At 66.8% G+C, this 53,461-nt stretch carries 64 protein-coding genes, 1 tRNA gene and 2 pseudogenes (1 of these 67 cut by a window edge); 32 read left to right on the top strand and 35 right to left on the bottom strand.

All coding sequences use genetic code 11. The features are described from left to right. Positions 1-29, bottom strand: partial view of a ParA family protein gene (locus OXS49_RS11930; RefSeq protein ID WP_267424350.1) — the 5' portion only. Its footprint begins 625 nt before the window's first position; the window shows 29 of its 654 coding nt (coding positions 1-29); the start codon lies at positions 27-29; the stop codon falls past the left edge of the window. Positions 30-582: 553 nt separating this feature from the next. Between OXS49_RS11930 and OXS49_RS11925 the strand changes: the two genes are divergently transcribed. Beyond that, positions 583-2,220 (top strand): porin, encoded by a 1,638-nt coding sequence (locus OXS49_RS11925; RefSeq protein ID WP_267424349.1) that lies wholly within the window; start codon positions 583-585, stop codon positions 2,218-2,220. A gap of 126 nt (positions 2,221-2,346) precedes the next feature. Here OXS49_RS11925 and OXS49_RS11920 read toward each other — a convergent pair whose 3' ends face one another. Next, positions 2,347-2,625, bottom strand: coding sequence for a hypothetical protein (locus OXS49_RS11920; RefSeq protein ID WP_267424348.1), 279 nt, complete (start codon positions 2,623-2,625; stop codon positions 2,347-2,349). Positions 2,626-2,864: 239 nt separating this feature from the next. Next, entirely contained in the window at positions 2,865-3,374 is a 510-nt protein-coding gene (locus OXS49_RS11915; RefSeq protein WP_267424347.1) for a DUF4142 domain-containing protein, read from the bottom strand. A 219-nt stretch (positions 3,375-3,593) separates the two neighbouring features. Here OXS49_RS11915 and OXS49_RS11910 point away from each other — a divergent pair, with 219 nt between their 5' ends. Genes OXS49_RS11910 through OXS49_RS11900 form a run of 3 tightly spaced genes read left to right on the top strand, consistent with a single transcriptional unit; the run spans position 3,594 to position 4,229 of the window. Further along, positions 3,594-3,767 (top strand): hypothetical protein, encoded by a 174-nt coding sequence (locus tag OXS49_RS11910; protein ID WP_267424345.1) that lies wholly within the window; start codon positions 3,594-3,596, stop codon positions 3,765-3,767. Position 3,768: 1 nt separating this feature from the next. Beyond that, a complete protein-coding gene (locus OXS49_RS11905; RefSeq protein WP_267424343.1) occupies positions 3,769-4,002 on the top strand; it encodes a hypothetical protein in 234 nt (77 codons plus the stop codon). Continuing rightward, a complete protein-coding gene (locus OXS49_RS11900) occupies positions 3,999-4,229 on the top strand; it encodes a hypothetical protein (RefSeq protein ID WP_267424341.1) in 231 nt (76 codons plus the stop codon). The genes OXS49_RS11905 and OXS49_RS11900 overlap by 4 nt, the downstream gene beginning before the upstream one ends. Here the strand turns inward: OXS49_RS11900 and OXS49_RS11895 are convergent. Then, the gene (locus OXS49_RS11895) at positions 4,181-4,567 is read right to left on the bottom strand and encodes a hypothetical protein (protein WP_267424339.1); all 387 of its coding nucleotides are present in this window, start codon (positions 4,565-4,567) and stop codon (positions 4,181-4,183) included. The genes OXS49_RS11900 and OXS49_RS11895 overlap by 49 nt on opposite strands. A gap of 328 nt (positions 4,568-4,895) precedes the next feature. Between OXS49_RS11895 and OXS49_RS11890 the strand changes: the two genes are divergently transcribed. Beyond that, positions 4,896-5,105 (top strand): hypothetical protein, encoded by a 210-nt coding sequence (locus tag OXS49_RS11890; protein WP_267424337.1) that lies wholly within the window; start codon positions 4,896-4,898, stop codon positions 5,103-5,105. A gap of 223 nt (positions 5,106-5,328) precedes the next feature. On the opposite strand, the gene OXS49_RS11885 is transcribed toward OXS49_RS11890, so the two are convergent. The 12 genes from OXS49_RS11885 to OXS49_RS11835 all read right to left on the bottom strand — a co-directional run bounded on the left by OXS49_RS11885 (position 5,329) and on the right by OXS49_RS11835 (position 12,514). After that, the gene (locus tag OXS49_RS11885; RefSeq protein WP_267424336.1) at positions 5,329-6,144 is read right to left on the bottom strand and encodes a transglutaminase family protein; all 816 of its coding nucleotides are present in this window, start codon (positions 6,142-6,144) and stop codon (positions 5,329-5,331) included. 1,857 nt (positions 6,145-8,001) lie between these two features. Next, on the bottom strand, positions 8,002-8,220 hold the full coding sequence (locus tag OXS49_RS11880) for a hypothetical protein (RefSeq protein WP_267424334.1): 219 nt from the start codon (positions 8,218-8,220) through the stop codon (positions 8,002-8,004). A gap of 126 nt (positions 8,221-8,346) precedes the next feature. Then, positions 8,347-8,934: a PIN domain-containing protein gene (locus OXS49_RS11875; RefSeq protein WP_267424332.1), complete on the bottom strand. Its 588-nt coding sequence runs from the start codon at positions 8,932-8,934 to the stop codon at positions 8,347-8,349. 3 nt (positions 8,935-8,937) lie between these two features. Next, positions 8,938-9,393 carry a helix-turn-helix domain-containing protein gene (locus OXS49_RS11870; RefSeq protein WP_267424331.1) on the bottom strand — a complete coding sequence of 152 codons (456 nt, stop codon included), beginning with the start codon at positions 9,391-9,393 and terminating at the stop codon, positions 8,938-8,940. Positions 9,394-9,557: 164 nt separating this feature from the next. Further along, a tRNA-Ile gene (locus tag OXS49_RS11865) sits at positions 9,558-9,633 on the bottom strand. 405 nt (positions 9,634-10,038) lie between these two features. Then, the gene (locus OXS49_RS11860; protein WP_267424329.1) at positions 10,039-10,461 is read right to left on the bottom strand and encodes a hypothetical protein; all 423 of its coding nucleotides are present in this window, start codon (positions 10,459-10,461) and stop codon (positions 10,039-10,041) included. A 60-nt stretch (positions 10,462-10,521) separates the two neighbouring features. Next, entirely contained in the window at positions 10,522-10,656 is a 135-nt protein-coding gene (locus OXS49_RS11855) for a hypothetical protein (protein WP_267424327.1), read from the bottom strand. Between the two features lie 130 nt (positions 10,657-10,786). Then, the gene (locus tag OXS49_RS11850; protein WP_267424325.1) at positions 10,787-11,011 is read right to left on the bottom strand and encodes a hypothetical protein; all 225 of its coding nucleotides are present in this window, start codon (positions 11,009-11,011) and stop codon (positions 10,787-10,789) included. Positions 11,012-11,105: 94 nt separating this feature from the next. Continuing rightward, entirely contained in the window at positions 11,106-11,294 is a 189-nt protein-coding gene (locus OXS49_RS11845) for a hypothetical protein (protein WP_267424323.1), read from the bottom strand. 82 nt (positions 11,295-11,376) lie between these two features. Further along, entirely contained in the window at positions 11,377-11,634 is a 258-nt protein-coding gene (locus OXS49_RS33615) for a hypothetical protein (RefSeq protein WP_346016942.1), read from the bottom strand. A 64-nt stretch (positions 11,635-11,698) separates the two neighbouring features. After that, complete coding sequence (locus OXS49_RS11840; RefSeq protein ID WP_267424322.1) at positions 11,699-11,959, bottom strand: hypothetical protein; 261 nt, start codon at positions 11,957-11,959, stop codon at positions 11,699-11,701. A 78-nt stretch (positions 11,960-12,037) separates the two neighbouring features. Beyond that, entirely contained in the window at positions 12,038-12,514 is a 477-nt protein-coding gene (locus OXS49_RS11835; RefSeq protein ID WP_267424321.1) for a hypothetical protein, read from the bottom strand. A 1,185-nt stretch (positions 12,515-13,699) separates the two neighbouring features. Between OXS49_RS11835 and OXS49_RS11825 the strand changes: the two genes are divergently transcribed. Then, positions 13,700-14,215 (top strand): GDSL-type esterase/lipase family protein, encoded by a 516-nt coding sequence (locus OXS49_RS11825; RefSeq protein ID WP_267424318.1) that lies wholly within the window; start codon positions 13,700-13,702, stop codon positions 14,213-14,215. Positions 14,216-14,217: 2 nt separating this feature from the next. Here the strand turns inward: OXS49_RS11825 and OXS49_RS11820 are convergent, their stop codons facing one another. Next, a complete protein-coding gene (locus OXS49_RS11820) occupies positions 14,218-14,541 on the bottom strand; it encodes a hypothetical protein (RefSeq protein WP_267424316.1) in 324 nt (107 codons plus the stop codon). Positions 14,542-14,834: 293 nt separating this feature from the next. Between OXS49_RS11820 and OXS49_RS11815 the strand changes: the two genes are divergently transcribed. From OXS49_RS11815 to OXS49_RS11800, 4 genes are all read left to right on the top strand, one after another. Next, entirely contained in the window at positions 14,835-15,596 is a 762-nt protein-coding gene (locus OXS49_RS11815) for a hypothetical protein (RefSeq protein WP_267424315.1), read from the top strand. 1,329 nt (positions 15,597-16,925) lie between these two features. After that, entirely contained in the window at positions 16,926-17,465 is a 540-nt protein-coding gene (locus OXS49_RS11810) for a hypothetical protein (RefSeq protein ID WP_267424313.1), read from the top strand. A gap of 394 nt (positions 17,466-17,859) precedes the next feature. Continuing rightward, complete coding sequence (locus tag OXS49_RS11805) at positions 17,860-18,186, top strand: integron (RefSeq protein WP_267424311.1); 327 nt, start codon at positions 17,860-17,862, stop codon at positions 18,184-18,186. 262 nt (positions 18,187-18,448) lie between these two features. Continuing rightward, positions 18,449-18,850, top strand: coding sequence for a hypothetical protein (locus tag OXS49_RS11800; RefSeq protein ID WP_267424309.1), 402 nt, complete (start codon positions 18,449-18,451; stop codon positions 18,848-18,850). A gap of 29 nt (positions 18,851-18,879) precedes the next feature. On the opposite strand, the gene OXS49_RS11795 is transcribed toward OXS49_RS11800, so the two are convergent. After that, on the bottom strand, positions 18,880-19,305 hold the full coding sequence (locus tag OXS49_RS11795) for a hypothetical protein (RefSeq protein WP_267424307.1): 426 nt from the start codon (positions 19,303-19,305) through the stop codon (positions 18,880-18,882). Positions 19,306-19,600: 295 nt separating this feature from the next. Here OXS49_RS11795 and OXS49_RS11790 point away from each other — a divergent pair, with 295 nt between their 5' ends. Continuing rightward, the gene (locus tag OXS49_RS11790; RefSeq protein WP_267424305.1) at positions 19,601-20,434 is read left to right on the top strand and encodes a porin family protein; all 834 of its coding nucleotides are present in this window, start codon (positions 19,601-19,603) and stop codon (positions 20,432-20,434) included. A 230-nt stretch (positions 20,435-20,664) separates the two neighbouring features. Continuing rightward, positions 20,665-21,435, top strand: coding sequence for a DUF2076 domain-containing protein (locus tag OXS49_RS11785; RefSeq protein ID WP_267424303.1), 771 nt, complete (start codon positions 20,665-20,667; stop codon positions 21,433-21,435). Between the two features lie 92 nt (positions 21,436-21,527). Here the strand turns inward: OXS49_RS11785 and OXS49_RS11780 are convergent, their stop codons facing one another. Next, positions 21,528-22,343, bottom strand: coding sequence for a L,D-transpeptidase (locus tag OXS49_RS11780; protein ID WP_267424301.1), 816 nt, complete (start codon positions 22,341-22,343; stop codon positions 21,528-21,530). A 290-nt stretch (positions 22,344-22,633) separates the two neighbouring features. Between OXS49_RS11780 and OXS49_RS11775 the strand changes: the two genes are divergently transcribed. From OXS49_RS11775 to OXS49_RS11750, 6 genes and pseudogenes are all read left to right on the top strand, one after another. Continuing rightward, positions 22,634-23,347, top strand: a complete 714-nt coding sequence (locus tag OXS49_RS11775; RefSeq protein WP_244002650.1) for a protein phosphatase CheZ — start codon at positions 22,634-22,636, stop codon at positions 23,345-23,347. A gap of 80 nt (positions 23,348-23,427) precedes the next feature. Then, on the top strand, positions 23,428-25,494 hold the full coding sequence (gene uvrC / locus OXS49_RS11770; RefSeq protein WP_244002642.1) for an excinuclease ABC subunit UvrC: 2,067 nt from the start codon (positions 23,428-23,430) through the stop codon (positions 25,492-25,494). A 73-nt stretch (positions 25,495-25,567) separates the two neighbouring features. Further along, the gene (gene pgsA, locus OXS49_RS11765) at positions 25,568-26,167 is read left to right on the top strand and encodes a CDP-diacylglycerol--glycerol-3-phosphate 3-phosphatidyltransferase (protein ID WP_244002648.1); all 600 of its coding nucleotides are present in this window, start codon (positions 25,568-25,570) and stop codon (positions 26,165-26,167) included. 48 nt (positions 26,168-26,215) lie between these two features. Then, complete coding sequence (gene moaD / locus OXS49_RS11760) at positions 26,216-26,467, top strand: molybdopterin converting factor subunit 1 (protein ID WP_243916139.1); 252 nt, start codon at positions 26,216-26,218, stop codon at positions 26,465-26,467. 223 nt (positions 26,468-26,690) lie between these two features. Then, positions 26,691-26,921, top strand: a complete 231-nt coding sequence (locus OXS49_RS11755; RefSeq protein ID WP_244002639.1) for a hypothetical protein — start codon at positions 26,691-26,693, stop codon at positions 26,919-26,921. Between the two features lie 206 nt (positions 26,922-27,127). Continuing rightward, positions 27,128-28,116: pseudogene (locus OXS49_RS11750) on the top strand (DMT family transporter). On the opposite strand, the gene OXS49_RS11745 reads toward OXS49_RS11750, so the two are convergent. After that, positions 28,089-28,865: an SDR family oxidoreductase gene (locus OXS49_RS11745; protein ID WP_267424298.1), complete on the bottom strand. Its 777-nt coding sequence runs from the start codon at positions 28,863-28,865 to the stop codon at positions 28,089-28,091. The pseudogene OXS49_RS11750 and the gene OXS49_RS11745 sit on opposite strands and share 28 nt — an antisense overlap. A gap of 256 nt (positions 28,866-29,121) precedes the next feature. Between OXS49_RS11745 and OXS49_RS11740 the strand changes: the two genes are divergently transcribed. Beyond that, on the top strand, positions 29,122-29,535 hold the full coding sequence (locus OXS49_RS11740) for a flagellar biosynthesis repressor FlbT (RefSeq protein ID WP_244002635.1): 414 nt from the start codon (positions 29,122-29,124) through the stop codon (positions 29,533-29,535). A gap of 12 nt (positions 29,536-29,547) precedes the next feature. On the opposite strand, the gene flaF is transcribed toward OXS49_RS11740, so the two are convergent. After that, positions 29,548-29,919: a flagellar biosynthesis regulator FlaF gene (flaF, locus tag OXS49_RS11735; RefSeq protein ID WP_267424296.1), complete on the bottom strand. Its 372-nt coding sequence runs from the start codon at positions 29,917-29,919 to the stop codon at positions 29,548-29,550. 166 nt (positions 29,920-30,085) lie between these two features. Between flaF and OXS49_RS11730 the strand changes: the two genes are divergently transcribed. Next, positions 30,086-30,331: a hypothetical protein gene (locus OXS49_RS11730; RefSeq protein ID WP_267424294.1), complete on the top strand. Its 246-nt coding sequence runs from the start codon at positions 30,086-30,088 to the stop codon at positions 30,329-30,331. Here OXS49_RS11730 and OXS49_RS11725 read toward each other — a convergent pair whose 3' ends face one another. From OXS49_RS11725 to OXS49_RS11715, 3 genes are all read right to left on the bottom strand, one after another. Next, the gene (locus OXS49_RS11725) at positions 30,332-30,472 is read right to left on the bottom strand and encodes a hypothetical protein (RefSeq protein WP_244002629.1); all 141 of its coding nucleotides are present in this window, start codon (positions 30,470-30,472) and stop codon (positions 30,332-30,334) included. 88 nt (positions 30,473-30,560) lie between these two features. Continuing rightward, the gene (locus tag OXS49_RS11720; RefSeq protein WP_267424292.1) at positions 30,561-30,896 is read right to left on the bottom strand and encodes a hypothetical protein; all 336 of its coding nucleotides are present in this window, start codon (positions 30,894-30,896) and stop codon (positions 30,561-30,563) included. A gap of 125 nt (positions 30,897-31,021) precedes the next feature. Then, on the bottom strand, positions 31,022-31,531 hold the full coding sequence (locus tag OXS49_RS11715) for a metallophosphoesterase (protein WP_267424290.1): 510 nt from the start codon (positions 31,529-31,531) through the stop codon (positions 31,022-31,024). 193 nt (positions 31,532-31,724) lie between these two features. Here OXS49_RS11715 and OXS49_RS11710 point away from each other — a divergent pair, with 193 nt between their 5' ends. The 5 genes from OXS49_RS11710 (at position 31,725) to OXS49_RS11690 (ending at position 38,690) form a co-directional block, all read left to right on the top strand. Beyond that, the gene (locus OXS49_RS11710) at positions 31,725-32,444 is read left to right on the top strand and encodes a cytochrome c biogenesis CcdA family protein (protein WP_267424289.1); all 720 of its coding nucleotides are present in this window, start codon (positions 31,725-31,727) and stop codon (positions 32,442-32,444) included. A 139-nt stretch (positions 32,445-32,583) separates the two neighbouring features. Next, entirely contained in the window at positions 32,584-34,971 is a 2,388-nt protein-coding gene (locus tag OXS49_RS11705) for a glycosyltransferase (RefSeq protein WP_267424288.1), read from the top strand. Continuing rightward, positions 34,968-36,083 carry a glycosyltransferase gene (locus tag OXS49_RS11700; RefSeq protein WP_244002619.1) on the top strand — a complete coding sequence of 372 codons (1,116 nt, stop codon included), beginning with the start codon at positions 34,968-34,970 and terminating at the stop codon, positions 36,081-36,083. Before OXS49_RS11705 ends, OXS49_RS11700 begins: the two co-directional genes overlap by 4 nt. A gap of 362 nt (positions 36,084-36,445) precedes the next feature. Then, positions 36,446-37,834 (top strand): GumC family protein, encoded by a 1,389-nt coding sequence (locus OXS49_RS11695; protein WP_267424286.1) that lies wholly within the window; start codon positions 36,446-36,448, stop codon positions 37,832-37,834. Next, a complete protein-coding gene (locus OXS49_RS11690) occupies positions 37,827-38,690 on the top strand; it encodes a WecB/TagA/CpsF family glycosyltransferase (protein ID WP_267424285.1) in 864 nt (287 codons plus the stop codon). Before OXS49_RS11695 ends, OXS49_RS11690 begins: the two co-directional genes overlap by 8 nt. Before the next feature lie 135 nt (positions 38,691-38,825). On the opposite strand, the gene OXS49_RS11685 is transcribed toward OXS49_RS11690, so the two are convergent. From OXS49_RS11685 to OXS49_RS11665, 5 genes are all read right to left on the bottom strand, one after another. Continuing rightward, entirely contained in the window at positions 38,826-39,389 is a 564-nt protein-coding gene (locus tag OXS49_RS11685) for an NUDIX hydrolase (protein WP_244002613.1), read from the bottom strand. Between the two features lie 39 nt (positions 39,390-39,428). Continuing rightward, positions 39,429-39,683 carry a sulfurtransferase TusA family protein gene (locus tag OXS49_RS11680; protein WP_267424284.1) on the bottom strand — a complete coding sequence of 85 codons (255 nt, stop codon included), beginning with the start codon at positions 39,681-39,683 and terminating at the stop codon, positions 39,429-39,431. A 167-nt stretch (positions 39,684-39,850) separates the two neighbouring features. Continuing rightward, on the bottom strand, positions 39,851-40,171 hold the full coding sequence (locus OXS49_RS11675) for a hypothetical protein (protein WP_267424283.1): 321 nt from the start codon (positions 40,169-40,171) through the stop codon (positions 39,851-39,853). A gap of 97 nt (positions 40,172-40,268) precedes the next feature. Continuing rightward, positions 40,269-41,636, bottom strand: coding sequence for a glutamate--cysteine ligase (locus OXS49_RS11670; protein WP_267424282.1), 1,368 nt, complete (start codon positions 41,634-41,636; stop codon positions 40,269-40,271). Positions 41,637-41,927: 291 nt separating this feature from the next. Beyond that, complete coding sequence (locus OXS49_RS11665) at positions 41,928-42,680, bottom strand: 16S rRNA (uracil(1498)-N(3))-methyltransferase (RefSeq protein WP_244002605.1); 753 nt, start codon at positions 42,678-42,680, stop codon at positions 41,928-41,930. 220 nt (positions 42,681-42,900) lie between these two features. Between OXS49_RS11665 and OXS49_RS11660 the strand changes: the two genes are divergently transcribed. After that, positions 42,901-43,380: a hypothetical protein gene (locus tag OXS49_RS11660; RefSeq protein ID WP_244002603.1), complete on the top strand. Its 480-nt coding sequence runs from the start codon at positions 42,901-42,903 to the stop codon at positions 43,378-43,380. Between the two features lie 190 nt (positions 43,381-43,570). Continuing rightward, on the top strand, positions 43,571-44,533 hold the full coding sequence (ubiA, locus tag OXS49_RS11655) for a 4-hydroxybenzoate octaprenyltransferase (RefSeq protein WP_267424279.1): 963 nt from the start codon (positions 43,571-43,573) through the stop codon (positions 44,531-44,533). Between the two features lie 13 nt (positions 44,534-44,546). Here the strand turns inward: ubiA and OXS49_RS11650 are convergent, their stop codons facing one another. Continuing rightward, on the bottom strand, positions 44,547-45,002 hold the full coding sequence (locus tag OXS49_RS11650; protein WP_267424278.1) for a DUF6101 family protein: 456 nt from the start codon (positions 45,000-45,002) through the stop codon (positions 44,547-44,549). A 403-nt stretch (positions 45,003-45,405) separates the two neighbouring features. On the opposite strand from OXS49_RS11650, the gene OXS49_RS11645 reads away from it, so the two are divergent. Next, complete coding sequence (locus tag OXS49_RS11645) at positions 45,406-46,221, top strand: 3'(2'),5'-bisphosphate nucleotidase CysQ (RefSeq protein WP_244002597.1); 816 nt, start codon at positions 45,406-45,408, stop codon at positions 46,219-46,221. 21 nt (positions 46,222-46,242) lie between these two features. On the opposite strand, the gene OXS49_RS11640 is transcribed toward OXS49_RS11645, so the two are convergent. Both OXS49_RS11640 and OXS49_RS11635 read right to left on the bottom strand, forming a co-directional pair. Beyond that, entirely contained in the window at positions 46,243-46,479 is a 237-nt protein-coding gene (locus tag OXS49_RS11640) for an AsnC family transcriptional regulator (protein ID WP_244002595.1), read from the bottom strand. A 218-nt stretch (positions 46,480-46,697) separates the two neighbouring features. Beyond that, positions 46,698-46,907, bottom strand: a complete 210-nt coding sequence (locus tag OXS49_RS11635) for a cold-shock protein (protein ID WP_243916163.1) — start codon at positions 46,905-46,907, stop codon at positions 46,698-46,700. Between the two features lie 317 nt (positions 46,908-47,224). On the opposite strand from OXS49_RS11635, the gene OXS49_RS11630 reads away from it, so the two are divergent. Next, positions 47,225-47,614, top strand: a complete 390-nt coding sequence (locus OXS49_RS11630) for a hypothetical protein (RefSeq protein ID WP_244002593.1) — start codon at positions 47,225-47,227, stop codon at positions 47,612-47,614. A 9-nt stretch (positions 47,615-47,623) separates the two neighbouring features. Here the strand turns inward: OXS49_RS11630 and OXS49_RS11625 are convergent, their stop codons facing one another. From OXS49_RS11625 to OXS49_RS11615, 3 genes are all read right to left on the bottom strand, one after another. Beyond that, the gene (locus tag OXS49_RS11625) at positions 47,624-47,827 is read right to left on the bottom strand and encodes a hypothetical protein (protein WP_267424277.1); all 204 of its coding nucleotides are present in this window, start codon (positions 47,825-47,827) and stop codon (positions 47,624-47,626) included. A gap of 546 nt (positions 47,828-48,373) precedes the next feature. Continuing rightward, positions 48,374-50,035, bottom strand: a complete 1,662-nt coding sequence (locus OXS49_RS11620) for a calcineurin-like phosphoesterase family protein (RefSeq protein WP_267424276.1) — start codon at positions 50,033-50,035, stop codon at positions 48,374-48,376. A gap of 183 nt (positions 50,036-50,218) precedes the next feature. Then, positions 50,219-51,517: a L,D-transpeptidase family protein gene (locus OXS49_RS11615; protein ID WP_244002587.1), complete on the bottom strand. Its 1,299-nt coding sequence runs from the start codon at positions 51,515-51,517 to the stop codon at positions 50,219-50,221. 231 nt (positions 51,518-51,748) lie between these two features. Between OXS49_RS11615 and OXS49_RS11610 the strand changes: the two genes are divergently transcribed. The 3 genes and pseudogenes from OXS49_RS11610 to OXS49_RS11600 all read left to right on the top strand — a co-directional run. After that, on the top strand, positions 51,749-52,135 hold the full coding sequence (locus OXS49_RS11610) for a hypothetical protein (RefSeq protein ID WP_267424275.1): 387 nt from the start codon (positions 51,749-51,751) through the stop codon (positions 52,133-52,135). 42 nt (positions 52,136-52,177) lie between these two features. Further along, the gene (locus OXS49_RS11605) at positions 52,178-53,131 is read left to right on the top strand and encodes a DUF1775 domain-containing protein (protein ID WP_267424274.1); all 954 of its coding nucleotides are present in this window, start codon (positions 52,178-52,180) and stop codon (positions 53,129-53,131) included. Positions 53,132-53,182: 51 nt separating this feature from the next. Further along, positions 53,183-53,461: pseudogene (locus OXS49_RS11600) on the top strand (hypothetical protein); the annotation flags it as partial.

The following is a 53,461-nucleotide window of genomic DNA, read 5'->3' as shown; positions in this document are numbered from 1 at the left end:
TTTCTAGCTGTGACCGCGATCACCTGCACGTCTGCCCCCATCCGGTGCGATCAAGCTCGGCAGCAATCGAGCACGCGAGCAATCCTGTCAACGAGCCCGCGAGTCCGCCTGATGGCGAGATGCGGCGCTATCTTAATCCCGAGAACGCGGGATTTTAGGCTCTCATGATTCACAGTTCCCAAGCTTATGAGATTGCTTGCTATCAAAATCAAAAGCGGTCAAGCTGGCGTTGTATCCAGCCTTGGCCTATGTCGAGCGCACCAGCCGCGCTGCGGTCGGGATGTGGGAGGCAGAGCCAGCCGTGATGATATGGCCGCCCGGCGCTCTGCGGGCAGCCGCTGATCGGAGGGCTTGCCACATCTGTGGCAGTGCAGCCACAGCTCCCTTCAAACCAGAAGTGTCCGGATGAAACCGTGTTGCTGAGCGTAATAGTTCAGGCATGATCCTGCTCCAGCAAGCCTCCACGATTTGAGAGCCTGCCGGAGCACGCCACCAAGACGCGGGCCCAAACAACAACGAGCGGTTTGACCTGAAAAATCAGGCAGCGCCGCGGTTACGGGTCTCGAAGTTTTGGGGTTGCTGATGAAGTTCCTGAAGAGTTCCCTCCTTGGGTCCGCCGCCGCGTTCGCGGCAGTGGGCGCCGCGCACGCCGCCGACCTGCCGGTCAAGAAGGCCGTGCCGATCGAATACGTCCGCGTCTGTAGCGCCTACGGCGCCGGCTTCTTCTACATCCCCGGTACCGATACCTGCCTGCGCGTCTCGGGCCGCGCCCGGTTCGAGGGCGGTTACCAGACCAGCTATACCCGTCAGGCCGGCGCGGCTGGTGATACGTCGGGCTACCAGGGCCGACTGCGCATCAACCTCGATGCCCGCACCCAGACCGCCTACGGCACCCTGCGCGCCTTCGTGCGCCTCGATGCCGGTGCCCGTACCGGTTACTCCGGCGTCGGCACCTCCGGCACCCAGCAGCGTATCGGCCAGGCCTATGCCGGCATCGGCACCGACAGCTTCGGCCGCGACCAGCAGTACATGAACGTCGACAAGGCGTTCATCCAGTTCGCCGGGCTCACCGCCGGTCGCGCCTCTTCGTTCTTCGACTTCTACGCCCACGATTTCGAGTTCGCCGGCGCGACGGCCGGTTCGGACGTGTTCTCGACCAACCTGCTGGCCTACACCGCCACGGTCGGCAACGGCCTGTCGGCGACGATCTCGATCGAAGACCCGGTCTTCCGCCGCACCCCGATCTTCTCGCCGACCAACATCTCCGCGACGGTCAACACCGGCGCCGTTTCGAACTTCGGCGTGACCAACCAGCCGACCCCGGTCTTCGTCGGCCCCGGCCGTTTCGGTAACATCGACAGCATCGAGCGCTCGCGCCTGCCCGACTTCGTCGGCGTCGTGCGCCTCGATCAGGCCTGGGGCTCGGCCCAGCTCTCGGCCGCCACTCACGAGCTGAACGTCGGCAACCTGTCGACCGCCGCCAGCACCGGCACCGGTCCGATCGTCGCCCCTGCGCATACCCGCAACGTTCAAGGGTTCGCGGTCCAGGGCGGCCTGAAGATCAACACGCCGTTCATCGCCCCGGGCGACGCCCTGTACCTGCAGGGTGCCTACGGCGAGGGCGCGCAGCTCTACACCGGCTACTCCGCCTACACCGGCTCGTACACCCAGAGCACCACGACCATCCAGGGCCAGAAGTTCGCCCAGTACTTCTCGGATGCGACCATCAACCCGTTCACCGGCCAGCTGCAGACCTCGACGAGCTTCACGGCGGTCGCGTCGTACCTGCACTACTGGACGCCGGAATGGCGCTCGGCCTTCTTCGGCTCCTACGGCGAGCAGAGCTTCTCGCAGGGCGCGCGCCTCGCCCAGGGCGCGATCTACAACCTCGTGAGCGGCTTGGCCGGCAGCAACCCATTCGGCTCGAACGCCGTCGGCACGCCCGGTACCCGGTTCTTCAACTTGAGCCAGGCCCTGCGCGACACCTACCAGTTCGTGGCGGGTGGCAGCATCATCTGGTCGCCGGTCAAGGATCTCGATATCGGCGTCGAGGCGTTCTACACCCAGATCGGCCTGAAGAACGGCCGGGCGATCGACCTCGACAAGAGCCCGACCGCCTACGCCAACATCGCCGGCATCAACAACGGCACCTTCGCGGTCCGTACTGCCACGCAGGACTCGGTCTCGCAGGTCCGCTTCCGCGTCCAGCGCGACTTCTAGTTTCCCAGATCGAGACCGGTTGTTCCCAAAGCTTCCTGATCTCGATGTCCCCGTGCAAAGGGACCCAACTAGCCCGGCCGAAAGGCCGGGCTTTTTCGCATCCTATGGGGTGTACCTGGAACGGAGCTACTTTCCGCCGCCGCTGCCGGTCGAACCGACGCGGGACGGCTGGCCCTCATTGCCAGCAGCTGCGGAGTCGGTCGCGATACCGTCAGCGGCACGTCCGGTCGGCGAATAGGTCGCTGCCGGCGCATCGCCGGTTGAGCCAGGCTGCCGGGTCACGACGCCGGGGGCGCCGGGTGGTACTATGACTGTGGTACCCGTAGGCGTCTCAATGACTGCCTGCGCGAAGACGGGCGAAATGAAAACCGTAGAGATGACGGCAGCGAGGGCAAGCTTGTTCATGCTGGACTCCTGACGGAACATGTGCGGCAGGAAAATCCTGAAGCTTGCGGCAATTCATGTTGCGCGCGATCGATCCAGCAATGCTTTACGTCAACGTTATCTATGTGTGCCGGCGCACTCAAGTTACATTCGGAAACACGGGATTGGCGCTGCTATCTTTTCGTTGTAGGTGCGAAGCGTGGGGTTCTTATGAGGCCGGGCGAGCCATGATGATGTAGCCACCCGGCTGTCAGATGAGTTCAGTTCGTTTTCGCGCCGAGCTCGCCGAGGTGACGCTGTACGATGCGGTGGGTTTCACCGGCGAAAGCCTTGAGGTCTGGGTTTGTCCCAGCCTTGGCCTCCTTAGCGAAGGCGGCCCCGTCCGCGTCGTGAATGGCCTTCATATCCTTGACATAGGCGGAGTCGAAGGCCGCGCCCGACAAGCCTTTCATCCGGTCGAGCCGCCCCTGGAACTCGGTGTTGAGCGTGTCGGGGAGGGGGAGGCCAGCGCCGGTAGCGATGGACTTCAACTTGTCGCCCACGAGGCCATGGTCATGCGCTTCGGTGTTACCCTGGTCCTTGATGTCCTGACGCGCACCCTTGTCCTCGGCGAGCTTGCCTAACTCAACCTCGTACATCCCGCCCTGTGAGACCTTAGCGATGAAAGCCTTATCCTCATCGGAGACGGCCGCGGCTTGAGCGGCCACGAGCCCAGTCAACGACAGGGTTGCAGCAAGGAAGAGGCGAGCGGTCGGTCGGCTGTAGGGCATCGGATGAAACTCCTGTCGCTCGACGCAAACTCACCTGCCATCTGTATGATGCATCACGGTTTGCTGAGCCTGCGCGAGGGGCCAACAGTGCATTGACGTTGCCTAAGCGATCGAGATGCATCCGCAGGCCAAGAAACTCCTAGCCGAGGAGGCGACCAAGCCGGGCCTGCGCCGGACGATGGTGAAGACCGCCATCGTCATGGGCTTCCCGGTGCAGGGATGAACTCGGTCGACAGCGACCCCGTCCTTGACGCCGTCGAAGCGCTGCGGGCCGCCGGCATCGCCGTGGCGCCGGTCGGGGAGGAAATGGACCGGTGGCGTATCGGCGACCTGCTGTCCAGCGATGCGGAGCTTGTGAGGATCGCCATAAGCCGGGGGCTGATGGAGGAGTAGGATGCCCAACGAGGCGCCCAACCTGTTCGGTCCTGTGCTCCCGCTGCGCATCGTGCAGCTGGAGGAAGCCGTGAAGGTGATGGATGCGGGCGACCGGGTCGCGGCCTACATCTACGTCGCGGCCGGGCGGGAGCGGCAGGTCCAGACCAAGCGCCTATCGCCGGCAGAAGGGCTCGCTACGGCCAAGGCGATCGCCCGGGCGCTGACAGACGCGATCGCGCGTGGCTCGCCGTGACCTCCGAGCATGAGGCCTACATCCAAGCGCTGTCGGACGTGCGCTCCTGGCACCGCTGGCAGATCGGTCAGACGCTCGGCGACATGCGGACGGTCCTAGTGCACGAGTCCGCCATCGCTTGGCTCGACGTGCTGATCTCCACCAAGCGGCAGCACGCGGCCGAGGATCAGGCGGAGCGTCAGCTAGCCCGTGTTGCGAACTCCCAGACTGGAATGCCCCAGACCTGACCTGGCTTCGTCCGGTAGCCTGATCCCCGATCGAACACGATCCGAGTTGGCTCCACAGCCACGGCCTTGCTTCCCGAGATCATCAGCGCGCCGCAGAACTCGACTCGCAGCGTCCCGTGCTCCGGGTGGACGGCGAACAATTCCTGCGCTGTCCAGCCGAGCGAATGCGCCTCGGCACCGAGCCGGTCGCAGAAGTCGATAGCGGCCTCACGGATCGGGGCCCAGCGGGCCGGGGTAAGATACCGGCACGGCGAGGCGTGGGGCGAGATGTTCTCGATCGCGCCGTGCCAGATAGCGACGGGGTTCGGGATCAAGGTGGGAGCGAGGCTGGCTGACATCCGGCCGAGCTACGGCAAGAGCCACCGGCAGGCCATGCGGCCAGAAGCGGGATTGCTCGCCAGGAAGCGGCCGGCTCGGCCCCGCCGCCCGATCTGATCACGGGCTGGCGGGGCTCGGTGTCATTCCTCTCGGCCGGGGCCAAACAGCCGGGCGAGCCCAAACGATATGGCTGCCGAACCGATGGTGCAAACTTAGCAGTTGTCGGCGCCAGGCTTCACAGGCTGGCCCTCGGCAGCCTTCTTCGAGCCGTCATCCTTCATGGCCGGGCCGGTGTTGTTCATCGCGCCCTGCCGTTCGCTCCTCGTAGATAGGTTGGTGTGCCCCCACATGATAGACATGATCACCTTCAACCCGAACCCGCACACCCTGCGCGTGACGCCCTCTGCGAAGGAGCCCGGCCGGTTCGACTGGTCGATCACGCGCGATGGTGTCGTCGTGCGTCAGTCGGTTCGATCCTTCGGCTCGGAAGGCGCATCGGAGGCGAATGGCGACGTGGCCTTCCGAGACGTCACGTCCCGATGGCAGAACGCACGGTAAGTCTGACCTCAGAGCGCACGACCCAACTTGAGCGGTCTCTAGCGGTACCCAGCACGTGCTGCTTGATAGTGAAGACCGCCGTGATCATGGGCTTCCCGGTTGATAGATGAGCGAAGACGGCTCGCCCGGACGCCTGCACGCCAGGACGTAGCACAATGCGGTTCGCTGGGATCAGGGAACCACATCAAGGCCGTTCGCGAGCAGGGCCAATTACGATAACTGTTTAGGATAGGGGTGCTGCTTCCTCTGTGGTCACATGAAATCCGGTCAGATTATTGGCGCCAAAAGTGAGTGTCAGCGGTACATCCGCGGCATCGCGACCGTAGGAGATAAGGATCCGACCGATCCGCGAGCTGTTGTTGCGGGGGTCGAAGGTGTGCCAGCGGTCGCCGAGATACACTTCCATCCAGGCCGCGAAATCACCGGGCGCGTGCGGCAAAGGCAGACCGATGTCGCTCACATAGCCGTTGCAGTAGCGCGTTGGGATGTTCAGGCAGCGGCAGAACGTGATCGCCAGATGCGCGTAGTCGCGACAGACACCCCGCTGCTCTTCAAAGACGTCAAAGGCTGTCCGGGTCGCTCGTGCATGCTCGTATCCAAATGTAATCCGATCGTGGACGAAGTCGCAGACCGCCTGCACCCGAGCCCAGCCAGGCGTTACATGTCCAAATAGATCCCAGGCGATGGATGAGAGTCGATCGGTTTCGCAATAGCGGCTGCCGAGGAGAAACAGTAGGCAGTCTGAGGGCAGTTTCTCTACGGTAATCTCTTGAGCATCAAACTCCTGCATATCGCCGCTGCCGTGGTCCCGCACGATCGTGTCGGTCTTCAGCGTAAAGCCGCCGGCTGGTGCAACCATTCGATTGCACCAATTTCCAAAGCTGTCGCGATAGCCTTCTAAGGGAACCGAGGGACGCGTGATCAGATAGTCAGGCCGCTCAAGATCCGAGAAACGGGATGCGTGGACGTTGAGCGTCGCGATGACCGGGGTGGGTTGCGGGAACTCGTAGGTCATCTCGCAGCCGACAAGAATGCGCATGGGCTCCGTCCTGAAAGAGTGGCATCGAGATCAGCGTTGGTGCTGCTGACCCGCAAGCTTCAGACCGCACCAGGCTGTGAGACGGCGATTTCAGGCATAATGATAACGGCCGAAGGGAGCGCATGTGCACCGTCATGCAATAGGTTCGGCTTGCGCACCCTTCGTTGCGTCCCCATTCGCAGCGGCAAAAGCTATCTGCTTAGCGCCCCGGAAAGAAGCCTTTTAGGGGTCATAAAAATGGGGGGCTACCCAGGGGTGCCCCTATTTCCGAATAAAAAGGGGGTCGCTTTTTATGTGACGCCTCACGACGGATCTGTAGTGGGAAAAGTGGCTCCAGCGGTACGCAAAGTCTGAACTAAAGCGTTCAACTGCGCGATAGTGATCGTCGGCTCGCCTGGGGTGCCCTCGGCGCGTGCCACGACACCCAATGGTACCTTGGCACGTCCGGCTAATCTCGCAGGTGACCAGCCGATGGAGATCCGTGCGGCGAGAAGCTGCGGCCCAGTGATCATCTTCCTCGCTCCTCGCGCCGGATAGTGATCGCCTCGGCATAGGGCAGGTTCAGTATCCGCTGCCCGCGAGGCCGGCAGGGAGCACGTATGTCGGGTGAGTGGAACGGTTCACCTAGCGGTCGCTGAGCATCCCCCTACCCACGGCGAATTGGATGACCGCAGCCTCCGTCATGACGAAATCACCCATCTGCCAGTGCTGAAAGCCGTACTTGTCCAGATAGGGCGCCACTATGAGTCCGTCTGTACGTAGGGCTGCTACAGCCTCCAAGATGCCAGCAGGGCGGACGGGTTTGGACCTACTCGCCCGACGGCGCAGCCAAACGAAGATCCGCAAGCGCATGGCGGTGACCTTGACCGGCTGCGAGCCTCTAGCGACCGACGAGCGGGCTCTAGACTGCCAGGGCTGTGACTCGCCTCTGGAATAAAATGCACCTCAAACTCTGCCAGAGGAAGACGAGGGTGCGATGTCGCCGTTAAAGGGCTAAATCCAGTCAGCCCGGCTCGCCGAGGTGGGCAACTTTGTACGCCTTGCACGCTACCGGCAACGTGTTCTGCAACATTGTTCAGAACCACGGGCGGCAGATGGCGTGGCGGGATCATCGAGCAGCCGGAGCTAAATCGTCGCTGCGGTTCGAGTGAGACGTGCACGCGTGCCAAACAAACTCGGACTTGTCCTGGTTCGCCTTGCCGTAGCACCGGCCGATCTGATTGAGCCGCGAGTTCAGCCTGCCGCGGCGATCACACTCGGCCGCAGCAGAGGCGCTCGGAGAGTTGCGGCACGCTTCATCGGCTGCGGTGTAGGCCTTGATGAGCTGCTTTGCGGTCGGCTCGGCCGCCTGCGCCCCGCGGGCAGCGACGACGAGAGCGAGGGCGGCGAGTGCTATGCGCATCCCGGCAAGATAGCCGCCGGGATACCTGCGTCGAGCTATCAGAGTTTAAAGGGCCGGCCCTACGCTATGGCGGGCAACAGCGGGCAGGCATGAGAGGGCGCAGGGTCATTGGCCGTTGAGATACACGTGAGCCCGCACGCATCCTTCCCGGTAGCAGATCATTGGGCCGGCGGCTGTGTGCAGCCAGCAGGGACGCTGTGGCGGATTGCTCAAAGCTGCCTCTTTTTCGACAGCCCACTTGGTCACGAAGGCCGTGGTGCAGTCCCTGCTCGGCACGGCACGACCGTCAGTCGCCAGCGCTGCTGAGCTGATGGCAATGAGCAACGCAGGTGCAACGGCTACGTGGCGCATCCTGGCAGGATAGCCGCTGGGATGGCGGTGTCGAGGTAGAAGCCCCCAGGGCCACGCCTACGCGATGGCAGCCAACAGTGGCCAAGCATGATCCGGCGTCTTGTTCAAAGATGTGATGCCGGATGAGGATCGGACGGTGACGGAGTTGGCTGAGCGATGGACCCGGTAAATTCAACGTCGAGCTTCTCAATGGCCGAAACCATATGCTCCAGCCGTCCTGGCAAGCTGTGCATGTAGCTGTAGCCGCCGACTCCTGCGACGACGCCGATCGCGATGCCGAGCAACGCGATGCCATCCAGAACGAAGCTGCGGATCTTGAGCATGGCCACATCCCCCCAAGGTCGGCCTATACTCTTATCCTTAACGATCTCGCGGATGCAGCAGACAACCTGCTGAAGGGCCGAGCTTACGCGATGGCGGGCAACAGCGGGCAGGCGTGAGTAGAACTGCTAGAGGGATGCTTCGTGCGGCTGCAAGATGTTCACGGCCGTCGTCAAGCCATTGGCATCCATTATCACGAGAAGGTCGGATGCCGTCATCGCCGGCTTGTTTAAGCGCTGCCGCATTTCACGGACAGCGGCAACAGCTCGCCCAATGTCCAAAGCGATCGTGTCGGAGATGAACGCATCGGCACTCTTCGCTTCCAAGTTCAGTGGTTCCAGAAGCGAGGCCGGAAAGTGCTTCAGGTTGTCGGTGACGATGACCTGGGCTTGAGTTTTCAATGCAGCCGCGATGACGTGAGCATCGCCGGGATCGACACCTTCGCACATCGGCAGGTACCGTTCGTAGCCCGAGACCATGGCGTCCTCGAACGCCTTTTCCATGCCCGCACGTGCTTTTGAGCCTTTCTCGTCCGCGCTCGCATCACCCTTCTTAGCGAACATCCCCGAGATGGCGCGCTCGGTTTCAGTGAGGATCTCATCCGACCACCGCACGCGGAAGAACTCCCATTGCGCGAGGGTCAGGATGAGATTTCTCCGAAGGACGCCTGCGAGAACGCAGGCGTCAATTGTCGCAGTGAACCGGTTCGCGAACACGGGCTACAGCAACTCCCCATCCAGCGCGGCCAGTTCCGATAGAGCCTCGTTCCGGCGTTTGTCACGGGCTGCCTTGTAGGCAAAAAGATCCTCAGCCCTGATGCGGCGATGGCGCCCAACTGGGTCGAAGGGGATCTCCCCTTTTTTCAAAATCGAAATCAAAAACGGCCGAGACACGTTGAGAATATCGGCGGCCTGCTGCGTCGTCAGCATCTGGGACACGGGAACGAGCGTCACAGCATCGCCGCGCCCGATCGGGTGAAGCACCTCCATCAGAAGCTTGGAGACCGCGGGAGCCAGGGTGACGTCGACGACTTTTCCATCGTCATCCAATACGCGCAGGTTTGCTTCGCCAGACGCCTGAAGGGCCAGCAGGCTGCGTAGCTGGTTGGCTGTTTCACGCTCCAGATCGGACGGCAGGCGGCCTCCTAATCCCTTCGCGGAAGCAGGCATCGTCATGTCGGCTTCTCCTCTCACACACAAACACAGGGGGTATATTCGCAATAAACAAAACATTCGCAATATGCGAAACGACACGCAGCCTTTTTCGTTCTCGCTATCGTGTGGACGAGAGAGCCGACTGCTCCGCCCTCAGCGCTTCTTTCACGAGGCAGAGGATAGCTTGGTGGGCCCGGCAGGACTCGAACCTGCAACCAGACCGTTATGAGCGGTCGGCTCTAACTGTTGAGCTACAGGCACCTCGCCTTTCTCATCGATGAAGATGACGCCGGCGGCTTCAAGGTTGGTTGTCAGCCCTCCGGCGACGGCTCAGCGGCTGCTGCGCCAGCTTCTGGGCTCGGCCCAGCGTCCTGCACTCCATAGCTTTCGACCGCGTCGGCCCACGCGCGTGCAATTAGGCGAACTTGTTCGATCGCCTCGACCTTGGAGAACCGACCGGTGCTGGATCGCCGCTGGCCATCGTCGGACCAGTAGACGTAGCCCGTGCGACGCCCGTTGGCATCCTCGACGCAGACCGACTCTTCGAGGACGCAAATGTGGAGCGGCAGTTTGAGACCAAGGATCGACATCCTGGTGATATAGGGCAGCCTGCTACGGCCGCTTCGCCTTCAGCACCTCTTCACGAGGCGGGGGATGGGGTCAGCCCTATTGAGGCGCGAAGATCGTCACGTTGCTATTGAGCTGGTACGCGGCCGTCGGCTTCGTATTGACGAACCGTAGATAGATCGGGCTCTCGCCGAGGATCGCGCCGAACGCTGGCGTCACCTTGAGAGGGAAGCAGTGCGACAACGCAGCGGATGCTGCCTCCTCGTACTGCTGTTGCGCGTCACGATCGCCGACCAGCTGGCGTGCGGTGGTGAGCGGCTTGCCACGTATGGCCCCAGTCTTATCGAGGCCGAACCGGTACGCAATCAAGGAACCCTCTGTGCCGGGTGGCACCGTCCAGCATGCAGCCACCGCCCTGCGGAACTCGGCCCAGTTGTTCACGGGCGAAGCCTGGGAGCGCGCCGGCAGTGCCGCCATGATGGCCGGCAAGGAGAGCAGCAGTAGCGCAAACCGGCTTGCCATAAGCGCCTCTACCAAGATCCCTTCGCCTTCAGAGCTTCCTCGACGGGGCGGCGGATGGGGTCACCAGTGCTCCTCTTCCGAGGCGACGTTCCTAGATCCTTGATCCTGGAAGCTGTCGAAGCACTTCAGCGGCACACCGGTCCTGAACCGGTCGTACTTGCGGCCAACCTGATCGAGGTATGCTCCGTAGGCCATCCTGACGAGATGCCGCTCATGATCAGCCACGACGCGGAGGAGCCGAGCACGGAATAGTTCGTCAGGCTCCGGATTGCTCACTTCAGATAGCCCTTCGCCTTCAGGTTGTCGCTGAGAGGAATAGGCATGCTTAGCCTCTGCTGCGATTGTTCATCTGAACGAGCCGGATCAGCACCTCTTCAAAGCTCGGGTCTCTTTTCACGCCATCCACGACGGCCGCCGTCGCGATCAAGTCGCGTTGCATGTCGGCTTCTAATAGGGGCCACGCCAAGATCACGGCCGCTCCCAGTTGGGCCAAGGCGACGTTGTCCTGTTCGCCGTGCGTGTCGATAAGCGCACGATCTTGATCGGCCATGGAAGCCTCCTGCTTAGCGTCATGTATACGCCAACGGGAGGGAACGCGCGAGTGTGCGAGGCAGGAATGAGAGGCAATTCAAATGGGGCGAATTTTAAATTGAGGCAATGTCTGTTTTTGGACATGTAGTTCTTTGTATAGCTTCCTCGTCCGCAATCGCTCTATCAATTGCCTCAATTTCTGTCTGAACGTTCTGGATACTTTCCTGCTGATCCACCAATTTGCGGCGATCCATCACCATGTCCTCGCGCAGCCGTCGCAAGGCTTCAACCGAACTCAGCATGGATTGCTCCTATCAAGACAAGCAGTAGTGACCCTTCGCCGGCTTGGTTGATGCCGATGATGCCGGCGGCTTCCAGGCTCTCCTACTGGCGGGGCACAGGTGCTGGCGGTTGCGGCGACGACCCAGGCTGAGCTGGTGCTTGCGGGATCGTGTTGGCGGGTGCAGCTGGGGGATGGTTCGCCGTAGGGCCGAGAGATCCCTGATCGTTCTGCAGCGTCTGGTTCGCCTGTGTCTGGATCTGATCGGCCGTCTGCTGGCTGATCAGGCCGTATGAGACGGCCCCCGCCAGAGCGATGGCGATGACCGCCCCGATGATCGTTTTTGTGAGCTTGGGCGGCATCCGAGCATCCTTCCAGCGGCGACTGCGCGGACTCCAACGCCGATCCTGCCATCATGGGCCCAGATTAGTGGATCGTACTGTTGCTCGACGCAGCGAATGACGCGATGCCGTCCGCCTCAATCACAGCAGCGAAGGCTTCGAAGGCGTCCAGCTCGGTGGCAAAGCGTTCGTGCCACCGGGTGCAGCCGCCGTTCTGGTCGACAACTTCCAGCCGCCAAAGCTCCTGCGTTCCGGCAGTCCGGTAGATCTCAACCTCGACCCTGATCCCATCGCGGCTGAAATAGCCGGACAATCCCGAGTGCTCGAATTCGCAGTCGTCATCCATGCCGGTCGGCTTAGGAACGCTTAGCCTTCAAGGCTTCATCGACGAGGCGACGGATGGCTTCCGCCAACAGTTCAAGGGCTAGTAATCCCCAGGCGCTCGGCTGGGGCACAGCGCTTTGAAGATCGTGATGTTGACCGGGTAGCCGCTCGCCATCGAACCGTCAGCCACCTCGCCCGAAGGCAGGCTGATGACGGCGTACTTCGCCATGCTGTCTTTGTCCCGGGATGGGCCAGCAAAGCGGTAGCGGCCACCCTGAAAGTCCGTGAACTCGCCACGCGGGCAGTTGGCCGTCACTTGATCATTTAGCGGCACTGCAAGCTCCTGGCGGATGAAGTCGGCCGTGACCTTCCCGATGTACTCCCGGCAGAAGGCAATGGCATTCTGGCGGGTGTGTTTCGTTCGGATGATAGCGTGATCCGTGTCGATGCCGCTCATCGAAACTACATCAACTTCCATGCCGGCGCGCGAGCCATAGCCGATCGTGCCCGATGCAAGAGCCGGCACAGCCAAGGCGATTGCGCCGACTGCCAGCGCACCACTCCGAACCCCGATCATTTCAGATAGCCCTTCGCTTTCAGGTGCTCGGTCGTACGATCTGACCGCCTTAACGCCTATCCTTTCCGCTCCCGGAACCGGATCCCGGCCCCGCCGCCGTTCTCGGGGATGAATTCCAGGCCAGCGGCCTCAAACGCCCGGCGCATGGCTGCGATCGTTGGCCCGTGAGCCGATAGAGCACCAGGCGTTGCCTCAAGCCGCTTGATCGTCGGCAGCGAGACGCCAGACGCCTCGGCCAGATCCTTTTGCTCCCATCGCAGCAGCGCGCGCCCCGCACGTACCATCTCGCTACTGAGCATCAACCCGCCTCAATAGGATGCCCCAGAGATAAAAATGATACCTGGGGTATTTAAAGTGCTCCGAGGCCCGTATGATACTCCAGGTATCGAATACGAGCAAGGCTCCCCCGATGCCCCACCGCACCGTCTCCTGGATCCTGCCATGGCGCGGCCGGGGCAACGTCATCGCGGCGGCTGGCGTGGCGCTCCTCGACTTTTTGGAGCGCGCTTGATGCCAGGACCGCTCAGAGCGGCGAGCGGAAATCAGCCACTCACCTCTTGTTGGCAACGATCGACGTCATGCTTGCGAACCCGTTCATCCTCGAAGCCGGCCTATGAGCTGGCCGGATCGTAGAGGGCGGTGTGGTTCGGGGTGCTCAGTTAGGCAGTTGCGCGACCGCCTTCGCCTGGCGCGCCCCCATACCCTCCTTTATGACCGTGCGCGATCAGCCATCGCGAAGATGAAGCCGGGCAAGTGCACCCGGTAGCGAAACCGTGATGACCGGCAATCCTACAGTCTGGCTTGAATGATGCAAGGGTGCAATCACTGTAGCTGAAGTCGGCATTTAATTTGGCCGAATAAAGTCTATGGACATTTATATTTCGATTGAGAAGCGGTTCGTTGCTTACAGGCACCCCACACGCCCGATCCGCTCGGTGAGCCCGAATGATTGTTTTGGCAGTCATCAAGGAGCAAGTACGGTTTTTGCGGAAACGCTTTTACGGCGGATCGCATGCGCGGCGCTCCGCCCCGCCGCTATCGACAACCGAGAATGGCACGGGGAGAGCGTCTCCGGGGTCGAGACCTTTCAGGATCCCGCAAGCCACGATCCCGTCCTCTCCACACAGTGAATTGGCCGAGGCTTCCCATCAGCAGCAGATGGCAGACCTACGGATGACTGGCGCTTTGGATATCCTCCTCGTCGGCGACTCGCTCGCCGAACATTGGCCGGTCGATGCCTGGCATTCGTGGAAGACGTATAGCTTGGGCGTCGGCGGGGATTTGACCCAGCATGTCCTGTGGCGCCTGGATCGAACCAATTGGTGCTCTTGTCAGCCGAAGCGCATTCTAATCGTCGTGGGAACCAATAATCTGCTGTTCGGCGAAAGCGAGGCTGACGTCGCCGCCGGCATCGAAGCGATCGCAGGCAGACTCGCCGCCGTCCATCCGGTCGCCGAACTGTTCGTCCTCCTGCCCCCGCCGTTCGGCGCCGATCTGCGGCGCGGTGATGAAGAGCGGCAGGCGTTGAAGGCGCGCCTTATCGTATGGTGCGGGCACCGACTGATCGATGCAGACACGACTTTGTTGGCTGTAGGCCGGCTATCGAACCCGAACTATCAGCCGGATCTCGTGCACTTTACAGCCCGTGGATACGAAATACTTACCGGCGTAGTACAAGCCGTCTTCGACCAAGCCAGTTGAGTTCAGAACTGCAACTGATCCGCCTGCCCGGGGTATCTTCTCGAAGATCGGCAGCGTGATCGGCTCTCCGCCATCGTCGCGGTCCAGATCCACCACCGTGTGGATGAAAGCATATGCTGAGCGGGAAACTCTTCCCTGCTGTGAAAGCTGGCGTTCACGAGCGCCGCGATGTCGAGGCTGTGCCCGCTGGCGAAGCGGTAGGACCCTGCTGCTGGATCCCGCAGATAGAGGTCAATCGCAGCTACGATCTCCTGGCTGGTGATGATGCCCGCCTTGCGCAGGTCCGCGAGGGTCGAGGGTCCAGCCGGCATGGTCGCGCTGATCATTCCCTGACGTTGACTTAACCGTGCCGCCCGGCCGACATGGGCTGTTCCGGCCGGCCCGCCTTGGCGAGTCGAGAGCCGGCAATTCAGGAGACCATCGCCGCGAGATAGACCCTGAAAAGCCAACAGCCCCTTCCCGGCAAGGAAGAGGCTGCTGAAAACCGAGGGCCTGTGAGGCCGGCGTAACTACCCCTCACAAGCCATGAGACCCCCCGGGGTGTCAAGACGGAACCTGTTTCCGTCAACGGGAAGGCTTTGCCTGGACCCTAGCCGCGGCCCGTGAGGGACCGGGATCGATGTTTCACGCCACCATGCGGTCGGCGATCGAGGGCGCACGGACACTGGCGCAGCTCGACGACCTGTCGCGCACCATCTGGCAGGCCCACGCCGCCGAGACCGTCACCGACACCGAGGCGCAGGGCCTCGCCGAGACGCTGCACACCCGCAGGGCTGCGATCCGCGAGACCGTGGTGCCCGTCGGCATCCCGCTCGGCCGCGTGACCCTGTTCCCGCCCAAGCGCCTCCAGCGGGCTCCTGAGCGATCCTTGGCCATCGAGCGCCGCCGTAGGCTCGCTTGTTCCGGTCCGATGCCGCCCGCTCTCGCCAGTCGGTTCACCACCGGGCAGCTCGCGGTCCTGCGGATCGTCGGGGACGAGATGGCCCGCAACGGCGCCTGCGGGCTGTGCATCGACGCCATTGCAGCGCGGGCAGGCGTGTGCCGGCGACTCGCCCAGGCCGCGATCCGACTGGCCGAGGGCGACGGGCTGCTGACCATTCAGGAGCGCCGCCACCAGGGTCGGAAGTCCGACCCGAACGTCGTGCGCATCATCAGCCGGGAGTGGCTGCAGTGGCTCAGGCGAGGAGGGCGGTCCGCGGCCCCGGCACTACTCGGCAGCATAGGGTGCAGAACGCTGCATCCCACGGATAGGGGAGATCCACAGAGGCAGGTTGTGGACACGGAACCGAAGAAGAGCTGCCGAGGGGCAGCGGGCGACCTTGACCGATCAGGCCGCGCAAGAATCCACGCGGGTGGTGGAGGTGGCCGAGTCATGCGGTGACGGTCTGCGGCTGATCGGTATGACGAACGGCGCTGGGATTTAGGCGAGGTTCGTCGGCTATCGCGCGACGCTTCATCTCAAAATATTTGAGTGTTCTGCATCATCGGTGTGCACCGGCGGGATTTTAATCGTGTTCGGCTTGCACCGATTCTAGATCATCTCGGTCTTGAACTGTTTCGCGCTAGAACCAGTTCTGAAAGGATGTTGCAGCGTGGTCCCATCTTCGTAGGCGACCTGAAGCCTGTTGGTGTGGCCCGACCCCTCGCGGTCGTTAGGCCTGGCAGCCGCGTGGCAGCTTGGGCCACGATCTCGGTCTCCTGCCTCTCCACCCTCGCGGTTTTTGCCGCAGGCGCAGTGTGGTTTGTTCCTCGCAGCGATTGGGCTTTCGCGGTCTCCGGACAGCCTGCGGCACCGATGGTATCCGCCGAAGCTCCGCCTCCAGCTACTTTCCCAGCATGGGTAGAAGTCCCGCACTTGACAGGGCCTCTGTCGCATGCGGACGATCCAGGCACCTTCACCGTCGCCGACGGGCCCCGCAGCTTCCTGGATCCGAACCCTACGGAGACGTCAGAGCAGACGGCCTTTCTGCCGCCGCGCGCTAATCCGCGCTTGCCGCTGATGGGTCGCGCGCCACTGGATGCGGCACGCCTCCCGCACGAACAGCCGTCCGTTTGGAACGAGCGTACCGACCACCGGGAGGTCGTGATGTCGGTCCCACAGTCCGCAGTAGCCACGCTCGAACCGGACGCAGAGCAGCCGTCGCAGCCTCGCGTCGAGGTGAGGCCGACGCAAACCCTCCCGGCAAGCCCGACCTCTGCGCCGATCCTGCCGCCTGGACCAGCGCCAGTGCGACATCCGACCGAAACGGTCATTCGACCCGCACCGCCGAACACCGCCGCGATCCCGCCTGCGCGCGTGGCGACGCTCAGCCCAGATCCTACGCAAGAGGTGGTGGATCGAGCCGGCCCGATCGCGACGCCTAGCGACGCGCAGGGCGTGGTCGCGCCGATCCTAAACCCAGGTCCCGCCAGGCACGCACGGTCGCTCAGAAGGCTACGGGCGGCAACCATGATCTCCCGGGCACCGGCGCCCCACCGCTCTGCCGATCGGACCACGAGCATCCTCAGCCTGCCGACGTCGGCTCGGACGTGGGTCAATGCTGGCGCGGTCGCCCACGCCTCTCTGCATCGATCGCGAGCCGATCGTTCAGCCGCTCCATCGCCTTCCCCTGCGCCATCCTCACCCTGGACGATGCCACCCGCCCTCGCGCCGACGGACTAGCTCGATGCCGCGGCTCCTCGTTCACCACCGCGAAGAAGGAAAGCCGTGATGCTCCTACGTTCCATCTGCTGCGCCACCCTCATCTCCGTCCTGGCCGGCCCAGCGCTGGCGCAGGACGCCCCCGCCGCACCGGACACGTCGGCCGCCACGTGGCAGATGCCGTGGCAGATCGCGCCTATAGGATCCGCCTCGTCTGCGGCTGGCGAGCAGACGATCCTGTCGATGGTGCCCGGCACCGGCTTGGTCAAGGGCACTTCCGCGGCTCTGCAGACCATCGGGCAGCCTCTGCCGGAGGTGCCGGGCCGCAATCGCACGGTCGACACCTGCCGCGCCACCGTGATGAGCGAGGCAACCAAAGCCGGCATGAAGCAGGTGGAGGCGGTCTCGGCTGGAGCCGACAGGACCGACAAGAAGGGCGACTACTTCGCGCCCGTGATGTTCCGCATCACCTACGACCGGCCGATGATGTACGAGGTGCGCCAAGCGGCGATGATCTGCGTCGTGAGCCGTAAGGGCGCGATCGTCGACGCCTACATGCCGGCTGATGAGTCCGTCATCACGCAGTGGCCCGCCCCCAGCCGCCAGTGAGCTGACGGCGCCAGCCTCCTCCAAGCCTGCTAAAGCTCCGCTTCTTCCCCTCAACGCGCCTAAGGCGTTCGCGACACCGTAAGGCATGCGGCGGGTGAGCACGCGACGACAGGCAATCGTGGGCCAGTTCCCTGCGTTTCACCCGTGAAGCCTCGGCCGGGCAGTCGCGTGAGGGTCAGTGTGGCGGGAGAATTTGATACCGCAGGCGTCGGCCCATGGCCTGGATCCTCTCACGAACGGGTGCGTTGTTCGGCCTCTCGCCAGTGGGGCGATCGCGTTGCCGCCCCTCGTGAGCACTCAACAGCACGGCACCCTCATGCCTTCGATTGCATCACGGCTTGGGCTGCTCTTCGCTCTTATGCTGCCCAGCATGGCCCTCGCAGAGACTGCACCCTTGAATGTGCCGATCCTGCTGCGCGGCTCGATCGGCGACGATGCCTGCCCTGAGAAAGGCCGCGTCTTCGAGGTCGGATCGGAGCCTGAAGGCTTCCTGCCGGTGCAGAGCGGGCCAGGCGAGGCGCCGTTCCGCGAGATCGGGCGGCTGCACGACGGCGACATGCTCGTGGTTTGCGAGAAGCTCGGGCCGTGGCTGGGTGTCGTCTACGGGGCAGACCTACTCGGTTGCCGGACGACGATCCTCGTGCCTGTCGAACAGACCTACACAGGTCCTTGCGACCACGGCTGGGTCATGGCCCGCAACGTGAATTTCGACGCGAAGTGAGCGCAGTTCTTTCCCTGAAGCCATGTGCAAGGGTTCGCTGACGCTACGGCACACGCTGGTGAGTATGTCGAAGCGTACCGCCCGCACCCTCCGAGCCTGTCTATGGATCTCCGTGCAACCCTGCAGCAAAGCCTTGATTGCAGGCCCTTCTCGGTAATTTACCACGGTCTGACGGGCGCGAAACGCCGCGTTGGGTTGGGTGGTATGCTGCCCGTGTAAAGTCACGGTTAGCTATCACCGGGGATCGATCGGAACGGCGAGCTTGACCGTCTGTTCTGCCGGCATGGAACACTATCGATCCACCCTCGGCACCACGGCGATCGCAGTCATCGGTCTGCTTGTCGCCGCGCATGTCCTGCACCCGGGCAACTACGAGCGATCGGATCGCAGAGCGCGTGTCGTCACAGTCGCCATCGAGGCGCCGTCGCCAGCTACGATCTGGTCGGGCCCACCGACGAAACTACACAGCAGCGAGCCCGCCATGCTGATGATAGATAGCCAAGCGTTGCTAGCGCAGCGTCCGATGGTGCCTCTGCAGCCGGGAGCGCGGACATCGCCGCTATTGTCGGGCAAGCTGGTGCCACCAGCCCGGCAAGAAAAAGCTGCAAAGGGTGACCCGATCGGTGATCTGATCCGCAACCTGGATCTCGATCAGAGCAGCTGAAAACCGACCGGTCTTTTGCCCCCGCGAACCTATGCGTAGGGGCCGCCGAATAGGTCCCCGAGCGCCTTCCGCCTAAATAGCGTGCGCCAGCGCCTCCTCTGATGCTCTGGCCTGTCGTGGATCATGTGGCAGCGCTGGCAGAACGCCGCGAGGTTCCCATCCGCGTTGTTCGAGGTGTCGTGGTCCCGGTGAGCAGCGGCCAGAACGACCTTGGTTCGGCGGGCGCGGCCGAGGATGTCAGCCTCTGCCGCGACCCGGATCCGCCTGCCCCAGCCGTCGCGCCACCGGCCGGCATCCGCGTCCCACCAGCGGCCGTCGCCGAGGTGGTAGACCATCCGTCCGTGCGGCCGTCCGCAGCCCTCGCAGCAGCCTTTCGCCCGCCCGAACCGGATCACAGCCGAGAGCTGTGCCCAGTCGATCGGGTAGAAGAAGCGGTGCTCGGGCCGGATCGGCATGCTGATGCTGAATATGCGGAACGCGACCCACTCTGCAGCGAAGCGGTCGTCCGCCTTGTAGCATCACGGCCACAGCCGAACAGCAACGTTCTGACGGCTCGCAACCAAAGCGCCTCTGAGATGTTTTGGCGCTCGTGCATGTAGACCTCAAAGTATTACGGCGGTTGAGGGCGCGTTAAGAGGCGGTTTACTACGATACGCCCCCTCGTCACCCAGCGGTGTGTCCGTAAAACTACAGCCATTTGGCTCACCGTCCGGTAGTCATAGCTCCAGATTGGATTTTGGACCTTACGTGATGACCAAGCTCCTGGCCTCGCTCGCCGCCTTCACCGCTCTGACGGCCGCCGCCTCGGCCGCCGACCTGCCGCGTCGGGCCGCCCCGCCGCCGATCTTCACCCCCGTGCCGGTGTTCACCTGGACCGGCGCCTACTTCGGTATCAACGCCGGCTACGCCTTCGACGCCTCCAGTCGCTCGAATAGCTCGGTGTTCGGCGTCCCCGCCCCCTACGCAGCTGTCGGCACGACCGCGACCTTCCGCGATCGCAGCCAGGACGGCTTCTCCGGCGGTGCCCAGGTCGGCTACAACTATCAGTTCACCCCGGGCTCCGGCGTCGTCGTCGGCGTCGAGGCCGATGCCCAGTACCTCGACTTCGGCCGTAACCGGAACAACGCCTTCGTGAACGGCGCCGTCGCCCCGGGTTACTACGTCACCGACCCGCGCGGCCTGTCGAGCCTCGACTACTTCGGCACCGTGCGCGGCCGCCTCGGCTACGCCTTCGACCGCACCCTCGTGTACGGCACCGGCGGCTTCGCCTACGGCTCGGGTAGCGCCGACCGTTCGTTCGGCGGCTACGCCGGCAACGACAGCTTCCGCACCGGCTACGCGGTCGGCGGCGGCATCGAGTACGCGCTCCCCACCGAGTCGTTCCTGAACTTCTTCCGCTCCTCGGCCGTGACGCTCAAGGTCGAAGGCCTGTACGTCAACCTCGACCGCAACACCCGCAACCAGGGCGCGTTCGTCATCAACGCCGCCAACAACTTCCCGGTCGTCACCAGCGGTGTCGGTCGCCGCTCCGACGAGTTCGCCGTCGTCCGCGCCGGCCTGAACTACAAGTTCGGCTCGTACTAAGACCGAGAATCGGCGCGGCTCAGGCCGCGCCGGTCCTTCGGAGCGTTCATGATCTGTCACGTCGAAGAAGCCCGGTCACAAGCCGGGCTTCTCGCGTTTCGTCGGGATCATCAGCAAGATCAGATGAAGTTTTCGCAAGGACCCCTGACAAAGCGTCGCCGCGCTCCCATGTCGTGTCAGCCATGCGGCGCGTTCGGGCCCGCGGGTTACGTTTCGAGGAGGACGACTCCATGAACAGCGAAGAACGCGACGTCATCTCGGGAATCTTCCAGCGCCTGGAGAAGGCGCAGTCGCAGCCCCGCGACGCGGAGGCCGAGCGCTTCATCGCCGAGAAGATCCGGGCACAGCCCTACGCACCTTACGCGATGGCACAGCTGGTCTACGTGCAGGAAGAAGCGATCAAGAGCCTGAACCAGCAGCTTGAGCAGGCACGCAGCCAGGGTTCGCAGGCGCAGTCCTCCGGCGGCGGCGGCGGCTTCCTATCGAGCATCTTCGGCGGCGGCAGCCAACGCCAGGAGCCGCAGCCGGGCTACGCGCAGCAGCGCCCGTCCGGTCAGCCCTGGGGCAACGCGGCCCCGCCTCAGCAAGGCTACCCCCAGCAGGGATACCCGCAACAGGGATACCCGCAACAGGGATATCCGCAGCAGCAGGGCGGTCCGTGGGGCGGCCAGCCGCAGGCTCCGGCGCGCGGCGGCGGATTCCTCGCCTCTGCGCTCCCCATGGCGGCCGGCGCGGCCGGCGGCATGCTGCTCGGCAGCGCCCTCTCGAATGCCTTTGCGGGTGGCCATTCCAGCCTTGGCAGCGCCGCGGCGGCCGGCCTGGGCGGGGGCAGCGGCGAGACGGTCGTCAACAATTACTACGGTGACGGCGGCAACCAGGATCTCGGCTCGTCCCTCGACAACAGCGGCGGGGGCGGCGACTTCCAGGATGCGAGCTTCAGCGATCCGAGCAGCGATTTCGGCGGCGACATGGGCGGCGGCGACGACAGCGACTGGACCTGATCGTCCATTGACGTACGGGCCAAAGGCCCGGTCGTGCTCAGGCACGGCCGGGCCTTTTCTTTTTTGCGGGCAGCGTTGATGCGTGCCAGGTCTCAGAGAACCTCGACGCGCGTTCCCACCGGGACGCGCTCATACAGATCGATGACGTCGTCGTTCATCATTCGGATGCAGCCCGACGAGACCGACTGCCCGATCGTGGTCGGCTCGTTGGTCCCGTGGATCCGGTAGAGCGAGGAACCGAGATAGAGCGCCCGGGCGCCGAGCGGATTCGCCGGCCCGCCCGCCATGTGGCGCGGCAGGTCCGGACGGCGGGCCAGCATCTCGGACGGGGGTGTCCAATCCGGCCATTCGGCCTTGCGGCTGACGGTCTTCAGACCGCTCCAGGCGAAGCCCGGCCGGCCGACGCCGATGCCGTAGCGCAGGGCGCGCTGCCCAGGCTGCACGAGGAAAAGGTGCTTTCCGGTGGTGTCGATCACGATCGTCCCGGGCCTCTGCCGCCCGGTGAACGCCACCTCTTGGCGCTGATACTCCGCAGACATCGCGCGGGCGATCCGGCCGGGATCGGCCTGGGATGCGCCGTAGGCGGTCGCTCGCGCGGCCCCGTAAGCCTGGGCCGGCGTCGCATAGGCCTGGACCGGTGCCGCGTAGGCTTGCGTCGGCTCGGGCTCGGCCGGCAGCAGCTCGCCGGTATAGGGCTCGACCTGCTGCGCGGCCATGGAACGTCGCGGTTGCGCGGCCCGCTGCGGCCAAGCCCGGCCGGCGTTGCCTGCGCCGCCGCCGGTGACGAGATACTCGATCAGGCCGCCGCCGTAGCCACCTTCGCTGTAGCGCGCCTGCTGCGCCTGGACGGGTGCGCTCCAGAGCGAGACGGCCGCCGCCGCCCAGAGACACAGTCGAACACCGCGCATCGTAGCCTGCTCCCGAAACCCGGCTTTCCATCCCGGAGCCCGGACGATTGGACCCGCTTTCCCCGAATCAGGTGAACGAACGTGGTGAATCCCGATGTGTCGCCGGTCCTTCCCCGGTTGGCGCGTAGCAGCGTGAATCCGTCGTAAAGTGGCCGTGCTGCCGCTCCCGCACGAAACCTGACCGCTGAGGGGCCTGCCATGCGGCTTAGGGCAAGCTTGGCAGTCACAGTCCGTCAACCGATATGTTAGACACTGGCGCACAGGCACCCTGAACGTCGACGTCCCGGATGATGACCCAGAAGCGCTACCGCATCGAAGACAGCCTCGGGCTTACCGCAGCGCCGCCGCCTTCGGCTGCTCCCGTGGCGAACGAGCGCTTGGAGGAAATCTTCTCCGCCATCCAGGATCTGCGCCGCGTCACGCAGATGAGCGCGAGCGAAACCATCGAAGCCTGCCGGCGCGACCTGCACGAGGCGCTGGCGATGCGCTCCGAGCTGGACGTGATGAAGGAGGCCATCACCCGGACCAAGTCGGAGTTGGCCACTCTCCACCGGACCGAGTACACCGGCAAGGGCATGCGCCGGGCGGCGGACGAGCTCGACGCGGTGGTCGATTCGACCGAGCGCGCCACGACCCAGCTCCTCGGCGCGGTCGAGGAAATCGAGAGTCATGCCGGCATGCTCAACGCGGCAACGCTGCCGCCGGGCATGAAGCAGCACGTCGACGTGATCCTGGAGCGGGTGATCTCGGCCTACGAGGCCTGCAACTTCCAGGATCTGACTGGGCAGCGGATCAACAAGATCGTCGGCGTGATGAAGTTCATCGAGGAGCACCTCGACCGGCTCATCGACACGTGGTCGGAGCTGGACAGCTTCAAGGAACTCATCGCCGTGATGCCGGTCTCGACGGCCCTGGACGACGAGAGCAGCCTGCTCAACGGGCCGAAGCTCGACCACGATATCGGCCACGTCGACCAGAGCGACATCGACTCGCTGTTCGACTGAACCAGCGTCCGCCGGCCGGCACGCCAAATTTATTCGCCGCCCCCGTCCCGCTCGGGGACGGGAAGGCTTAAATCGGAGAGATGAGCCGCAGAGCCCTCTCAGACCTGCCCCCCGACACGTTCGACGACGGCCGCGATGCCGAGCGGGACGAAACCGCCGACGCGCCCGAGGCCGGGACGTCGGACGACACGGCGGCGGAGATCGATTTCGATTTCGAGCCGGGTGCCGTCGAGGCGGGCACCGAGGTGATCCGCCGCTTCTGGTCGACGCTGCCGGGCTCGCCGGGCGTCTACCGGATGTTCGACCATCGCGGCGACGTCCTCTACGTCGGAAAAGCCAAGAACCTGAAGGCCCGCGTCGGCTCCTACGCCCGCGGTCAGGCGCATTCGAACCGCATCGCCCGGATGATCTCGCAGACGGCGGCGATGGAGTTCGTCACCACCGCGACCGAGACCGAGGCGCTGCTGCTCGAAGCCAACCTGATCAAGCAGCTGAAGCCCCGCTTCAACGTGCTGATGCGGGACGACAAGTCGTTCCCCTACATCCTGGTCACCGACGACGGCCCGGCCCCGCAGATCGTGAAGCATCGTGGCGCCCGGCGGCGGAAGGGCAATTACTACGGGCCCTTCGCCAGCGTCTGGGCGGTGAACCGGACCGTGAACGCCCTGCAGCGCGCCTTCCTGCTGCGCACCTGCACCGACAGCTACTACGAGAATCGCACCCGGCCCTGCCTGCTCTATCAGATCAAGCGCTGCTCCGGCCCCTGCACGGGCGAGATCGCGACGGAGGATTACGCCGCGATGGCGGATTCGGCGCGGGCCTTCCTGGCCGGCAAGTCGAATGCCGTGAAGGACCGGATGCGCACCGAGATGCAGGCAGCCTCCGAGACCATGGAGTTCGAGCGGGCCGCCCGCTTCCGTGACCGGATCGCCGCACTCTCGGCGATCCAGGGGGTGCAGGGCGTCAACACCCAGGGTGTGGAGGAGGCCGACGTGTTCGCCCTCGACGATCAGGCCGGGCAGTTCTGCATCGAGGTGTTCTTCTTCCGGAACTTCCAGAACTGGGGCAACCGGGCCTATTTCCCGAAGGCCGACCGGACCATGACGGCCGACGAGGTCCTGGGCTCGTTCATCAGTCAGTTCTACGACGACAAGCCGGCGCCGCGCACGGTTCTGACCAGCCACGCGATCGAGGATGCCGAGCTCGTGGCCGCCGCCCTGTCGAGCCGCGTGGAGTATCGGGTCGAGATCCACCGGCCGTTGCGGGGCGAGCGCAAGAACCTCGTCGATTACGCCCAGCGCAACGCCAAGGAGGCCCTGGCCCGCCGCCTCGCAGACACTGCCTCACAGGGCAAGCTGCTCACGGCCCTCGGCCAAGCCTTCGGCATGGACAAGGCGCCGCGCCGGATCGAGGTCTACGACAACTCGCACATCATGGGCACGAACGCGGTCGGCGGCATGATCGTCGCCGGCCCCACGGGCTTCATGAAGACGCATTACCGCACGTTCAACATCAAGTCCGAGGAACTCACTCCGGGGGACGATTACGGCATGATGCGCGAGGTGCTGCAGCGCCGCTTCAAGCGGCTGGTCAAGGAGGCCCCGCGCACCGCCCAGGAGGCGGAGGTTGCGGCCGCCGAGGGCGGCGCGCCCCAGCCTGTCCCGGCTCTCCCTGAGGAGAGCGAAGCCTTCCCGGCCTGGCCGGATCTCGTGCTCATCGACGGCGGCAAGGGCCAGCTCGACGCTGCCCGGGCGGCCCTCGATGCGGTCGGCGTGACGGACGTGCCGCTGATCGGCGTCGCCAAGGGTCGCGACCGGGATGCCGGACGGGAGACGTTTTTCGTCCCCGGCCGGCCGCCGTTCAAGCTTCCGCCACGCGATCCGACGCTCTACTTCGTGCAGCGACTCCGCGACGAGGCCCACCGCTTCGCCATCGGGACCCACCGGGCCAAGCGCAAACGTGAGATGGTGAGGAATCCCTTGGACGAGATCGCCGGCATCGGCCCGAGCCGCAAGCGCGCGCTGCTGCATCATTTCGGAACCGTCAAGGCGATCGAGCGCGCCGCCTTCGAGGATCTGGCCAAGACCCCCGGCGTGAACGCCGCAACGGCGCGGGCCGTCTACGACTTCTTCCATGCCGGCACCTGAGAACCCCGCCGCCATGGCCGAGCCGAACACAGAGGCGTTGACGCCCGGGCCGGGCTCTGATTTCACCCCGACGATGAACGCCGTCCTTCCCCGACGACGGTCGCCGGCCTGGACGCTCGCGAACTGCCTGACCTACGGGCGCCTCGTCGCGGTACCGGTGATGGTCGCGCTGCTGTTCTGGCCTGAATCCCACACCGCCCGGTGGACGGCGCTGGGGGTGTTCGTCGTGGCCGCGATCACCGACTACCTGGACGGGTATGTCGCGCGGACCTACCACCAGAGCTCGGCGCTCGGCCGGATGCTCGATCCGATCGCCGACAAGCTGCTGGTCTCGGCATGCCTGCTGATGCTGGCGGCCGACCACACCATCATCGGCTCCAGCGTCTGGGCGGCGATCGTCATCCTGTGCCGCGAGGTGCTGGTCTCCGGCCTGCGGGAATATCTGGCTGAGCTGAAGGTCGGCGTGCCGGTGAGCAAGATCGCCAAGTGGAAGACGACCGTGCAGCTCGTGGCGCTCGGCTTCCTCGTTGCCGGCCCGGCCGGCGAGACGGTGCTGCCGGGGACGGAGCGGATCGGCATCGCGCTGCTGTGGCTTGCCGCCGTGCTCACGATCTGGACCGGTTGGGACTATATGCGGGCCGGGATCAAGCACGTCATCGACGACCCGCGCTGACGGGCCGGACTGCGCTTCCCGTCCCCTCACGCGTTACGGTGTGATCCGATGAAGCTCGTCTATTTCGCCTGGGTCCGTGAGCGGATCGGTCGGCCCGAGGAAGAGCTGACGCCGCCGCCGGCGGTCGGCACCGTGGCCGATCTTGTCACATGGCTTCGGGGGCGCGGCGAGGAATACGCCTACGCGTTCGAAGATCCGGGCGTGGTGCGCGCCGCCATCGACCGGGTCCATGCCAAGCCGGATGCGGTGATCACAGGCGCACGCGAGATCGCCTTCTTCCCGCCGATGACGGGCGGCTGAGGGTCGGCGTCGGTCTCGGCACCGGTAGTCTTCGCGGAGTTGCGCCAGCCATGGCCCCGGCCCCTATGGCGCCGTCGCTCCGGCTGTCCCCCATGCCGAACGGCACGCGGACCGAGCTAAATTGTCTACGGGTTCGGTCCGTTTCACAGGCGTCTCAATCGGCGGAACGCTTAAGCTGCGATTGCCGTTACTCGGTGCCGAATTCCGGTCTTGGAGTCCCAGAATGCGCACTGCACTGCTCGCCACCGCCGCTCTGTTGAGTGTCTGCGCCTCCGCACAGGCGCAGACCACGGTCATCGAACGCGACCGCCCCGCCGTCGTCGTCGATCGCCCGGCCACCGAGTCGAAGTCCGTCACCGTCCACGACCATGGCGACGGCTGTGTCACCAAGACGGTGCGCAAGGAGAACGACATGGGTGATTCCAAGACGGTGAAGAAGGAGTCGTGTGACTGAGGCTCGGTTCGGCGCCGCGGCGGTTTCCGCCCGGCGCCCCAGATCGAGCTCATCGTAAAGGACCGCCACGCCACGGCGGGCGGTCTCCGGCAATGTCTTCGACGGAATTCGAGCGCCAGAACCGCGTTGCGACGCCGATTGGCCAAGCCTCAAGCTTGCTCCGAACCAATCGGAGATTCGCCCTGCCGGCAACCGGCACACACAGGATGACGGCGACCGAGTGGGCAATGCTTGCCGGCCTTTCGATCCTCTGGGGCGGCTCGTTCTTCTTCACCCACGTCGCGCTCGCCGCCCTGCCGCCATTCACATTGGTCGCCCTGCGGGTCGGACTCGCTGCCCTCGCGCTCAACCTCGTCCCGGCACTGAGCGGAACGCGCCTCCCGCACGCACGGACGATCTGGGTGGCCTTCCTGGGTATAGGCCTCCTGAACAACGCCGTGCCATTCAGCCTCATCGTCTGGGGACAGACGCAGATCGCCTCCGGGCTCGCCGCAATTCTCAACGCCACGACACCACTCTTCACCGTCGCGATGGCGCTTTTGACGACGGCCGACGAGCGGATGACCGGCCATCGGCTCGCGGGCGTCGTGATCGGCTTCATCGGCGTGGCCGTGATGGTCGCCCGGACGCGTTGTCAGGCCTCGGCAGCACGGTCCTGGCGCAACTCGCGGTGCTCGGCGCCGCCCTGTCGTACGGTGGCGCCAGCATGTTCGGCCGGAGCTTCAGGCGGATGGCGGTTCCACCCCTGACGGTGGCGACCGGTCAGGTCACCGCATCCACGCCGCTGATTCTGCCCATCGCGCTGGTGGTCGACCGCCCGTGGACCCTGACGATGCCCGGCCCGACCGTCTGGTGCGCAGTGCTCGGCGCGGCGCTGCTGTCCACGGCCCTGACCTAAATCGTATTCTTCCGTGTCCTGGCGACGGCCGGAGCGACCAACATCTCCCTCGTCACCTTCCTGATCCCGGTTTCGGCGATCCTGCTCGGCGCCCTCGCCCTGGGCGAGCGCCTCGACCCCCTCCATATCGTCGGCATGGCGTTGATCGCCGCCAGGCTTGCAGCGATCGACGGGCGTATCCTCGATTGCCGGATCCGCCTCACCTTTCCGCGCGCGGCGCCCCGATACGGACCGGATCGGGATCGCGACGGCGCCGCGGAGGCACGCGATCAGCGCCAGCCGGCATCCACGAAATAACCGTGCCCCGTGCACATCCGTGCATCGTCCGAGGCCAGGAACAGCACCAGAGCGGCGACGTCGGCGGGCTGGATCCGCCCGTCGAGGCATTGCGCCGCGACGATCTCGGCCTCGCCCTCCGGCGTGTACCACTTCTCCTGGCGCGGAGTCTGAACGTTGCCGGGCACGATGGTCGCCACCCGGATACTGTCGCGGCCGAGATCGCGGGCGAGCGCCCGGGTCATCCCCTCGATCGCGGCCTTGGCGGTCTGGTAGACCGGCATGTTCTTCGAGCCCAGGTGCCAGCTGATCGAGCCGAAATTCAGGATCACCCCGCCGCCGGCTTTCCGCATGCCCGGCACGGCCGCTTGGGCGGTGAAGAACAGGTGGCGCAGGTTCACGGCCATCCGGTCGTCCCAATAGGCCGGTGTCACCTCGTCGAGGCTATGACGGTCGTCATTGCCGGCGTTGTTCACCAGAACGTCCAGAGCGCCCAGGGCCGCTTCGGCATCGGCCACGAGGCGGCGGACCGCCTCGACGTCGGTCAAATCGCAACGCCGATAGAGCGGTGCGTGCGCTGTCGCCGGGGCGAGACGCGCGACCAGCGCGGCGGCGGCATCGTCCGTGATGTCGCAGAAGAACACGCGGGACCCCTGCCCCACGAAAGCCTCCACGAGCCCGGCCCCAATTCCGGACGCGCCACCGGTCACCAGCACGCGTTTGTCCCTGAGGCTCGGATAAAGGGCGCGGCCCTCGGACGATGCCGACATCAGACGATTCCTCCCAACACGCGTGCGACCGGACGGGAACTTGTCTGAGTTTTTAGCATGCGGGCTGCGCCTCGCAATGCGGACGTTCTGTCGGCGGGTTCGTGAAACGTTAACGACTGACAAATCAGAACAGCGTGTCGCCCCGAGCCGATCTCGGTCGCATCACGATCAAGGGCGGCGCCAGGCCGTTGCTTCGACACGCTCTCACCGCCGGACCTTCAGCGACGGTGGTCAGCGCTCCAGAAAGGACAGCGCGATGCCCCTGCGTCTGGAACTCAAGCCGTTCGAGCGGCTGATCATCAACGGCGCTTTGCTGCGCAACGGCGACCGGCGCTCCACCTTCCTGATCGAAACGCAGTGCAAATTCCTGCGCGAGAGCGAGATCATCACGGAGAGCGAGGCCGATACGGCCTGCAAGCAGCTCCATCTGACGCTGACGGTGATCTACCTCGCCGATGATCCGGCGCAGGGGACGGATCTGTTCTTCCGCCAAGCCACCGACCTGATCCGTCAATTCCCGGCGGCTGCGCCACAGATCGCGGCGATCGTCGAACAGCTCGAGGCCGGCGAATATTACCGCGCGCTCAAGCTAAGCCGCCGATTGGTCGAATGGGAAAGCGCGGGCCGGACGCCCTCGACGGAGCATCCGGCACCTGCAGAGGCTCCGTAAAAGCCGCCCGGCTCAGCCCGGATTGCCCTGGAGGCCGGCAGCCACGTGGTTGTTGATCGAGACGAGGGTCGCGATCTTGTCCGGGGTCGGCGCGATCATCGTGTCGAGGCAGCTTTGCAGCACGAACGCCCCAAGGCGCCCGACACCCTGCTTCACATCGACGGGAAGCGGATTCTGGTCCGCCGTGGCCTCCGAGCTCAGAAGTGTCCAGACGCGCTGGTTGTACGACAACGCGTCATTGACGCGGGCGTGTTCTCCGGCGACGAGGGCTTGGCTGGCACCGATCAGCCGCTGCGCAGCCTTCAGCAGAAGCTGGGATTCAGCTTCGCGGGGCGTCAGCGCGCTGTGGGCGGTACGGGCGTAAGCATTGGCGGCTGTGTTCATCGGCGGTGCGGACCCCGGATCAATCCTGCCAGCAAGGCAGGCTTGGCCATAGCTCTCGCAGATCAGGAGTTAAGACGGCGTGAGCGGCAGGTCGGCCATGATAACGCCGGGTTGGACAACGAACACACAGTGTGGCCTGAGAAGCCGGCCCCGGATCACCGCGACGATGTTGAATTTCTTTTTCGGAACCGTGGCCGGTGGTCTCATCGTCGGTGTACTGACGATCGCGGCCGCCCGGCAACCGGAGGTTCAGGCGCGCTTGGGCCTGAGACCGGTCTTGCCGCCGATGGCCCTGGCAGCGGCGCCGAAGGCACCTGAGCCGGATTGCGGCCGGCGCCAGGAGGCGGCTCCGAACGGGGCGGCTCAGGAAATCCTCTTCAACCGCCAGCGCTTCTGGTCGGTCTCGCCGTGATCAGAGCGCTCCGATCAGTACCAAGAGCATCGTCGTCGCAACGGTGGTACTGACGAAACCGCACAGGGCGGCGGCGAAGGACGGACCCGTCCGGACAGCGGACGGCTCGATCGCGGCGGTCGACAGGGTGGCGGGGGTCATCGGCGCAAAACCTTGAAGGCGACATGCGTCGCGCATGACGGGACGTTGCTGCGAACGCGGGCAGCTTGAAGTGCGCGAGCGCACCCGGTCAGTCGCAGCGGTTGATTTTCTTGGCGATCCGCAGGCCGCGCAGCTCGCTCCGCAGGTCGATCGCTACGATGCCCTCGCCGCATTGCTCGAATGCGTCACGGGCATCGTCGTAGCGGTCGCCGACTTCATCGAGCGTGTCGCAGACACGACGGTGGTTGCCGAGCCGCGCTTCCTGGCGTGCCTGGAAGCGCAGGGCATTCGCCTCATCGACCTTACGCTGCGCCTCCAGACAGGCCGGCAGGGCCAGCGCCGCGGAGGTCAGGGCTAGGCTGGCCAGCAGGCCGACCGAGGGGCCGGCGAGGCGGCGAAGAAGAGCAGCCGTCCTGGCTCTCACTGTTACACTCACGCACACGTTGCAGGGCAGGCCGAACGGGCACTGCCGGTTTGCCGGGGCAGCGCATGACCACCCCGTCTCTGTGGGCAAAAACGGTGAAGCTGCGGTGAAGGTTCCGGCCGAAATCAGCGCTTTCCCCGCGAGCGTGACGTGAGGATTGCGGGGAGCGTCACCGGCGCCGGGCCCATCGGATCGACGCCGACATCGTACTGCTTGGGCATCGGCTTGAGCTTGCCGTGGCTGTGACCGTGGAGGTTGAGCGCGCCCTTGCTCATCCCGTTCCACGTGCGAAACGCGTAGTGGCAGAGCACCACCATCCGGCCCTCGATGGCGAATTCCGCGTAGTGGCGCACCGAGGCCCAGCCGGGCGCCGCGAGGGTGTCTGGCCCGTCGTTGTTGCCGACGATCAGGTGCTTCTCGCCATTGAGGCTGTCGAGGATTTCCCGGATCCGCGGGCCGCTCGGGCCGAGGGCGAAATCGCCGAGGTGCCAGACGGTGTCGCTGGGCGCCACCGCGGCGTTCCAGGCCGCGATCAGTCCGGCATCGTGGGCGTCAAGGTCGGGATAGGGCCTGTGATCGAAGTGCAGGGCGCGTGAATCACCGAAATGCGTGTCGCCCGTGAAGAAGTTGGTCACCGTTCGGCTCCCCTGCGGCCAAGGCGCGATCCGCGCCTGGACGGCAGCCGAAGCACGCTGTCCGCGGCCGAGTTCCCATGAAGCCCTGGCAAGAGACCGTGACACGTGGCCGTGATGCTCGGGCGCGTTGACGTCGGATCCGGCGGCGGCGAAGCCTGCCGGCAACGACCATCATCTCGGAAGGACGCGGTTTATGCTTGGAACGGTGGCTTTCGCGTTCCTAGCCGGGCTGCTGTCGGTGCTGTCGCCCTGCGTGTTGCCGCTCGTGCCGATCGTCCTCGGCACCGCGGCGGCGGAGCACCGGCTCGGACCGTTCGCCCTGGCGACGGGGCTCGCGATCGCCTTCACGATCATCGGCCTGTTCGTGGCGACTGTCGGCTTCGCCATCGGCCTGGATGGCGACGTATTCCGCTCCGCCGGGGCGATCCTGATGATCGGGATGGGAATCGTGCTGATGCTGCCGCGTCTCCAGGCCCGGGTCGCGACTGCGGCGGGTCCGGTCGGCGCCTGGGCCGAGGCGCGCTTCGGCGGCGTCGGCCCGGGTGGCCTGTCCGGCCAGTTCACTGTTGGCCTGCTGCTCGGTGCCGCCTGGAGCCCCTGCGTCGGCCCGACCCTCGGCGCCGCGTCGCTGATGGCGGCCCGGGGCGAGCATCTCGGAAGCGTCGCGCTGACGATGCTCGCCTTCGGAATCGGAGCCGCCCTGCCGCTGATGCTGCTGGGCTTCGCCTCCCGCGGGGCCCTGATGCGCTGGCGCGGCGGGATCGCGGCGGCCGGCCGGACCGCGAAGGCAGGTCTCGGCGTGCTGCTCGTCGTGCTCGGGCTGCTCGTGCTGACCGGGCTCGACAAGCGCGCGGAGTCGGTCATCGTGGCGGCCTCGCCGGACTGGCTCACCGCGGTCACGACGCGCTACTGACGGGAGCCCGCGCCACCATCACCCTGCTGAACCGGATGGGCCCGGATCTCGCCGCCGAGCCCGCCGTGCACGCGCTCACAGACGTGACCGGCTTCGCAGCATCCTCGGCCACGGCCTCGAACTCGCCCGGGACGCCGGCTTGACCTTCCGGCTCGCGGCCGATGCGCTGCCGTGGGCGGCGGCGCTGGCGCAGCAGCGCTTCGTCACCGGCGCTTCACACCGAAACCGGGCCGCGATCGGCGCCGAAATCGACCTGCCCGCCAATCGTCCGGAGCGGCGACGCCACCTGCTCACCGATCCAAAGACCTCCGGGACCTGTGCGGCCGGCCGGGCGGACGCGATCCTGGCCCGCATCCGCGAAAGCGGGTACCCGGCCGCCGCCCGGATCGGCCGGATGGAGGCGGGTCCGGCCCGAATCCACGTGGAAGCCCGACACGCGGCGTCCCGACAGCGGAACGCCCTCACCCGAGAAGAACTGCGAGAAGCAATCTTCAACATTCGCGTTCAGGGTGCGGCCGGAGACGATACCCGCGCCGCCCGAGCCGCCTTGCCCGACGCCTCTCCCCCCTCGCCGCCTGCCCACGGCATCGCCGGCTGGCCGTTCGGCCCGGCCGTCACAGGCGCTGCCCGGCCCGCCTCGCTGCCCGACGGGCGGCCCTGGCCCCGGATCCGCGTCGTCACCGTGGTACGGGCCGGAGCGGAGCTTGGTGAGACCGTCGCCTCGGTGCTGCGCCAGGACTACACCGAGGTCCGGCACGATCTGGTCACGACCGGAGACGCCGGCCCGGCCGTCGCGCGGATCCTGGCCGATCCGACCGTCGATCATCTGCTCTGGCTCGATGCCGGCGATCTCCTCGCCCCCGGCGCGTTGATCGCCCTCGCTTTGGATGCGGCGCTGACGGGGGCCGACGCGGTGGCGGGCCTGCGCGTCCTGTTCGACACGGAGGTCCAGGGCCTCGACGGCCCGGCTTTCGCGGCGGGACCCGGGAAGATCGCCTCCATGAGCGGCTCCGTGCTTTGGGCACGCGGATGCCTCGACGCGACCGCAATGATCGGCGCCGACGGGCTGTTCGACGACGCCGCGATATGGTTCGCAATCCCGGAAGACGCCCGCCACTCCATCGGCCGCCCGGTCCTGCTCCACAGGCTCGCGGCGACCCCGATACCACCACGCGGCCTGTCCATCGTCTCGCTGACGGGAACCGGGACGCAGGGCGGGGCCGGCGTGGCGCAGCGGCGCCTCGCCGAAGCGCTCGCCCTCGCCGGCCACCGTCTCACCCCGGTCGCACTGAGCGACCGCCCCGAGGCGGCCGAGTGGACCGACACCTTCCCGCAGGCCGAGGCAGAAATCGCGGCATCTGCACCCGATCTCGTCCTCGTCGGCAACCTGCACGGGGCGACCCGCAGCCTCGACGTGGTCGGTCGCCTCAGCCGGCGTGGTCCGGTCGCCCTCGTGCTGCACGACCTGTTCCCGCTGACCGGCCGGTGCTGCCACCCCCGCGAATGCGGCCGTGCCGCGCTCGGCTGCGATGCCGCCTGCCCGTGTCCGGACGAATACCCGCAACTCGCCCCCGGCCGGATCGCCGACATGCATGCCCGCAAGCGCACGGCGCTGGCCGGCCCCGCAGGTCCATGGATGCTCGCGAATTCCGACTGGACGATGGCGCACGCCCGGGACCTCGCGCCCCCCGGCGCCGTGGCGGAGCCGATCCGGCTCGCCTTCCCGACCGCCGTGTTCCGCCCAGGCGATCGCGCGGCGTTGCGCCGCCGACTCGGCCTGCCGCCCGACGACGTGTTGATCCTGATTTCCGCCGTGATCGTCGATGGGCCCGATAAGGGTTTCGGCGACCTGCGCGCCGCGCTTCAAGCCGTGGCGCGGCCGGGGGTGGGTGTGGTGGCGATCGGCCGGCTCGACAATCCCGCGCGGCTCGGGCTCGCTAACCTGTTCGCGCCGGGTCTGATCGCCGACGAGGAGACGCTGGCCGCGTGGTACGGCGCGTGCGATCTGCACGTCACCGCCAGCCGTCACGAGACCCTCGGGCAGACGCCGATCGAGGCCGGCCTGTGCGGCGTGCCGACCCTGGCCTACCGCACCTCCGGCCTGACCTCCTCGGTGATCGACGGCGTGTCGGGTCGCCTTGTCCCCGTGAGACCCGGCGCCCTCGCCGAGGCCCTGGCGGCGCTGGTGGACGATCCGGAGACGCGCGCCCGGCTCGGCGCCTTCGCGCGCATCGCCCTGGAGAGTCGCTACAGCCCGGGCGCTGCCGCCCTGTCGCTGGAGGCGGTCTTCCGGCGGCACGGGCTCCGGGATGCGGCGGCAGGACCGCATTTCGCGCCCGCAATGCTCGGTCACTTCCCCTTCGCGGCCGCACGGCAGGCGGGCGCCGCCGGGACCGTGCCGGCGGCCTCGCGGCCCCTCGTGCGCCGCCTGCGGCGTGCCAAGCAGATGGTTCTCGGGCGCCGGATGCCCCTCCTCGTGCGCCGCTGCCTCTACCTCGCGGGTCGCCTGCGCCGGAGCCTGCCATGACGGTGCGGCCCGACGACGCGACCGCCGGCCGGATCCGGCGGATCTACCTCGACCAATCCCATCTGCGCGGCCATGTCACCGGGATCGAGCGGGTCACCCTCGACCTGTTCGCCCCGGACACGCTGGCGCCGCACGCGGTCCGGGCCATCACCAGCCGATCGCTGCCGGGCATGATCGCCGCGCAGCACCTCGCTCTGCCCCTGCATGCTCTTCGGGACCGGGACGCGCTGTTCCTGTTCCCGGGCTTTCCGCCGGGCCCGCTCTGTGCATTGGCGGCCGAGCGCTGCCTGCTCTACGTGCATGACACCTTCCTCCTCACCCGGCCGGAGGATCTCAGCCTGCGCAGCCGGCTCTACATGAGCCCGAGCTTCGCCCTGGCCCTGCGCTGGTGCCCGAACCTGTTCGTCAACAGCCGGACCACCGGCGTGGCCGTGCGCGCCGTCTGCGCGCCGCGCGCCCGCGTCGCGCTGCTTCGCCCGCCGGTGCGCGACGCGTTCGGCCTCGGCGACCTGCCGGGGCCGGCTCCCTACGGGCCGGGCGACACGCTGCGCCTCCTCGCCATCGGGACCATCGAGCCGCGGAAGAACTACCCGGCCGCCCTGGCCCTCACCGCGGCGCTGAACCGCGCCGGGATCCAAGCGGAACTGCATCTCGTCGGCCGGATCGGCTGGGGCCGTCACGGCTTCCTGGACGATCCGCCACCGTTCCTGCATCGGCATGGCTATCTGTCGGACGCCGAACTGCGCGGCCTCGCGGCGGCGTGCCATGTCCTGGTGTCGACCTCGAAGGCGGAGGGGCTCGGCCTGCCGCTGCTGGAGGTGCAGCATGGCGGCCTGCCGGTGGTGGCGCCGGACGACGCGGTGTTCCGCGAGGTTCTGGGTCGCTCCGGCCTGCTGATCCGGCCAGAGGCGCCGGACGCGGCGGCCCGAACGCTGATGGATTGGATCGCCGCGGGCGGCCTGATCGGCGCGGCCGAACTCAGCCGGACCAACGTGGCACGCTGGAATGCGGCGGCGGCCGAGGACGGAGTGCGCTTCCGCCGGTTCCTCGCAGGCGACGCCGCGGCCTATTCTGCCCCGGCCTCGATCGTCGCCGATCACGGCGACGTGTGAGGTCCGTACGTAGTCCCCGGCGGGCCCGCGGCTTTGATCGCCATAAAGGTGCGGCAGTTTACGTCGTCTCTCACCACGTCATCTACAGGCTTTCAGTCGCCGCGGACGATTCAAGGTGAGATTACTTTAGCGGTACACCGATTGCTGCCGTACCATCGAAGACACTGCCCACGGCGGGGTCCTGTCCCGAATCGGTACGAAGCTGATCGGAACGGGGACAGACGACCGGGACGGTGGACGACCGATCCGTCTCAGAGGGTCAGGGAGCGAGGCGTATGTTCGACTTCTCGACACGAATAAGTGGTGAGCAACCCATCCGGATTGTGCTTCCGGAGGTCACGCCCCGCAACGACCCGAAGGTAATGCTGCGACGCCTGTGGCGCGGCCGCAGCTTCATCGTGCTGAGCACCCTGTTCATGGTCGCGGTCGCGATCGCGGTGCTCGGCCTGCTCCCGCCGCGCTACACGTCCAGCATCCAGATCCTCGTGGATCCGAGCGATCTACGGGTCGTCGAGAACGACGTGAACGCCCGTCAACCGCAGGCCGACAGCGGCGTCTCGATCGCCGAGAGCCAAGTGCGGGTGATCCAGTCCGACAACGTGCTCCGCCGGGTGATCGCGCGGCTGCACCTCGATCAGGACGAGGAATTCGTGCTGCCGGACGGCGACAGCCCGACGCTGAACTGGATCAAGGGCGCGCTCGGCATGCTGCCGCCACCCGGAAGCCGGAACCCGGTCAACATCGCCCTCGACACGCTCCAGAACCGGCTCAGCGTCCGGCGGGCCGAGCGGACCTTCGTGATCGATGTCTCCGTCCAGTCCCGCGATCCCGAGAAGGCCGCGCAGATCGCCAACGCCATCGGCGATGCCTACTTCGCCGAGGAGGCCTCGGCCCGGACCGACACCGCCCGCCGCGCCTCGGATGCCCTCGCGGGCCGCCTCGCCAGCCTCAAGCGGGACGTCGAGCAGGCCGAGGGTGCGGTCGTGCGCTATCGCGAGGATCACAAGCTCGTGGCGTCGAGCGGGCGGCTGCTCACCGATCAGCAGCTCGGCGACTTGAATCAGCAGCTCGTCACCGCCGCGATCAAGACCGCGGAAGCGAAGGAGCGGCTCGATCAGGCGCGCAAGATGCGCTCGTCGGATCCGAGCACCGCCCTGCCCGAGATGCTGCAATCGCTGGAGATGCAGGCGCTGCGTCAGCAATACGCCACGCTGTCCCGCAACACCGCTGAGCTGGCGACCCGGCTCGGCGAGCGTCACCCGGCCATGGCCGAGCAATACGCCCAGCAGCGTGACCTTCAGCGCCTGATCCAGCGTGAGAAGGAGCGGATCATCGACACCACCCAGAAGGATTACGACCGGGCTGCTGCCAGCGAGGCTGCGATCCGGGGGAGCCTCGACCGGGTCAAGACCGAGACGGTGTCGAGCGACCGGGCCTATGTCGGCCTGCGCGAGCTGGAGCGGACGCTCGAAGCCCGGCGGGGCGTCTACGAGGCCTATCTGAAGCGCGCCCGCGAGGCGAGTGAGCAGGAGCGGCTCAACACCACCAACGTGCGGATCATCTCGGTGGCGACGCCCGCCCGCCAGCGGACCTTCCCGCCGTCGCCGAAGATCGTGCTGCCGCTGGCCCTGGTGCTCGGTCTGCTCATGGGCGGCGGCATCGCCTTGATGCTCGGCGCCGACAGCGACCGTCGCCGTTCGCAGCGTGCCGCGCCGCGCCCGGCCGCGAGCTTCCGAGCCGCCGATGCGTAATCTCGGGCGGCTCGGACTCGATCTGGAAGCGGCGGACCCGCTTCCACGGGAGGTGCGTAGCGCACGGTCGCCCACCGCCCTGCTCCCCGGCTCGGCCCTGCCTGGCGCAACTGTCGAGCTGTTCGACCTGCGCTTCCAGACCGGCAGCGCCGAATCCATCGTGGCCGCGGTGGCGGCCCGGCCGGACGACGGCCCTCGGATGATCGTGACCGCCAATGTCGATCACATCGTCCAGCTCAGCACGGACACGGCCTTTCGGGGCGCCTACAGCCGGGCGGCCGCCCGGACACTCGATGGGATGCCGCTGGTCTGGCTGGCGCGGGCGGCCTGCCGTCGGCCGGTCCACCGGGTGACCGGTCACGACCTGATGGGCTGCGTAATGGCCGATCCGCCCGCCTTCGCCCGGCGGATCTTCCTGGTCTCTGCCCGCCAGGACGCGGCGGACGCGCTCGCGGCCCGGCTGCGGGACAGGGGCCTTCCGGATGGGGCGGTGGCGAGCGCGGTTCCACCCTTCGGCTTTGAGGCCGATCCGGACTACAGCGCAGCCCTCGCGGCGCAGATCCGGGCCCACGGGACAACGCTGCTGGTGATGGGCGTCGGGGCACCGAAGTCCGAGATCTGGATCGACCGGCACCGGGCCAAGCTCGGCAACCCGGTGGTGTTCTGCATCGGCGACGCGCTGAACGTGGCGGCGGGGTACCTGACACGCGCCCCGGGGCTGATGCAGCGCCTGGGCCTCGAATGGATCTTCCGCTTCCTTCAGGCACCGCGACGTCTGTTTCGGCGCTACTTCATCAAGTCCTGGCGCTTCATCGGCATCGTTGCCCGAGGCCGGCTGGTGGATCGCGGGGGTTGAACGGATCTGTCTCCTCGGGGGCCGTTTCCGGAAGCTGAGCGTCCGGATACAACCGCGTTCTCCTCTCCCCCGAGGGGAGCTGAAGCACCAGGCACGGCCACCTCGAGAGCCCGGCAGGCGCCGCCGCCCCGAACCTCAAAACAGGTCGGGCCGCCGCAATTGAAGCGCGTAGAGGAGCACCAGCGACTTCATGTCGGTGAGCCGACCGTCCCGGCCCATGGCGGCCAATTCCCGGAGCGGGATCTCGTGGACCGTGACCGCCTCGCCCTCCGAGGCCAGACCGCCGCCGGTCCCCGCCCGGTCGTCGGCCCCGTAGGCGGCCAGGAACAGGTCCATCCGCTCGGTGGAAATCCCCGGCATCGACCAAGCGCTCGCGATGGGGTCGAGTTGGCTCAGGCGCAGGCCCGTCTCCTCCATGGCCTCGCGCCGGGCTTCATCCTCGGCCGCGCCCTCGTCGAGCAGGCCCGCCGGAACCTCCATGTGGGTCGGCGGACCGTCGGAAAAGAGAACCGGCGCCCGGAACTGCGAGACCAGCGTGGCGACCCGCCGATCCGGATCGTACGGCAGGACTGCGACCGCCCGGCCGTGATCCTCGATTTCCCGCGTCATGCGGGTCCCATCCTCCTGGATGACTTCGGCCACGAGGAAACGGGCCCAGCCGTCGTGCACGAGGCGCACGCCCCCGATCCGTGGTGCCATGCCGGTTTCATCCCGTCCCTGGAAAGTCTGACGGATCGTTCAGGAATGCGGCGGCATCGCGGAACGCGCGATACGGAAGCACAGGCGATCACCGTGCCGCTCCGCCGCGTCGAGCCGGGCGCCCTCCTCGCGGACGAGATTCGGGATATCGATCATCGCCAGGGGATCGGTGCAGGTAACGACGAGAATCCTCCCTGCGGCCAGCCGGCGCAGCGCCTTGCGGGTGCGCAGGACCGGGAGCGGACATTTCAGGCCGCTGAGATCGAGATCGACGCTATTCGTCTCGTCCTGCACGCGGCACGCTCCCGATCCCGATTGCGAGCGTCTTAGGGCTGCGCCCATTCGCCTTGCAATCGTGCGCGGTCCGAAGCCGTCATTTTAACGCGCTCTCTTGCGCCGAACCTGTATCCACTTCGGCGGAGAACGCCCCAGACCTCACCGCTTCGGCGAACCGGTTCCGCTCACCATTCGGGATGGCTGAAGGCGGGCCCGTCATACCAATCCGGGTCGGACCACGCGTAGCGGGGCCCATAATAGCCGTACTCGAAACCGTGGGAGCGCGTCGGCGCGTAGGCGTAGCCGTACCCGAACGGCACCGGGTACTGGTACTCACCGTAGTAGCTGTAGAATGGCGGCCGGGTCGGCCCCGGCGGCGGGCCGGCGATGCGGCGGCCCATATTTGGTCCAGCGCGATACTGCGGCGGATCGGCGGCGAAGCTTGGACCGGCGCTGACCGACAGGCATGCCATTCCGGCCAGCAGGGCGGCGGCGTAGCGAATCATGGAACACTCTCCTGCGCATGACGGCATGCTTCGGAATGGTCCATCATTACGCTTCGGGCTTGCGTCGCGCTGGCGCGTTCGCAACGTCAACGCAGCCTTAAAACACGCATTCCGAGAAGGTCGCGCGCACGCAGGCGCCCCAGCGGCCCTCATAATCGGCGAGCAGATCGTCGGCCCGGGTCCGGCCGGCCGCCACGATGGCTTCGAGCGGCTGAAGATAGATCGTCTCGTCGCGACCCTCGGCGTCGCGGCGGCTGCGCGCGCGCAGGCCGGACCGTGCAATGGCCAGGGCCTCGGCGGCGACCGCGCCCAGCGTCGTGTGGGCCACCGGGGTGGCCAAGCCGAGCCGCGGCGCCGTGGCCCGTGCAGCCTCGCGGTTGGCCGCATTCCAGCCCTTCACGAGGTCCAGGGCGGCGTCGAGGGCCGATTCGTCATAGAGTAGCCCGGCCCAGAAGGCCGCTTGAGCGGCGATCATGCCGGGATCGCCGACATCGGCCCCGCGCATTTCGAGGAAGCGCTTGAGCCGCACCTCGGGGAAGGCGGTCGAGGCATGGTTGGCCCAATCCGCCACCGTGGCGTACTCGCCCGGGAGCTGCGGCAGCTTGCCAGCCATCAGGTCGCGGAACGAGGCACCCGACACGTCGTGGTAGGTGTCGCCACGCTTGACGAAGTACATCGGCATGTCGAGCAGCCAGTCGGCGTAGGCCTCGTAGCCGAACCCGGGCTCGAACGCGAAGGGCAGCATGCCGGTGCGGTCGGGATCGGTATCGCGCCAGATCTCGGAGCGGCGGGACAGAAACCCGTTCGGCCGCCCGTCGGTGAACGGCGAGTTGGCGAAGAGCGCGGTGGCGACTGGCTGTAGCGCCAGGGAGGCGCGCATCTTGCGCACCATGTCGGCCTCGGAGGCGAAATCGAGATTCACCTGCACGGTGGCGGTGCGCAGCATCATGTCGAGGCCCAGCGATCCGACCTTCGGCATGTAGGACGCCATGATCTTGTAGCGGCTCTTGGGCATAACCGGGGTCTCGTCCCGGCGCCATTTCGGGCTCATGCCGAGGGTCAGGAATTCGATGCCCAGGGGATCGGCTACCCGCTTGGTGGCCGCGAGGTGGGTCGCGAGTTCCGCCGCGGTGCCGTGGACGTCCGGCAGGGCCGCGCCGGACAGCTCGAACTGCCCGCCGGGCTCGATCGAGATCGCCCCGCCCTCCTCGGCCGCGAGGCCGATGATGTGGCCCATGTCGAGGATCGGCTCCCAGCCCGTCTCGCGAGCGAGGCCCTCCAGAAGGGCTTTGATGCCCCGGTCCCCGTCGTACGGCACGGGCGCCCGGTTGTCCCGGTAGAACGGGATCTTCTCGTGCTCGGTCCCAATGGCGAATCGCGCGCGTGGCTTCTCGCCGGCCGCGAACCATTCGATCAGTTCGGCACGCGAGGTAATCGGCGTGCTGTCGTTGCTGTCGCGCGCCATGCGCCACCCGTCCGTGCGTCTGACCTGAGCCTGGGATGAGCGCGCCGGGTTGCTCCGACGGGTCCGTCCGGTTCCCCCACCGGCGAACGGGGTCCGGGCGGACGCCCGCCCCCGACCCCGACAAGGGCGCGGCGCAGGCGGCGTCCGTTCACGCACATAGTCGAGGCGCCGAGAACCCACAACGCGGCGCCGTGGACCGACATGCGCGAACACGTCCGTACCGCGGAAACAATCAGACGCCGCCACGCCCCGATGTGCGCGGGCACACATGAAATTTGGCCGACGCGTCCATCACCGCGCGTCACCGAGCACGGCCTGGACCAGGGCCAGCACCGCGACCGCTGCGGTGTCGGCCCGCAGGATCCGCGGGCCGAGCGACAGGGCGACTGTGTTGGGCCGGGCCCGGATCAGGACCCGTTCCTCGTCTGAGAAGCCGCCCTCCGGCCCGACCAGCACGGCGAGCGGCGGCGGCGCCTCGGGATCGGCTGCGGCCGCGAGCGCCTTCACCGGATCGCGCACCGGCGCGTCCTCGTCGCAGAACACGACGAGCCGCTCGGGATCGAGGTCTTCCAGCACGTCGGCGAGCCGCTCGGGATCCGGACAGTCCGGGATCGCCAGGATGCCGCACTGCTCCGCGGCCTCGACGGCGTTGGCACGCAGGCGGTCCATGTTGACCCGGTCACCTTGCGTATAGCGGGTGATCACCGGCCGGATCGTGCCGGCCCCCATCTCGACCGCCTTCTGCGCGAGATAATCTAGGCGTGCGCTTTTCAGCGGGGCGAACAGGTAATGGAGATCGGCGGGCGCAGGCTGCGGGCGGGTCTGCACGGCGACGCGCAGGTCGGCGCCCTTCCGTCCCGTCTGGATCAGATGGGCCCGCCACTCGCCGTCGCGGCCGTTGAAGACCAGAACGGGGTCGTCCGGCCCCCGGCGCAGGACGTTCAGCAGATAGTTCGCCTGCGCCCGTTCGAGCGGCAGGCTCACACCCTCGGCAAGGTCGGCTGCGACGTGGAGGCGCGGGGCGGTGAAATCGTAGGCCGGCATGCCGGCGTGGTCGCAAGGCGACTCGACCCTGTCAACGCCGGAGGCGCCGACGAAAGTGTTGCCAAAGGGTTACGACCGCGGCTTTTCGGCTTTCGACGCACAGACGTCTGGGAGAGCCGGTTTGTCGCTCGATTGACGCCACATTCCTATGGCGAACCCATCAATACGGAATTGGGCCGGCCGCACGCGGATTCGGCAGGGGCGTCGAGGGAGTTGCGGGATGGTGAAGGGGCGGTTGAGTCTGGGAGCGGCGGTGCTGGTCGGCACCGTGATGGTCGGCACGGCAGCCTCCGCGCAGAGCGCTGCACCGGAATGCGGCGCGATCCAGAAGACCCTGGCCGAGCGCAAGGCGCTGGTCAGCAAGGCGAACGCGGCCTCGCAGACGAAGAAGAAGATGACCCCGCAGGAGGCCTGCGCCCTGTTCGGACGGCTCCAGTCCAACGGTGCCGAGGGCATGAAGTGGATCACCGCCAACAAGGAATGGTGCTCGATCCCCGATTCCTTCGCGGAGGGCTTCAAGGCCGACCACATGAAGGTCAGCGGCATCCGCACCAAGATCTGCAGCGTGGCCGCCCAGGCGACCAAGATGGAGGCCCAGGCCCGCGCGCAGGCCTCGGCTCAGGCCAGCGGCCAGGGCGGCGGCCTGCTCGGCGGTCCGGGCTTGACCGGCAGCTTCAAGCTGCCGCAGGGCGCGCTGTAAGAGCGTCGCGCGCGCTCTTCACCGAATTTGTCGCCCGTTCGGCACGAAAGAGCGCGTCAATGCGAGATCCGAGAGCCGCGCCCGATTGCAACACGATCGGGCACGGCTCCAAGGGGTTGCGGATCCGACGCGAATTCTTCCTCCGCGACGGCGGGGGGATCGACATGCGGGACGCCCGGAGATCCGGCCGATGAGCGGGCAGCCGACGGGCGGTGTCGTGATCGAGGATCGACGTCCGGCCGATGCGGTCGCGGGCCATTGGGTCGAGCGGCTCGCTCCGCGATCCTGGCGCCCCTATCTCCGACTCGCGCGGATCGACCGGCCGGTGGGCTGGTGGCTGCTTCTGCTCCCGTGCTGGTGGTCGGCCGCGCTGGCCGCGATCGCGGCGGACCAAGCCTTTCCCGATCCCTGGCACTGCCTGCTGTTCCTGATCGGCGCGGTGGCGATGCGCGGAGCGGGCTCGACCTACAACGACATCGCCGACCGCGACCTCGACGCGCAGGTCGAGCGCACACGGCTGCGCCCCCTCCCCTCCGGTCAGATCCGGCCGCGCCACGCGGCCCTGTTCCTTGTGGTCCAGGCCCTGGTGGGGCTCGCGGTACTCTTGCAATTCAACGAGCAGGCGATCCTGATCGGGCTGTGCTCGCTGCTGCCGGTCGCGATCTACCCGTTCATGAAGCGCATCATGCCGCTGCCCCAGGGCGTGCTGGGGCTGGCCTTCGCTTGGGGTGCGCTGATGGGCTGGGCGGCGGTATTCGCGCGCCTCGATGCATCGCCGCTGTTGCTCTACGCGGGGGCGTGGTTCTGGATCGTCGGCTACGACACGATCTACGCGGTCCAGGACATCGAGGACGACGAGATGGCCGGGATCCGCTCGTCCGCCCGCCTGTTCGGCCAGCATGTCCGCGGCGCGGTCGGGCTCTGCTACGCGCTGGCAGCGGCGCTGGTGGCGCTGGCGGCATGGCGGGCCGGGGCGGGACCCGTAGGTTTCCTGGGTGTGGCGGCCTTCGCCGGGCATCTCGCCTGGCAGGTCCTGTCCCTGCGGGAGCGTGACGGGCGCGGGGCGCTGACCCTGTTCCGCTCGAACCGCGATGCGGGCCTGATCCTATTCGCGGGCCTCACAGCCGACGCGCTGCTGCGCACCTTCGCGTAATGCGCCGCGCCGATCAGGTCCGGGCGATGATTTCGTTCTCGCCGCGATAGATCTGCGGCCGCGCCGGCAACCGGCCGGTCTTGCGGCGAGCGAGGAAGCGCGGGCGGCGACCGCCAAGCCCGGCATGGCGCCGACGAATCCGGACCCGGCCGAGAATCAGGCGGCCGATCTGCTCGGTGACAGGCTGGAGCACGCCATCCTCGCGGACGATCATCCGCACCAGTCCGGCGCGCGCCGCGATGTCGCGCCAGATAGCGACGACGTCATCCTCGTCGAAGCAGCCGAGCCGGTGCAGTTCCCCGCCCGCGGTGTCGACCAGGATCAGGCTGAACCGATCGGCCCCGGCCATCTCGGCCTCCTCGACGGCGTAGGCCAGCGCGATCCCGGCGGCGCGACGGGCGCCCGGGATGCGGCCGATCACCGGGAGCGGCGAGGCCGTGAGATGAAGCGTGCCCTCGGCAACCGGCATGCAATGTCCTGCGCGACGTTCGTCCGTGTACGGGGAAGTGTTCATCGGTCCGAGTCCCTAGGGCAAGTGGCGGCCGCTGCCGGGCCGTCCGTTATGCCAAGCAAAATCGCACCCGAACTCCTCCGCACCGCTTAAGAGCCGTCGTTAAGCGATTCTGGACAGGGCTGTCATTTGTGGAATGCTCAATGCTTCCTTGAATGCTCAACATTTCCTTGCGCGGATTGTTCGTTATCGATTGATCAACCAGCATCCTTGTGGCGGTGCGGGCGGCGCCGTACAACGGGAGGGTCGGGCGTGCGATACTCCGTGCCCTGTCCTCTCAGCCCGAACGCAAAGCCATCCGCGCGACCGGGTGGACGGCGCGACAGGCCCCTGGGCCCCCACAATGTCTACGCGGAGCACGATGCCCGAGCCCCTCACCGACGACGCCGTATCCGCCTTGATGCCGGAGCTGCGCGCCGTCATGCGCGAGGCCGCCGACATCGCGCGGCCATACTTTCGGCTCGGCGGCAACACCACCGCGCGGATCTGGTCGAAGGCCGGTGGCTCACCGGTGACCGAGGCTGACGTGGCGGTGGACGCCTTCCTGAAGGTCCGCCTGAGCGCGCTCGTCCCGCGGGCGGCGTGGCTGTCGGAGGAGACTGCCGACGACCCAGCGCGCCTCGGCCACGACCTCGTCTGGATCGTGGATCCGATCGACGGCACCCGGGCGTTCCTGTCGGGCCACCCGGATTGGTCGATCGCGGTCGCGCTGCTCGCCGACGGCGAGCCGCTGATCGGCTTCGTGCACGCGCCGGCGCTGGAAGTCGATTACGAGGCCGTGCGCGGACGAGGCGCGACCCGGAACGAAGCATCGATCCGTGTCGATGCACGGCAGGACTTGCCAGGGGCACGCGTCACTGGCCCGAAGCCGATGCTCGACCGCTTGGCGCGGGGCGCCGGGCCGAACCCGGACTTCACGGTGATCGCACGGATCCCGTCGCTCGCCCTGCGGCTCGCGCGGGTGGCGGAGGGGAGTGTCGATGTGGGCATGATCTCGGGCCATGCCCGGGATTGGGATCTCGCGGCCGCCGATCTGATCCTGCGCGAGGCCGGGGGGATCGTCTGCGACCTCGATGGCGTAGCCACCCCATACAACCGGGCCGATCCGGTCCACAACGAACTGCTCGCGGTCCCGGCGGCCCTGCGTGATCCCGTGCTCGCGGCCTGGGGCCGCTGAGCTGGGATCGCTGAGCGCGCCTCAGTTCGCCTGCGCTTCGCGGAGCGTAACCGCAGTCGGGGCGAGCCCGAGGCGGTCGGCGAGATGCCAATGCAGCTCGCGTGGGGAATGGTAGTTGTAAGAGCGATCGATCAGGTAACTGATGTCAGCTCCGGTCTGGTCCGCGTTCCGCGCTTCGGCGAGCTTGCCGACCCGGAAGGTCGGGGCATCGGTCACGGGGGAACGAAGTCCGCGGCGGCGTGTGTACTCGAATAACATAAACGTCTTTTCTTTTCTGATCTTTTCTGGACCGGATGTTTGCTTGATCCGGCATCGTTTCTGGGATGTTGCCTCCGGCGCGACCTGCTCCCGGACGGTCTTGCCCGGATCGGTAGCGTCGGAAGGGGGAGCCGCATCTTGCGGCCGGCTCGCGGTCCTTACCGAGGCCCCCGTCGCGTCATGCGCATCACGAGGGCAGGGTCGGATCCGCCGAGGGATCAGGCCGCCTGAAGGTTGCCCGCGGCGTCCTTGCCGCTGCGCTTGTCGGTCAGGATCTCGTAAGTGACCCGCTGACCTTCGATCAGGTTGCGCATTCCGGCGCGCTCCACAGCCGACACGTGGACGAACACGTCCTTGCCGCCATCGTCAGGCTGGATGAAGCCGTAGCCCTTGGTTTCGTTGTACCACTTTACAGTACCGGTATTCACGTAGTGTCCCTCATTCGTCCATAGGCCACCGGCGCGGCGCGAGGGCCGCGTGGTGCACCACGGTCTTTCTGGATTTGGCCAGTGTGGCGGGGCGCGAGTCGCTGAACCAAAACGGCGTCAGCCTCGGTGGGTAAGCCCCCCACACACCTATTTAGGCGAGCGCTGCGGCGGCAACAAGGCGCCGGCTGCGTATCTTCTGCGTCGCAGGCTGGGGCGGAACGCACATCCGGGATGCACGGCCCCCTGTGATTTCGGGGCTCCGCGATGCATATACGGTGTGCGTGCAAACAGTTACGGCGCGCGGCTCTGGACGATACATGGCAGGCATATCGGTCTCGCTGGACGGTGCGAACATCCAGCTGTCCTTCCAGAAGGACGATCAGGCGACGGCGGTGGTGATGGATGCCCGGGCCGCCCGCGCCCTCGTGCGCGCCGTCGGTCAGCTCCTTACGGCGATCGACGACACCGACGAGCCCGACCTGGGGGACGAGATGGGCGACGAGGAGATCGCGATGCTCGACGTCACGTCATCGGCGATCGAGGTCGGCACCGACGAGGAGGGACAGGCCGTGGTCGCGCTCCAGGCCGGCGCGCTGCCGCCGTTCCAGCTACGCCTGACCGACGAAGAGGCCCGCCACGTGGTGACGAGCCTCTCCGAGATCCTCAACGCGCCGCGCGACGTTCGCACCTCGCACGGCGGCCACTGACCGCCCGCGTCACATGCGCGTGCCGGGATCGGTCGGCGCGCCCGGGAATACGTCGGGCTCGGAACCAGGGCCACCCGGCTCACCGATGCCGGGATCGTTCACCGGATAGGGCATGCGCGGTCCGGTCGGGCCGATATCGGGCTCCTCATCGGGGATGGGCGGGGGCGGCGGCAGATCGCCGGGCGTAGGCTCGGGTAGGCCGGGATTGGCCATGACGCGGCTCCTATCAGTTCGGGATTGGGACCAACGGATCGGGCGCCCGGCAGTTCCTCTATGGGCGGGATCGGAAGCGCCTGGAGCCGTGCCAGATCGCGTCGCACACAGGACACGACAGTCGCGCGCCGACGAGCCTTGAGGGGCGCGACCTGCCCCATCTCCCGGGCGGGCTAGCGGATTCCACATCGGGTTCGGGATCATCGTGCGGTTGCCAAATGGGGCGGCCCAGATGGCTCAAGCGCCCCCCCTCCCCCCTCTGCGGGGGAGGGGGGGCGCTTGAGCCGCTTTCGCCTCTCCAAGGAAGATAAGTGCATCCGTTAGCCCCGCGAGGGGGAGGGGAAACGCGCGGGTTTCTCAAGCCCTTGGTGTTCGGCAGAGATGTGTGAATCCGCAAGCCCGCACGGGAGAGGGGACCCGCGCATCAATCGGCGAAGGCGGCATCCCTGTCGTGTACCGTGCGCGTTGCAATCGGGCACGGCTCTCAGCTCTTGTCGTGACGCGCTCTGTTGCGCCGAACCGGTGTCCACTTCGGCGGAGTGCGCTCTAACCGCCCGCGCGCTCGCCCAAAACCTCCAGTACGGCGACGCTGCGGATCGGGCGCCCGTACTCGTCGGACCCCTCCACGGTGACGCGATGGGCGCCCGGCGCGAGGTCGTCGGGCAGCCGCGCCGTCCAGATGTGGGTGGAGGGTATGGCCTGCACCCAGCTCTTCTTGGTCTCGAGATAGCGGGCGAAGAGTTCCGCGACGAACGGATCGGTTCGCCGGGTCCGGGTCATCGCCTGAGCCGGCCGGTCGCCGATCCGGAACGCCAGGTTCGTGCGCGGGCCGCCATCGAACACGTTCACCACCAGATTCGTGTCGGCGAGCGCATCCTGCGGGACCGGCGACCGGAGTCCCTGTACCGGCCGGGTCAGGCGGATCACCTCCACGGCGCCGGCCCGCGCCTCGCTCTCGAACAGGATCCGCATCGTCTCGTCCGGCTGACCCTGCGCCGGCAGGTAGCGGGTCGTGTAGTCGGTCCCGCGCACCGACAGGAGGTGGAAGCCGTTCGGCGTGCCGTCGCGGCTGTCGGCCGAGGGGATGCCGGTGCGCGTATCGGGCCCGCTCCACCACGAGCCCGACACGGCGGTCAGCACGTGATGATGGTGCCCCTGGGCCGGGTAGTGGTGCTCGGTGGTGTGGGTGTGACCGGCCAGACTCAGCACCTTGCGCCCCGCCAGCAGGTCGAGGAGTTCCGCGCGGTCGGTGGTGATGCCGTGGGGATCGTCGGGCGTCGTGTCGGTGACGAGCGGGATGTGCATGGCGAGCACGATCAGGTCGTCCCGCGGAATTTCGGCCAGCAGGTTGCGCAGGAAGGTCAGGCTGCGCTCGCCGATCCGGCCCCGGTAGGTGTTGGCTCCCACCGGCACCGGCGGCCCCAGCCACTCGACATTGTCGAGCATCACGAACCACGCCCGCCCGTGGCGGAACGCGTAGGTCGGCGCGCCGAACACCCGCTTCCAGGTTTCGCGGCTGTAGCGGGCATCGGGCGACTGCATGTTGAGGTCGTGGTTGCCCGGCAGGCTGTACCAGGGCAGGCCGATCCGGCCGACGATGCGGTTCGAGCGGCCGTAGAGTGACAGATCGTCGAACAGCACGTCGCCCATGGTCATGCCGAAGGCGGCGGGGATCGCCATGGCGCGGGCGATTGCGGTGTCGCGCACGTGGTCGAGTTCGAACCGGCTCTCGGGCTGCGGATCGGTGAACAGGACGACGTCGAAATCCGCGGGCTCGTCGACGCGGGTCAGCGTAAAGTCGATCGAGGCCGGCAGGGGGCCGGTCGGCGCTACGCCCCGGTAGCGCAGGCCCACGCTTGCGGGGGTGCCGTCCGGCTGGTGGATGTAGGAATGGCGCGGCACGTTGTCGGCGTCCCGCGGCAGGGCATAGCCCGGGGGCTTGATCACGAAGACCGCGCCGTCGCCGGGCATCGGCAGCCGGTAGCGGCCCTGGTCGTCGGTGCGCGCGATCTCGCGGCCGTTGGAGACGAGGACCCCCGGCAGCGGTGCCCGGTCCCCGCCAGCCCCATCCACAGCGTCGACGATCCCGGTCGCCTCCGCGGCGCCCTGCGCGTCGGCACGTCCGGCCACGAGGCCCAGACCTGCGAGACCGACCACGGTCTCGCGGCGGGTCAGGCGTCCGTCTCCGGGAATGGGTTCGCGCGACATCGGGACTCCTGAAGAGAATCGTGCTTCGCCGCCCGGCAAAGCCGCGACCGAGACGTGGTTTCAAGCGGCCAAGCAGACGCAGTTGACCGGGGGATGACAAACACCCTCGGAAACGCGCGAGGCCCGCATCTCGGCGGAGATGCGGGCCTCGAAAAGTCCGAACCGAGCGTATCGGCCGGTCGCTTACTCCTCGTCGCCGGGCTCGAAGCTCTGCGGCATCGGCTCGGCGCTGGCGACCGGGGTCGGCGCGCCGATGGTCGAGGGCACGTTGACGCCATCGCGCTTGTAGATGTCGTCGCGGAACTGGACGATCCCGTCCGGGGTCGACCACGCCGTGATGTAGGTCCAGTAGACCGGCACCGGCTGGGCGATGTTGGCGTCGACGCGCTTGCCGCTCTCGATCGCCTCTTCGACCTTCTGGCGATCCCAGCCGGGCGTGTCCTTCAACAGCCACGTGATGTACTCGCGCACGTTCTGCACGCGCACGCAGCCCGAGGAGATGAAGCGGAAATCGTCGCCGAACACGCCCTTGGTGTTCGTGTCGTGCATGAACACGCCGTAGGGGTTCGGGATGTTGATGCGCACGATGCCCATCGAGTTGAAGTCGGCGCCCGAATCCTGCCGATAGGTGAAGCGGGTGCCCTCGTCGGAGAACCAGTTCACGGATTTCGGCGAGACCTCCTGACCGTTGGCCAGGATGCGGATCTTGTTGTCCGTCAGGTAGTTCGGATCCTTCTGCATCTTCGGGATCAGGTCCTTCTTCACGATGGAAGCCGGGACCGTCCAGGTCGGGTTGAAATTGATCTGCGTCGCCTTGGTGTTCATGATCGGCGACTGGCGGTCGATTTTGCCGACGCCCGCGGCGTGGAGCGTGACGACCTGACCGTTCTCGACCGTCTCGACGAGCGCGGCCGGGATGTTGGTGATCACGAAGCGGCGGCCGAGATCGCCTGAATAGGAGCGCAGGCGGACCACATTGGTCTCGAGCTGGCGCAGGCGCACGTCGGCGGGCACGTTCATCGCCTGCTGGGTAGCGAGGCTCATCGTGCCGGTCTGGCTGAGGCCGTGGCGGGCCTGGAAGCGCTTCACGCCGGCGGCGACGTAGGAATCGTATACGCCCGAACCACCGGCCGCCGAATCGAGATCGCCGGTGACGATCAGGCGCTGGCGCACGGCGGCCACGGCCGGGCCGCGGGAGCCGACCCGCAGGTGCTCGGCACCGGAGACCGGCCGCCAGCCGCCGCGGGTGACGATGTCCTTGTAGCGCTCGACCATCTGCTCGGTCGCCGCCACCGTCTGGGGCGACAGAATCGGCACGGTCTCGCGCTGCACCTGCATGCCGGCGGGGGAGGCATAGTCCTGCGCCCATTCGGCCTGGGCGTAGTTGCCCTGGTCGCGGGCTTGGGCGGTGCCGATTCCCAGGGCGCCGAGGGCGGCCACGCTCAGGAATGTCGTGAACCGGTTGTGTGCCGTCTTGCGCATCGGTCGCTGGCTCTGGTCCGGAGTTCGTTCGGATCGTGGCGGGAGAAGATGGTCTCGGCCGTCACGGTGTTGGGTTGTGGCTTAAGACTCCCTATCGAAGGGGCCGGAATATGGCGTCGCGGTGCGCCAGCGCACGCGGCCTTCGGATGCGGCAGCCTGGCAACAGCCACGGGCTCTCGGGTGTGGCAGGGATGCCATAGCGGTTCGGAGCGGACCGCGAACGGGCGCAGCATGGACCACGCTTCGGCCAGATCGAGACGACGCGACCGCGATCCCGCGGCGCCCCTGCGCGCCGCAATCGCCGTTCTGGCGCTCTACGCCGTCGTCCTCCAGGTCTTCTTGGGCGGTCTGATGCCGCTCCCGGCCGCGGCCGACGGCCTGTGCGCGCAGCATGCGGCCTCCGATACGATGCCGGACAGGCTGCCTGCGCACGACCACGGCGATTGCTGCACGGCGGCGCAGTTCCCGGGCACCGCACTCCCGGACCGCGTCGCGCCCACCGTCGTGGCCTGGACGGCCGAGGCCCGTGGTAAGGCCGCCTATCGGACCGTCAGCCGGATCGGCGCCCGCGCCCCGCCGGACCGCAGCGTATCACCGCGTGGCCCCCCATCCGCCTGAGCGAGCGTTTCTCGACGAATCCCTCAGAACGGATGCATCCCCATGAAGAGTCTCATTCCGGCCGTGATCGGCCTCGGCCTCGTCGCCTCTGCGGCGCAGGCCCACGCGGTGCTGGAGCGCAAGCAGGCGAGCCCCGGCGCGTCCTATCGCGGCGTCGTCCAGATCATGCACGGCTGCGACGGCAAGCCCACCATCAAGGTCAGTGTCAGCATCCCGGAGGGGCTGATCGGCGCCAAGCCGATGCCGAAGCCCGGCTGGACGCTGGCGACCACCCGTGGCGCCTACGCCAAGACCTACACGACCCATCACGGCACGGCCGCGGAGGGCGTGAAGTCAATCACGTGGAGCGGCGGTTCCCTGCCGGACGACCAAGTCGACGAGTTCACCTTCCTGGCGCAGGTCGCCGACACGTTCGAGCCCGGCGCGACAATCTACGTGCCGGTGCAGCAGGATTGCTCCGAGGGCAGCCATTCCTGGTCCGAGATCCCGAAGCCCGGCCAGGATGCTCATGACCTGAAGGCGGCGGCCCCCGCCTTCCGGATCGTTCAGGCCGCCCAGGCGGCGCCCGTGCAGGCGGCCCCCATCAAGGCCGGCGACCTGACGATCGAGACGCCGTGGCTGCGCGCCACGCCGAACGGCGCCAAGGTGGCGGGCGGCTACGTGCGCATCACCAACACCGGCAGCACGCCGGACGTGCTGACCGGGGCCGCGGTGCCCTTCGCCAAGTCGGGCGACATCCACTCCATGTCGATGGAAGGTGGTGTCATGAAGATGGCACCGGTCTCCGAGGGCCTGACCATCAAGCCCGGCGAGACCGTCGAGTTGAAGCCCGGCGGCTATCACCTGATGTTCGAGGGCCTCACCGGCGCGCCGAAGGCCGGCGACACCGTCGCGGGGACGCTCACCTTCCAGCGGGCCGGTACCGTGCCAGTGACCTTCTCGGTGGCCCCGATCGGGGCGGCCGCGCCCAGCGGCCAGCATCAGCACCAGCACTAGCAACCCTGAGGGAGCAGCGCGCCGCGAACGGCCCGTCACGAGCGCCTCAAGGTGCACACCCGATCCTACGGCAGCGAGACCGGACCACCGGGGCGTCAGCCCCGGCTGATCCCGGCTGTGCGGCGCGTGCTGGCGATCCTCGTCCTGTACGCGCTCGCGCTCCAGGGCGTCCTCGGCGGCCTCGCGATGGCCGCCGCGGCGGGGCCGGAGCACGTCCTGTGCTTGGCCAGCAGCCCCATCGACGGATCGCGCCCTTACGATCCGCACATCCCGGCCCACGGGCCGATGGTTTGCTGCGTCGCGTGCCATGCCGCCGCCCCGGCAGCCCTC

It is taken from the genome of Methylobacterium sp. GC_Met_2, from assembly GCF_026540795.1.
GTDB lineage: Bacteria > Pseudomonadota > Alphaproteobacteria > Rhizobiales > Beijerinckiaceae > Methylobacterium.
Note: the sequence above shows the minus strand (reverse complement) of the source record. Positions and strands in the feature narration are given on the sequence as shown.

Coding starts and splice junctions, on each gene's coding strand:
- OXS49_RS11925 (WP_267424349.1), top strand. CDS start 583: ATGAAGTTCCTGAAGAGTTCCCTCCTTGGGTCCGCCGCCGCGTTCGCG.
- OXS49_RS11920 (WP_267424348.1), bottom strand. CDS start 2,625: ATGAACAAGCTTGCCCTCGCTGCCGTCATCTCTACGGTTTTCATTTCG.
- OXS49_RS11915 (WP_267424347.1), bottom strand. CDS start 3,374: ATGCCCTACAGCCGACCGACCGCTCGCCTCTTCCTTGCTGCAACCCTG.
- OXS49_RS11910 (WP_267424345.1), top strand. CDS start 3,594: ATGAACTCGGTCGACAGCGACCCCGTCCTTGACGCCGTCGAAGCGCTG.
- OXS49_RS11905 (WP_267424343.1), top strand. CDS start 3,769: ATGCCCAACGAGGCGCCCAACCTGTTCGGTCCTGTGCTCCCGCTGCGC.
- OXS49_RS11895 (WP_267424339.1), bottom strand. CDS start 4,567: ATGTCAGCCAGCCTCGCTCCCACCTTGATCCCGAACCCCGTCGCTATC.
- OXS49_RS11890 (WP_267424337.1), top strand. CDS start 4,896: ATGATAGACATGATCACCTTCAACCCGAACCCGCACACCCTGCGCGTG.
- OXS49_RS11885 (WP_267424336.1), bottom strand. CDS start 6,144: ATGCGCATTCTTGTCGGCTGCGAGATGACCTACGAGTTCCCGCAACCC.
- OXS49_RS11880 (WP_267424334.1), bottom strand. CDS start 8,220: ATGCTCAAGATCCGCAGCTTCGTTCTGGATGGCATCGCGTTGCTCGGC.
- OXS49_RS11870 (WP_267424331.1), bottom strand. CDS start 9,393: ATGACGATGCCTGCTTCCGCGAAGGGATTAGGAGGCCGCCTGCCGTCC.
- OXS49_RS11860 (WP_267424329.1), bottom strand. CDS start 10,461: ATGGCAAGCCGGTTTGCGCTACTGCTGCTCTCCTTGCCGGCCATCATG.
- OXS49_RS11855 (WP_267424327.1), bottom strand. CDS start 10,656: ATGGCCTACGGAGCATACCTCGATCAGGTTGGCCGCAAGTACGACCGG.
- OXS49_RS11850 (WP_267424325.1), bottom strand. CDS start 11,011: ATGGCCGATCAAGATCGTGCGCTTATCGACACGCACGGCGAACAGGAC.
- OXS49_RS11845 (WP_267424323.1), bottom strand. CDS start 11,294: ATGCTGAGTTCGGTTGAAGCCTTGCGACGGCTGCGCGAGGACATGGTG.
- OXS49_RS33615 (WP_346016942.1), bottom strand. CDS start 11,634: ATGCCGCCCAAGCTCACAAAAACGATCATCGGGGCGGTCATCGCCATC.
- OXS49_RS11840 (WP_267424322.1), bottom strand. CDS start 11,959: ATGGATGACGACTGCGAATTCGAGCACTCGGGATTGTCCGGCTATTTC.
- OXS49_RS11835 (WP_267424321.1), bottom strand. CDS start 12,514: ATGATCGGGGTTCGGAGTGGTGCGCTGGCAGTCGGCGCAATCGCCTTG.
- OXS49_RS11820 (WP_267424316.1), bottom strand. CDS start 14,541: ATGATCAGCGCGACCATGCCGGCTGGACCCTCGACCCTCGCGGACCTG.
- OXS49_RS11815 (WP_267424315.1), top strand. CDS start 14,835: ATGTTTCACGCCACCATGCGGTCGGCGATCGAGGGCGCACGGACACTG.
- OXS49_RS11810 (WP_267424313.1), top strand. CDS start 16,926: ATGCTCCTACGTTCCATCTGCTGCGCCACCCTCATCTCCGTCCTGGCC.
- OXS49_RS11795 (WP_267424307.1), bottom strand. CDS start 19,305: ATGCCGATCCGGCCCGAGCACCGCTTCTTCTACCCGATCGACTGGGCA.
- OXS49_RS11790 (WP_267424305.1), top strand. CDS start 19,601: ATGACCAAGCTCCTGGCCTCGCTCGCCGCCTTCACCGCTCTGACGGCC.
- OXS49_RS11785 (WP_267424303.1), top strand. CDS start 20,665: ATGAACAGCGAAGAACGCGACGTCATCTCGGGAATCTTCCAGCGCCTG.
- OXS49_RS11780 (WP_267424301.1), bottom strand. CDS start 22,343: ATGCGCGGTGTTCGACTGTGTCTCTGGGCGGCGGCGGCCGTCTCGCTC.
- OXS49_RS11775 (WP_244002650.1), top strand. CDS start 22,634: ATGACCCAGAAGCGCTACCGCATCGAAGACAGCCTCGGGCTTACCGCA.
- uvrC (WP_244002642.1), top strand. CDS start 23,428: ATGAGCCGCAGAGCCCTCTCAGACCTGCCCCCCGACACGTTCGACGAC.
- pgsA (WP_244002648.1), top strand. CDS start 25,568: ATGAACGCCGTCCTTCCCCGACGACGGTCGCCGGCCTGGACGCTCGCG.
- moaD (WP_243916139.1), top strand. CDS start 26,216: ATGAAGCTCGTCTATTTCGCCTGGGTCCGTGAGCGGATCGGTCGGCCC.
- OXS49_RS11755 (WP_244002639.1), top strand. CDS start 26,691: ATGCGCACTGCACTGCTCGCCACCGCCGCTCTGTTGAGTGTCTGCGCC.
- OXS49_RS11745 (WP_267424298.1), bottom strand. CDS start 28,865: ATGTCGGCATCGTCCGAGGGCCGCGCCCTTTATCCGAGCCTCAGGGAC.
- OXS49_RS11740 (WP_244002635.1), top strand. CDS start 29,122: ATGCCCCTGCGTCTGGAACTCAAGCCGTTCGAGCGGCTGATCATCAAC.
- flaF (WP_267424296.1), bottom strand. CDS start 29,919: ATGAACACAGCCGCCAATGCTTACGCCCGTACCGCCCACAGCGCGCTG.
- OXS49_RS11730 (WP_267424294.1), top strand. CDS start 30,086: ATGTTGAATTTCTTTTTCGGAACCGTGGCCGGTGGTCTCATCGTCGGT.
- OXS49_RS11725 (WP_244002629.1), bottom strand. CDS start 30,472: ATGACCCCCGCCACCCTGTCGACCGCCGCGATCGAGCCGTCCGCTGTC.
- OXS49_RS11710 (WP_267424289.1), top strand. CDS start 31,725: ATGCTTGGAACGGTGGCTTTCGCGTTCCTAGCCGGGCTGCTGTCGGTG.
- OXS49_RS11700 (WP_244002619.1), top strand. CDS start 34,968: ATGACGGTGCGGCCCGACGACGCGACCGCCGGCCGGATCCGGCGGATC.
- OXS49_RS11695 (WP_267424286.1), top strand. CDS start 36,446: ATGCTGCGACGCCTGTGGCGCGGCCGCAGCTTCATCGTGCTGAGCACC.
- OXS49_RS11690 (WP_267424285.1), top strand. CDS start 37,827: ATGCGTAATCTCGGGCGGCTCGGACTCGATCTGGAAGCGGCGGACCCG.
- OXS49_RS11685 (WP_244002613.1), bottom strand. CDS start 39,389: ATGGCACCACGGATCGGGGGCGTGCGCCTCGTGCACGACGGCTGGGCC.
- OXS49_RS11675 (WP_267424283.1), bottom strand. CDS start 40,171: ATGATTCGCTACGCCGCCGCCCTGCTGGCCGGAATGGCATGCCTGTCG.
- OXS49_RS11670 (WP_267424282.1), bottom strand. CDS start 41,636: ATGGCGCGCGACAGCAACGACAGCACGCCGATTACCTCGCGTGCCGAA.
- OXS49_RS11665 (WP_244002605.1), bottom strand. CDS start 42,680: ATGCCGGCCTACGATTTCACCGCCCCGCGCCTCCACGTCGCAGCCGAC.
- OXS49_RS11660 (WP_244002603.1), top strand. CDS start 42,901: ATGGTGAAGGGGCGGTTGAGTCTGGGAGCGGCGGTGCTGGTCGGCACC.
- ubiA (WP_267424279.1), top strand. CDS start 43,571: ATGAGCGGGCAGCCGACGGGCGGTGTCGTGATCGAGGATCGACGTCCG.
- OXS49_RS11650 (WP_267424278.1), bottom strand. CDS start 45,002: ATGCCGGTTGCCGAGGGCACGCTTCATCTCACGGCCTCGCCGCTCCCG.
- OXS49_RS11645 (WP_244002597.1), top strand. CDS start 45,406: ATGCCCGAGCCCCTCACCGACGACGCCGTATCCGCCTTGATGCCGGAG.
- OXS49_RS11640 (WP_244002595.1), bottom strand. CDS start 46,479: ATGTTATTCGAGTACACACGCCGCCGCGGACTTCGTTCCCCCGTGACC.
- OXS49_RS11630 (WP_244002593.1), top strand. CDS start 47,225: ATGGCAGGCATATCGGTCTCGCTGGACGGTGCGAACATCCAGCTGTCC.
- OXS49_RS11625 (WP_267424277.1), bottom strand. CDS start 47,827: ATGGCCAATCCCGGCCTACCCGAGCCTACGCCCGGCGATCTGCCGCCG.
- OXS49_RS11620 (WP_267424276.1), bottom strand. CDS start 50,035: ATGTCGCGCGAACCCATTCCCGGAGACGGACGCCTGACCCGCCGCGAG.
- OXS49_RS11615 (WP_244002587.1), bottom strand. CDS start 51,517: ATGCGCAAGACGGCACACAACCGGTTCACGACATTCCTGAGCGTGGCC.
- OXS49_RS11610 (WP_267424275.1), top strand. CDS start 51,749: ATGGACCACGCTTCGGCCAGATCGAGACGACGCGACCGCGATCCCGCG.
- OXS49_RS11605 (WP_267424274.1), top strand. CDS start 52,178: ATGAAGAGTCTCATTCCGGCCGTGATCGGCCTCGGCCTCGTCGCCTCT.